General features: G+C 41.8%; 37 protein-coding genes (1 of these 37 running past the window's edge). 20 read left to right on the forward strand and 17 right to left on the reverse strand.

Going from position 1 to position 57,671, the window contains the following annotated elements:
* The first annotated feature begins 91 nt into the window (after positions 1-91).
* The 4 genes from WKT20_RS05160 (at position 92) to WKT20_RS05175 (ending at position 9,266) form a co-directional block, all read left to right on the forward strand.
* Complete coding sequence (locus WKT20_RS05160; RefSeq protein WP_340416993.1) at positions 92-3,112, forward strand: SusC/RagA family TonB-linked outer membrane protein; 3,021 nt, start codon at positions 92-94, stop codon at positions 3,110-3,112.
* Positions 3,113-3,124: 12 nt separating this feature from the next.
* Complete coding sequence (locus WKT20_RS05165) at positions 3,125-4,729, forward strand: SusD/RagB family nutrient-binding outer membrane lipoprotein (RefSeq protein ID WP_117701924.1); 1,605 nt, start codon at positions 3,125-3,127, stop codon at positions 4,727-4,729.
* Between the two features lie 202 nt (positions 4,730-4,931).
* Positions 4,932-7,748: a SusC/RagA family TonB-linked outer membrane protein gene (locus WKT20_RS05170; protein WP_278454151.1), complete on the forward strand. Its 2,817-nt coding sequence runs from the start codon at positions 4,932-4,934 to the stop codon at positions 7,746-7,748.
* Between the two features lie 30 nt (positions 7,749-7,778).
* The gene (locus WKT20_RS05175) at positions 7,779-9,266 is read left to right on the forward strand and encodes a RagB/SusD family nutrient uptake outer membrane protein (RefSeq protein ID WP_118164128.1); all 1,488 of its coding nucleotides are present in this window, start codon (positions 7,779-7,781) and stop codon (positions 9,264-9,266) included.
* Positions 9,267-9,516: 250 nt separating this feature from the next.
* Here the strand turns inward: WKT20_RS05175 and WKT20_RS05180 are convergent, their stop codons facing one another.
* Positions 9,517-10,422 carry a nucleotidyltransferase gene (locus WKT20_RS05180; RefSeq protein WP_118164125.1) on the reverse strand — a complete coding sequence of 302 codons (906 nt, stop codon included), beginning with the start codon at positions 10,420-10,422 and terminating at the stop codon, positions 9,517-9,519.
* Between the two features lie 116 nt (positions 10,423-10,538).
* On the opposite strand from WKT20_RS05180, the gene WKT20_RS05185 reads away from it, so the two are divergent.
* The 15 genes from WKT20_RS05185 to WKT20_RS05255 all read left to right on the forward strand — a co-directional run bounded on the left by WKT20_RS05185 (position 10,539) and on the right by WKT20_RS05255 (position 33,096).
* A complete protein-coding gene (locus WKT20_RS05185; protein WP_340416976.1) occupies positions 10,539-15,173 on the forward strand; it encodes a translocation/assembly module TamB domain-containing protein in 4,635 nt (1,544 codons plus the stop codon).
* Positions 15,145-17,478, forward strand: coding sequence for a translocation and assembly module lipoprotein TamL (gene tamL / locus WKT20_RS05190; protein ID WP_340416977.1), 2,334 nt, complete (start codon positions 15,145-15,147; stop codon positions 17,476-17,478). Before WKT20_RS05185 ends, tamL begins: the two co-directional genes overlap by 29 nt.
* 142 nt (positions 17,479-17,620) lie before the next feature.
* The gene (locus WKT20_RS05195; RefSeq protein WP_040312284.1) at positions 17,621-17,983 is read left to right on the forward strand and encodes a hypothetical protein; all 363 of its coding nucleotides are present in this window, start codon (positions 17,621-17,623) and stop codon (positions 17,981-17,983) included.
* Between the two features lie 116 nt (positions 17,984-18,099).
* A complete protein-coding gene (locus WKT20_RS05200; protein WP_117671405.1) occupies positions 18,100-18,450 on the forward strand; it encodes an NADH-quinone oxidoreductase subunit A in 351 nt (116 codons plus the stop codon).
* Entirely contained in the window at positions 18,441-19,022 is a 582-nt protein-coding gene (locus WKT20_RS05205) for an NADH-quinone oxidoreductase subunit B (RefSeq protein WP_007557848.1), read from the forward strand. The genes WKT20_RS05200 and WKT20_RS05205 overlap by 10 nt, the downstream gene beginning before the upstream one ends.
* Positions 19,023-19,048: 26 nt before the next feature.
* The gene (locus WKT20_RS05210; RefSeq protein WP_040312285.1) at positions 19,049-20,668 is read left to right on the forward strand and encodes an NADH-quinone oxidoreductase subunit C; all 1,620 of its coding nucleotides are present in this window, start codon (positions 19,049-19,051) and stop codon (positions 20,666-20,668) included.
* Positions 20,669-20,724: 56 nt separating this feature from the next.
* The gene (gene nuoH / locus WKT20_RS05215) at positions 20,725-21,816 is read left to right on the forward strand and encodes an NADH-quinone oxidoreductase subunit NuoH (RefSeq protein ID WP_340416978.1); all 1,092 of its coding nucleotides are present in this window, start codon (positions 20,725-20,727) and stop codon (positions 21,814-21,816) included.
* A 16-nt stretch (positions 21,817-21,832) separates the two neighbouring features.
* Entirely contained in the window at positions 21,833-22,282 is a 450-nt protein-coding gene (locus WKT20_RS05220) for a 4Fe-4S dicluster domain-containing protein (protein ID WP_007557854.1), read from the forward strand.
* Between the two features lie 16 nt (positions 22,283-22,298).
* On the forward strand, positions 22,299-22,814 hold the full coding sequence (locus WKT20_RS05225; RefSeq protein WP_007557855.1) for an NADH-quinone oxidoreductase subunit J family protein: 516 nt from the start codon (positions 22,299-22,301) through the stop codon (positions 22,812-22,814).
* Positions 22,815-22,826: 12 nt separating this feature from the next.
* Positions 22,827-23,144: an NADH-quinone oxidoreductase subunit NuoK gene (gene nuoK / locus WKT20_RS05230; RefSeq protein WP_007557857.1), complete on the forward strand. Its 318-nt coding sequence runs from the start codon at positions 22,827-22,829 to the stop codon at positions 23,142-23,144.
* 26 nt (positions 23,145-23,170) lie between these two features.
* Positions 23,171-25,060: an NADH-quinone oxidoreductase subunit L gene (gene nuoL / locus WKT20_RS05235; RefSeq protein WP_340416979.1), complete on the forward strand. Its 1,890-nt coding sequence runs from the start codon at positions 23,171-23,173 to the stop codon at positions 25,058-25,060.
* A 21-nt stretch (positions 25,061-25,081) separates the two neighbouring features.
* Positions 25,082-26,563 (forward strand): complex I subunit 4 family protein, encoded by a 1,482-nt coding sequence (locus tag WKT20_RS05240; RefSeq protein ID WP_117701912.1) that lies wholly within the window; start codon positions 25,082-25,084, stop codon positions 26,561-26,563.
* Between the two features lie 24 nt (positions 26,564-26,587).
* Positions 26,588-28,006, forward strand: coding sequence for an NADH-quinone oxidoreductase subunit N (locus tag WKT20_RS05245; protein WP_340416980.1), 1,419 nt, complete (start codon positions 26,588-26,590; stop codon positions 28,004-28,006).
* 244 nt (positions 28,007-28,250) lie between these two features.
* A complete protein-coding gene (locus tag WKT20_RS05250) occupies positions 28,251-31,295 on the forward strand; it encodes a SusC/RagA family TonB-linked outer membrane protein (protein WP_340416981.1) in 3,045 nt (1,014 codons plus the stop codon).
* A 13-nt stretch (positions 31,296-31,308) separates the two neighbouring features.
* On the forward strand, positions 31,309-33,096 hold the full coding sequence (locus tag WKT20_RS05255; protein WP_117701909.1) for a RagB/SusD family nutrient uptake outer membrane protein: 1,788 nt from the start codon (positions 31,309-31,311) through the stop codon (positions 33,094-33,096).
* Between the two features lie 357 nt (positions 33,097-33,453).
* Here the strand turns inward: WKT20_RS05255 and mutL are convergent, their stop codons facing one another.
* The 12 genes from mutL to WKT20_RS05315 all read right to left on the reverse strand — a co-directional run bounded on the left by mutL (position 33,454) and on the right by WKT20_RS05315 (position 49,515).
* Positions 33,454-35,511, reverse strand: a complete 2,058-nt coding sequence (mutL, locus tag WKT20_RS05260) for a DNA mismatch repair endonuclease MutL (RefSeq protein WP_340416982.1) — start codon at positions 35,509-35,511, stop codon at positions 33,454-33,456.
* Positions 35,508-35,804, reverse strand: a complete 297-nt coding sequence (locus WKT20_RS05265; RefSeq protein WP_007557876.1) for a hypothetical protein — start codon at positions 35,802-35,804, stop codon at positions 35,508-35,510. The genes mutL and WKT20_RS05265 overlap by 4 nt, the downstream gene beginning before the upstream one ends.
* Positions 35,805-35,807: 3 nt before the next feature.
* Positions 35,808-37,505 carry an OstA-like protein gene (locus WKT20_RS05270; protein WP_118164101.1) on the reverse strand — a complete coding sequence of 566 codons (1,698 nt, stop codon included), beginning with the start codon at positions 37,503-37,505 and terminating at the stop codon, positions 35,808-35,810.
* Complete coding sequence (locus WKT20_RS05275) at positions 37,505-38,878, reverse strand: peptidylprolyl isomerase (RefSeq protein WP_445323262.1); 1,374 nt, start codon at positions 38,876-38,878, stop codon at positions 37,505-37,507. The genes WKT20_RS05270 and WKT20_RS05275 overlap by 1 nt, the downstream gene beginning before the upstream one ends.
* A 61-nt stretch (positions 38,879-38,939) precedes the next feature.
* Positions 38,940-40,247 carry a peptidylprolyl isomerase gene (locus tag WKT20_RS05280; protein ID WP_117701907.1) on the reverse strand — a complete coding sequence of 436 codons (1,308 nt, stop codon included), beginning with the start codon at positions 40,245-40,247 and terminating at the stop codon, positions 38,940-38,942.
* Between the two features lie 124 nt (positions 40,248-40,371).
* Positions 40,372-41,847 carry an IMP dehydrogenase gene (gene guaB / locus WKT20_RS05285; RefSeq protein ID WP_117701906.1) on the reverse strand — a complete coding sequence of 492 codons (1,476 nt, stop codon included), beginning with the start codon at positions 41,845-41,847 and terminating at the stop codon, positions 40,372-40,374.
* 163 nt (positions 41,848-42,010) lie between these two features.
* Positions 42,011-44,194, reverse strand: a complete 2,184-nt coding sequence (gene recQ, locus WKT20_RS05290; RefSeq protein WP_117701905.1) for a DNA helicase RecQ — start codon at positions 44,192-44,194, stop codon at positions 42,011-42,013.
* Between the two features lie 142 nt (positions 44,195-44,336).
* Positions 44,337-45,587, reverse strand: a complete 1,251-nt coding sequence (gene clpX, locus WKT20_RS05295) for an ATP-dependent Clp protease ATP-binding subunit ClpX (protein WP_340416984.1) — start codon at positions 45,585-45,587, stop codon at positions 44,337-44,339.
* A gap of 31 nt (positions 45,588-45,618) precedes the next feature.
* Positions 45,619-46,290 carry an ATP-dependent Clp endopeptidase proteolytic subunit ClpP gene (clpP, locus tag WKT20_RS05300; RefSeq protein WP_022053439.1) on the reverse strand — a complete coding sequence of 224 codons (672 nt, stop codon included), beginning with the start codon at positions 46,288-46,290 and terminating at the stop codon, positions 45,619-45,621.
* Positions 46,291-46,448: 158 nt separating this feature from the next.
* On the reverse strand, positions 46,449-47,795 hold the full coding sequence (gene tig, locus WKT20_RS05305; RefSeq protein WP_117701903.1) for a trigger factor: 1,347 nt from the start codon (positions 47,793-47,795) through the stop codon (positions 46,449-46,451).
* A 206-nt stretch (positions 47,796-48,001) separates the two neighbouring features.
* Entirely contained in the window at positions 48,002-48,775 is a 774-nt protein-coding gene (locus tag WKT20_RS05310; protein ID WP_117701902.1) for an ABC transporter ATP-binding protein, read from the reverse strand.
* On the reverse strand, positions 48,772-49,515 hold the full coding sequence (locus WKT20_RS05315; protein ID WP_117671381.1) for an MlaE family ABC transporter permease: 744 nt from the start codon (positions 49,513-49,515) through the stop codon (positions 48,772-48,774). The genes WKT20_RS05310 and WKT20_RS05315 overlap by 4 nt, the downstream gene beginning before the upstream one ends.
* 139 nt (positions 49,516-49,654) lie before the next feature.
* Here WKT20_RS05315 and lptB point away from each other — a divergent pair, with 139 nt between their 5' ends.
* Positions 49,655-50,473, forward strand: a complete 819-nt coding sequence (lptB, locus tag WKT20_RS05320; RefSeq protein WP_117671379.1) for an LPS export ABC transporter ATP-binding protein — start codon at positions 49,655-49,657, stop codon at positions 50,471-50,473.
* Between the two features lie 64 nt (positions 50,474-50,537).
* Here lptB and WKT20_RS05325 read toward each other — a convergent pair whose 3' ends face one another.
* The 4 genes from WKT20_RS05325 to WKT20_RS05340 form a co-directional block, all read right to left on the reverse strand.
* On the reverse strand, positions 50,538-51,701 hold the full coding sequence (locus WKT20_RS05325; protein ID WP_117671377.1) for a SusF/SusE family outer membrane protein: 1,164 nt from the start codon (positions 51,699-51,701) through the stop codon (positions 50,538-50,540).
* Positions 51,702-51,721: 20 nt separating this feature from the next.
* On the reverse strand, positions 51,722-53,389 hold the full coding sequence (gene susD / locus WKT20_RS05330; RefSeq protein ID WP_118243139.1) for a starch-binding outer membrane lipoprotein SusD: 1,668 nt from the start codon (positions 53,387-53,389) through the stop codon (positions 51,722-51,724).
* Between the two features lie 22 nt (positions 53,390-53,411).
* Positions 53,412-56,429: a SusC/RagA family TonB-linked outer membrane protein gene (locus tag WKT20_RS05335; RefSeq protein WP_445323263.1), complete on the reverse strand. Its 3,018-nt coding sequence runs from the start codon at positions 56,427-56,429 to the stop codon at positions 53,412-53,414.
* Positions 56,430-56,515: 86 nt separating this feature from the next.
* On the reverse strand, positions 56,516-57,671 hold the 3' portion of the coding sequence (locus WKT20_RS05340; RefSeq protein WP_340416985.1) for a glycoside hydrolase family 97 protein. Its footprint extends 1,025 nt past the window's final position; 1,156 of the gene's 2,181 nt are visible here — the last part of the coding sequence; its start codon lies beyond the right edge, outside the window — the gene reads right to left on this strand; it ends in the stop codon at positions 56,516-56,518.

Genomic DNA, 57,671 nt, shown 5'->3' on the forward strand with positions numbered 1-57,671 from the left:
TATAATCTTGGTAGAAAATCCGTATAGAATATCAGTTTACAAGCTATCTTGATTTACAAATCTTATTTAATTGAATAATTTCTATTTATTTATAAATCAACAATTTATAATACTTTATAGTTCCGCCGGAACTTTGGTCATTTCTTTCATCGGAATGCAATCGCAGGAAGTGAAGATTAAGCCGAACGTAAAAGTGGTGTTGAAGTCTGATGCCGAAGTACTTGATGAAGTTGTGGTTACTGCTATGGGTATATCTAAAGAAAAGAAAGCCTTAGCTTATGCTGTGCAGGATATAAAAGGAGATCAATTGACACAAGCTGCTAGCACAAGCCTCTCCTCCGCATTACAGGGAAAAGTCTCAGGTGTTGACATTACACCTTCTTCAGGTATGCCTGGTGCCTCATCGCAGATAACTATTCGTGGCGTACGTTCCTTTACTGGAGACAATACTCCATTGTACGTAATAGATGGTATGCCAATTTCATCAGCTGCTGATATTGATACCGATACTCGCAATACGGGTAGTGTGGCTGGTGCAGATTTTGCCAATCGAGCTGTAGACATAGACCCGAACGATATCGAAAGTATTAATATCCTGAAAGGACAAGCAGCTTCTGCCCTTTACGGTATGAGAGCCTCTAATGGAGTTATTGTAATCACTACAAAAAGTGGAAAAGGGGCAGCAAAAGGCAAACCGACAATTACGTTAAACACTAATCTTTCATTTGAGAAGGTTTCGACCCTACCCGAGTTTCAGAAAGAATACGCACAAGGAGCGAATGGAGTATACTCACCGTATGCATCTACTGCTTGGGGACCTAAAATTGCAGATCTAGCGAATGATGCAACCTATGGAGGTAATACGGATAATGCCTATACTCAGCAATATGGCAAACATGAAGGAATGTATTATGTGCCTCAACGTGCAGCTGCGGGGTTAGACCCATGGGCAGTACCACAAGCATATGATAATGCAAAAAACTTCTTTAATACAGGTATATCTTGGAGTAATAATGTAAATGTGGCACAAGCATTTGATAAAGGATATTATTCATTTTCATTAGGTAACAGTACTTCAGATGGTATTATTCCTAATACAGGAATGGATCGCTATAATGTGAAACTAAATGCAACTGCCAATCTTAGTCAGAACTGGACAACTGGTTTTAGCGGTAATTTTATTACTTCAAAGATAAAAAAGCAAAGTTCAGGTAATGAAGGTGTAGTTGCAACCATATACGGTGCTCCGTCTAGTTATGACTTTAATGGAATTCCGTCATACATTGAAGGTGATCCTTACACCCAGAACAATTATCGTTCATCAACATTTAATAATGCGTATTGGGCAACAGATAATAATTCATTCGAAGAACGCTCTCAGCGCTTTTTCGGAAATACATATGCACAATACAATACAAATTTTGGAACAGATAATCATAGTTTAACAGCAAAATATCAGTTAGGGGTAGATGCTTACAGCACCATTTATTCTGATAACTATGGATATGGGGACTCTAGTTTTGCTACAGGCTACTCCAGACAAGATACTTATTCTATTACTGAAATGAACTCATTGTTCACACTGACTTATGACTGGAAAATAACTTCAGACTTGGACATGAATCTTTTATACGGTAATGAATGGGTTGACAAATCTACAAGAGTTACTACTGCAGAAGGCTATAATTTTAATTTCCCTGGATGGAACCATATAGGAAATGCCACAACGTTCCAGTCTGGACAAAGTACAACAAAAAAACGCACAGTTGGAAACTTTGCCAATCTTTCTTTATCGTGGAAAAGCATGTTGTATTTTAATGCTACAGTCCGAAATGACATCGTATCCTCTATGCCCCGTGGAAATCGATCATTTACATATCCGTCTGTGTCTTTAGGATGGATTTTTACAGAACTTCCATGCTTGAAGGATAACTCTGTACTGACATTTGGAAAAATAAGAGGTTCATATGCCGAAGTTGGTATGGCTGGTGAATATATAGAAAACTTGTATGCCGTGCCAGGATATGGTGGAGGTTTCTCTGCTGGAACCCCAATACAGTACCCTTTCGGATCTGTTACTTCTTATATTCCTTATTATAGAGTTTATGATCCCAATTTGAAACCACAGAACACAAAGTCATACGAAGTTGGATTAGATTTAGCATTTTGGCATGGTCTTGTTTCATTAAATTATACATATTCTCGACAGAATGTAAAAGATCAGATTTTTGCAGTACCTTTATCTACTTCAACAGGTTATAGTGAAATGGTAACAAATGGGGGAGCTATTCACACTAATGCGCATGAACTCACTCTGACAATTAAGCCTATTGACAAGAAAAACGTATACTGGGACTTAGGGTTTAATTTCTCCAAAATAGATAACTATGTAGATAAATTGGCTGATGGGGTAAACAGTATTATGTTAGGAGGGTTTGTAACTCCACAAGTACGTGCCAGCATTGGTGAAAAGTTCCCGGTAATCTACGGTACAGGATATCTTCGCAATGAGAACGGAGACATCGTAGTAGATGAAAACGGTATGCCGCAAGCTGGAGAGCCTCAAGTTATCGGTCGTATTTCTCCTGATTTTCGTTTAGGTTTTAATACAACACTGGAATTATATAAGTTCCGTTTGTCTGCAGTATTCGACTGGAAGCAAGGAGGACAAATGTATTGTGGAACAATGGGGGTTCTTGACTATTATGGTGTGACCCAGCGTTCTGCCGATTATCGTAGTCAGAAAGACTTCTTATTTGAATTGCCCGCTGTAAAACAAAATGCAGACGGATCTTATTCTCCCAATGATATCAAGATTAAAGGAGAAAACGCATTCAATTATTTCAATGCTTTAAATGGTATTAATGAAGCTTCTGTTTATGATAATTCGTTTATCAAACTGCGTGAAATATCTCTTAGTTATCCTATTCTAGAAAAGAAATTCCTGAATGTCACAGCAAATGTCTTTGCACGCAACATTTTGATATGGTCTCAGCTTCCAGGCCTTGACCCTGAAGCGACTTTGGGGAACAACAATATGGCGGGAGCTTTTGAACGTTTCTCTATGCCAGGGACTTCAAGCTATGGCTTTGGTTTAACATTTAAATTCTAAACAAAAGACGATATGAAATTTACATATAAAAACATTAAGACCTGTTTGTCTGTGGCTTTAATTGCCGGAGCATTGTTTTCTTGCTCTGAAGACAAAATGGACCGGATTAATCAAGACCGTGATAACGCACACGATGTTGATGCCAAATTCATATTGACGGATGTAATTACATCTACAGCTTTCAGTAATGTCGGAGGGGATTTTAATCATTATTTTTCGTCTTACATAGAGCAGGAAGTCGGAATCTACAATCAACTTTGGAATGCTGAAACACGTCTCAGTGAAGTTTATGCTTCATCTACATTCAATAATATATGGATGAATTTATATAGCACCCTGAAGAATGCACGCATAGTTATTGATAAATGCTCTGAAACAGGGACCCAACCAGGCAATTATACGACCAAAGGTATGGGAGAAGTTTTGGTCGCCATTAACTCTGCATTAATTACTGATGCTTTTGGTGATGCTCCTTTTAGTCAAGCCGCTTTGCCGCAATTGGATAACGGAAAGCCTCAGTATATGACTCCAATATTAGATAAACAAGAAGCCATTTACACCGCAATTCTTCAATATTTAGATGATGCCATCGCTGATTTGCCCAAAGGAGATCAACATGCTACGGGAGGTCCTGGAAGCCAAGATGTTTTATTTGGAGGTGGAAGTAAGGCTGCAGATAATTGGCTGAAACTTGCATACGGTTTAAAGGCCCGCTATCTTCTGCACACGCTTAATAAATCTTCTGATCAAACAAGTACATTAAATACTATATTGAAATGTATTGATAAGGCTGCACAATCAGCAGACGAACAAGCAGCTTTTTCTATATATGATGGAGCTACAAATGTAAATCCGTGTTTTGATTTCTTTGACAGCCGCGAATATATGGCAGCAAGTAAAAGTATGTACGATAAGCTGGTGGCGCGTCAGGATCCTCGTATTAGGCGTGTATATGTGACTGCGCTTGACAATAATAGTAGCGGTTCACAAATAACAGGTTCAGAAGATTCAAGATTGCTGTTAGCTCCTAATGGCAATCCAGAGCAAGAACAACGTAAATATACCACTTCTATATTTGGATTTGCCAGTGATGCTCCTACACTATTGCAAAGTTACCATGAGTTATTATTTATTAAAGCAGAAGCATTGGTACGGTTAAATCAGCTACCAGAAGCGAAAAACGCATTAAAAGAAGCCGTTGTAGCTAGTATGATGAATATGGAGAATAATGTTTCATCAGCTTTAAGGCAAACAGTATATCCTATAACAGCTAATTCATCTACAGCTATTACCCCCAATGAGGCTGAGAACTATTTCGATGCCCATATCAGTATGTTATTTGATTCAAATCCTTTACAGGAAACAATGATTCAGAAATATATCGGAATGTGGGGAGCTAATGGAGAAACGACTGAATGCTATAATGATGTACGTCGTTTACAAGCTGAGGGAAAAGATCTTAAAGCATTTTATGGACTTCAAAACGAAAAGAAATTCCCTTTACGTGCTCCTTATGGCAGCGATGAAGTTAGTGCAAATCCCAATATACAATCTGCTTATGGAAACGGTCAATACGTATTTACCGAGAATGTATGGTGGGCTGGAGGAACTCGCTAATATAAGACTCTATTGAGAATATTAAAAAATTAATAACGTTAAGAACTTGCCCAAGTTTACAGAAATGTATGCTTGGGTAAGTTTTTTTATGATTTAGTAGAATGCAGGTAGAAAATTTATCTCTTCTTTGATTTTAAAGCTGTCAGCATTTAGAATTCGACCGATAGGAGGTTTATTGTAAAATGTTGATTATTATGAGATTATGTATAATTCCAGTTCCGCCGGAACTTTGGTCATTTCTTTCATCGGAATGCAATCGCAGGAAGTGAAGATTAAGTCAAATGTAAATGTAGTACTGAAGTCTGATGCTGAGGTACTTGACGAAGTCGTAGTAACCGGATATGGTGTACAGCGTAAAGCTTCATTTACAGGTGCAGCTTCTATTGTTGGTGAAGAAGCTATTGCTAAAAAGAATGATGCAAACTTTGTAAAAGTACTGGAAGGTTCTGTTCCAGGTGTACAAATGAACAACTCTACCAGTATGCCAGGTGTATGGGGATCTGTATATATACGTGGACGTGCCTCATTGAATTCAGGAACACAGCCACTTTACGTAATAGACGGAATGCCAGTAAACTCTGATACTGACGCAATAAGTACGAGTGACAACAACATGGTAGACCCGATGTCCTCAATTAATCCGGCCGATATCGAAAGCATTACCGTATTAAAAGATGCGGCAGCTACAGCTATCTATGGTTCACGTGCTGCCAACGGTGTTATTGTAGTAACAACGAAGAAAGGTTCAGAAGGTAAATTCAACTTGAATTTAGACATTAAACAAGGTTTCGTATCTATGGGAAACAACAATATGGATTTTGCTAACGCTGAAGAATCTATGAAGTTGTTCACCGACGGATTAACGGCTTACCAAGGAGGAGACTGGCAAGAAAATTATAATTACCTGGCTGATAACTATTTCGGTTGGGATCGCAAAACCAGTACAGACTGGATGGATGCCATCACACGTAAAGGATATTATCAGGACTATAACCTCAGCGCACAAGGTAGAAACGGAAATACCGGTTACTATGTAAGTTTAGGTTATTTGAACACTGACGGTCTGATTATCGGTTCGGATATGGAACGATTCTCAGGACGTATGAATCTTGATTCAAAATTCAAATGGGCAACTATCGGTGTAAATACATCTTACAGTTATTCTACACAAAACGGATTCTCATTGTCTACCGGTGGTTCTATGTCAAGCCCGTTAACTGCTGCAATATCCAGCCAGACTCCGATGGATCCTGTATATGACTCTGAAGGAAACTACAACAACATAAATATGTACAACCCTGTAGCATTAATGGATGAGGATACGGGAGAATTGAATGAAAATAAGATGCAAACTATCAACTTGAATCCATATTTACAGGTTGATTTTGGATTAGGAATCTATGCTAAGACCACTTTGGGTGTCAATCTTACAGATTTACGCCAATACCAATATTGGAGTGCACTTTACAATCCACAAGCCATGGATTATAACGGATTAGGACAGCAGTACAATTCACGTAACACAGTAATTACATGGAATAACGTAGTTGGATGGAATCATAAATTCGCCGACAAACATGATGTCAGTGTAATGTTAGGACAAGAAATGCAAAAGAAATCATACTTCTATGAATATTATGCTAAGTCTGATTTCCCATTTGCTGATTCTGGCATGCGTGATTTGACTACAGCCGGAACAGAACAGGGAAGTGAATACTACAAAAAAGAAGCTCGTCTGGCTTCTTACTTTATGGATGCACACTACTCATATGCTGATAAATATTATCTCTCAGGTTCATACCGTCGAGACGGTTCTTCTGTTTTCGGTAGTGACACACGTTGGGGTAACTTCTGGTCAGTAGGAGGTAAATGGCGTATTTCTGGTGAAGATTTCTTAAACGGAAACAATGTAATTACAAACGCTACATTACGTGCCTCTTATGGTACTGTTGGAAACCAGGATATAGACTGGTATGCAGCCCGTGGATTCTACGGTGCTGGTTATAACTATAACCAGACGCCTGGTATGATTCCTGTAAGTATTTCTAACCAAGAGCTGACATGGGAGGTTTCCAAGAAATTCGACATAGGATTTGATCTTTCATTGTGGCATCGCCTGCATTTCACTTTCGATTTTTATAACGAAATTACTTCTGATGCACTTTTCCAGGTACCTTTGTCTATGACTACTGGTATGACTGAGACTTACAAAAACATCGGAAAAATCCGTAACCACGGTATCGAATTCTCTGTTAACGCTAATATTCTCCAAACTAAAGACTGGACATGGAGTGCTTACGCTAACTTGACATGGAATGAAAATGAAGTTGTAAAATTGTCTACTGATGAACCAATAGAATATACATTCCAAATTATAGAAGAAGGCCGGCCTTATACACAATTCAAGATGAAAGAATATGCCGGTGTTGACCGTGAAACAGGAAAGCCATTATGGTATCTGAACGAAACAGGAAACGAAACTACCAGTGATTATAATGCCGCAGCTAAACGTTATGTAGGAGACGCCGATCCGAATGTATTAGGTGGATTTGGAACTAATCTGAGATGGAAAGACATTGATTTCGGATTGTCATTCAACTATCGCCTTGGAGGAAAAGTCTATAATTCAGGAGCAGCTTTCACGGGATTCGGAATGGCATTCAGAACTCCTTTGGAAGACGTTGCACTCAACTCATGGACAGAAGAAAACAAAGATGCCAAGTATCCTCAATACATCTATAAAGATCCATATAACGCAACATCAACTTCATCACGTTTCTTATATAGCGGGGACTACTTACGCATAAGTAACTTGACACTTGGATACACTCTTCCTAAAAAATGGACAACAAAAATTCTGATACAGAGACTCCGTGCATATATTTCTGTAGATAACCTTTACACATTCACAGCAAGTGATTTCGTAGGTTACAACCCTGAAACATCAGCAAACGGTGTTATAGCATGGCAATATCCTGCTACCCGTACATTTATTGGAGGTATCCAACTTACTTTCTAATTATTAGCAACTTAAAAGGAACTTTATAATATGAAAAAATATATATTAAAAGCATTTATGCTGATGGCTTTGGGAGCTGGCATGACAAGTTGTGGTGATACTTTCCTGGAAACCGATTATTATTCAGGCATCGATACGGAAGATGCTCTGACATCGATTTCAAAAATTTCAACCGCACTGAATGGAACGTATTATAACTTATACCATTATAGCTTTGCCGGCAATTATGCCATCAATATAGGAGATATTCCAACAGACATCAGCTACTGGAATGGCAAAACCGGACATTTTGATGGTATCTATACATTCACTATTGTAGATACAGATACTTATTTAAACTCTATATGGAAATATGGATATAAAGTTGCCGATAATGCAGCTCGAATAATAGAAGCTATACCAGCTTTATACGAAAATGCAACAGAAGAAGAAAAAGCTGAACTTGAGCTATACCTAGCCGAAGCATATTCATTACGCGGCTATGCCCAATTGATGCTAACAAATATATTCTGCCATCAAATAAAAGTAAACGGCACAGACTTTTCTTCTGAACCGGGTATCGTAGTAATTAATACACCTATACCTGCATTCGAAAAAGTATCCCGTTCAACCATAGGACAAAGCTATGAGGCTGTATTGTCTGACTTAAATAATGCTATCAGCCATTTCGATGCTGCGGGTGGTGATAGAGGACAATTACAATATTTCGGTAAAGCAGCTGTCTACGGATTATTGGCACGTACTAATTTATATATGGAAAATTGGGATGCAGCTATGTCAAATGCACAAAATGCACTTAATGCTGCTGATATCTCAACTCTTACATATGGCAATGATAACTATAAAGCTTTATACAACAGTGAAACATCTAATACTGAAAGTATGTTTGCACTTGCCATTACAGCTAGTCAGAACTGGTCAGCTAATTCAAGCGGTACATTGTGGAGCAGCTATAACTATAGCCCAAGCCCGAAACTTCAGGCTTTATATGGTGAAAATGACTGCCGTACAAGCATTTTTGCATGGGATAGCCAATCGACTCCAGAAGTTCCTAAATTCAAAGGTGGTAAATTTTCTCACTTTTCATCAGGTAACCCTGCATATGCGACAAATTATATCGTAAATGCTCCAGAAATGTTCCTCATCATTGCAGAAGCCAATTTATACAGTGCCAATGGAACTATCAACAATGCACAGAAGGCATTGTTGACTGTAGCTAAACGTAATTCTGATATCACATCTGTCGGTGATTTGCCATCTACAAAAGAAAATCTGATGTCTTTCATTAAAGATGAACGCGCCCGTGAATTGTTCCAAGAAGGATTACGTTTGTATGACCTGCGCCGATGGGATGAAATGGCTAAAGTTAATGCAACTCAAGCTCCGAACATTTCATTTGTATATACAAATTATAAAATTTCTAACCTGGTATTCCCAATTCCAAGTGCTGAAGTTAATACAGGCTATGGTGTAGCACAGAATGAAAACTGGTCATCAACACTGCCGCAAAGAAATTGATGAATACCAATATCAGTTTATATAGTTTTATTATATAACTGAATTAATAAGATAAGAACCACCTTGGTGAATATATTACCCGAGGTGGTTTTTTTATTTTACACTACTTGAGATACACACTCTTCAACGGTCTATTATATAATTCACTGCAAGTTTTTTAATAAGCCAGCACACAACTTAAATAAAAAAACCGGAATCACATTTCTGCAATCCCGGTTTTCCTTAATAAGTATTATAATCTATTTTCTAATCAGAACAATTTAGCAGGATATTCACCAGCATCTACCAAAGCCTGAATCTTGTCAACTACACTCTGACGGTCAGCAGCGTATGTCACACCAAACCACTTAGAAGTAGTATCCAGTACTTTTACAGTAGCAGTTCCTTCATTGATCAGCTTGTTCACCATCAACGGAATGAAGTATTCACATTTCAAGTTGCTGATATTTTCTTTCAGGAATTCTACGAAATATTTTTCTGAATGTTCGAAGTAGTCAGGAGTGAATCCCCACATGTTCATTGAAACCGGAGTATTATCTTCGATACCAACCCATTTACCTTCTTCATCCTTGTAAGAAACCACACCGTCTACACGCATAATTTCTGTACGTTCAACGACTGTTGTCAGATGAGCATTTTCATCAGTTGCACATACACCACGAGCAACAGTTCCACTTTCTGACAAAGTGTTTCCTACACGGAAACCTACCATGCTATAGTCGTTCTTTGCATCTTCTGGCAATTCTGACAAGTATTTGCCCAATACGGCAAAACTGTCACGTCCATAGAAATCGTCAGCGTTGATTACGGCAAATGGTTCTTTAATTACATTCTTGCCCATCAACACTGCATGGTTTGTTCCCCAAGGTTTAACACGGCCTTCCGGACAAGTAAAGCCAGCAGGCAGGTCGTTCAAATCCTGGAACACAACTTCTACAGGAATATGATTTTCATATTTGCTTACAATCTTTTCACGGAAATCTTTTTCAAAATCACGACGGATTACGAAAACCAATTTCCCGAAACCACCACGGATAGCATCGAAAATTGAATAATCCATGATTGTTTCACCGTTAGGACCCAGTCCATCAAGCTGTTTTAAGCCACCGTAACGACTCCCCATACCGGCAGCCAGTACAAATAAAGTTGGTTTCATAGAATTGTATTAAAATTAATAACTACGCAAAGGTAAACAAATAATGTGATTTCAAAACATTGTTCATAAACAAAATGTATCACCTTTGGGTTCTTTTTTATATATTCGCATAACTAATGATTCAATTGTATATGAAAAAATATATAAAATGGGGTGGAATTGTACTAGCAAGCCCATTTATCCTTTTTATAGTATTGTGTATATTAATCTATATACCTGCTGTCCAGAATTTTATCGTGGATAAGGCGACATCATACGCTTCGCAAACTACGGGGATGAACATTCATATACAACGAATTTCGCTTTCTTTTCCACTAAATTTAGTCGTCCATGAAACCACGGTTACCAACCCTCAGGATACGCTCCTGAATGTAGAAAAGCTGACCGTAAAAATTCAATTGCTTCCTCTGGTAAAGAAGCAGATAGAGATTGACGGAGTGGAACTGAAAAACGCTTCGGTCAATACGGCTGACCTGATTGAGGGAATGTCTTTACAAGGAAACCTGGGTGAACTTTTCTTGAAATCGCATGGAGTTGACTTGACGCCGGAAACAGCTGTACTCAACGAGCTCACACTGAAAGATGCCAATCTGAAACTATGTCTGGCAGATACAACCGCACAAGATACCACTCAAAGTACACCTACATTCTGGAAATTTAAATTAGAAAAGATTGATTTGGCCAATGTGGACTTTCAGATGGATATGCCGCTTGATTCCATGAATTTAGGGCTTAAAGTCGGAAATGCTTCTTTAAGAGACGGATTAGTTGACTTGCATAAAGCGGCTTATTCCGCTAAAGAATTTAAGCTTTTACAGAGTGGATTATACTATAACTCAGGGAATACACCTCCTATAGAGAAGGGATTGGATCCGTCACATATTGCAGTGACCGACATCAATTTACAGATGGATTCTCTATACTATCAGGGGAATAACATCCGGGCATTACTGCATCAGTTCGAACTGAAAGAGCGTTCGGGACTGGAAATCAAATCGACCGGGGGGCAATTACAGGCAGACGAGAAAGCCATACGTGTGCCTTCTTTACAAATCAAAACTGCAAATTCATTTTTGGCTCTCAAAGCTACGATAGACTGGTCGGTCACAGAACAGAATCAGGACGGCGTATTGAACGGGCAGTTCATGGCTGAAATCGGTAAAGCTGATTTGTTCAAACTGATTCCAGACATGCCACAAGAATTTATTCAATCCTTCCCTGCAGCTCCATTACAAATACGTATTGGAGTAGATGGAAGTCTGAGTGACCTGAAACTGACCACTTGTCAGGTTAAAATTCCCGATTGTTTCCGGATGGAAATGGACGGAACGGTAAAGAATGTGCTCGACAGTCTTTCCAGAGAGGGAATCATCAACCTGAATTCAGATTTCTACAAAATGGATTTTCTGAGTAGTCTGATCGGCGGAGTAGTTATTCCGTCAGGAATGAATATTCATGGAAAGGCCGGTATGAAAGGTAACGATTTGTTTACCGAAACTACCTTAAGCCAGAATGAGGGAAAAGTACAGCTAAATGTGGAATACAACCTCCTTAAAGAGGCTTATAAGGCAGATATGCAAATCAGTGAGCTAAACCTGCATGATTTCCTGCCAGCTGATTCGTTGTTTTATCTCTCTGCTGGTATGCAACTTGAAGGAGCAGGAACAGATTTTTTTTCCAAACGAACTACATTAACAGCCAATGCCGGACTCAATCACCTTCAATGGGGAACCCGTATCTTCTCTGGCGTACAGCTTAATGCAGCCCTGAAAGAGTCAAAAGCGAATCTCAACTTGGATGTGAATGATAACCTGATGAACATTTCATCCCAATTAGATGCATCTCTACACCCTTCTGCAATTGCTGCAGATATGTTGATTCAAGTGAAGAACCTGGATTTATACGGAATGGGATTGCTCAACTCTCCGTTAAAGACTACTGAAAATATCGATATTCAGTTGAAAACGGACATGAAAAAGAGCCACGGTGTTCGTTTGTCTGTAAAAGACATAAATTTAATTACTGAAAAAAAGACATTTAAGACGAAAGACATACATTTCGGATTCAGTACGGCACGCGATTCTATCAGGAGTTACGCGAATGCGGGTGACCTGACGTTTTTATTCAGAAGCCGAGGAGGTATTGATGAGTTAGGCAATCAGATAACCAAACTGACGGATGCACTGAGTACACAATGGAAGCAAAAATCAATTGATCAGGTAGCCCTTCGTGAGCTGTGGCCAGAAACCCAGTTCAGAATCTTTGCAGGGAAGGACAACCCTATTTCCAATACACTGGCCATCAAAAAGATAAATTTCGACCGCATGAATGTGAATATACGCACCTCCCCTGCAGAAGGATTGAATGCATCTATGAATCTTTATGGATTAAGGACTGATAGTCTGGCTTTTGATACAATTTATTTTAATGCAACTCAGCAGCCGGAGAAAATTTTATTCAGTAGCGGAGTGATTGCCAATGACAAGCCGTTTCAAGAGGCATTCGATATTATGCTGAATGGAGATATTGGAGCTGACAAAGCAAATGCAACCATTGAATACCTGAACGGTAAAAAGGAATGTGGTGTAAATATAGGTATGGTGGCTGGTCTGCAAAAAGGTGGAATCAGTCTCCACATTACCCCATTTGATCCGATTCTGGTTTACCGCAAATTTACGGTTAATCCAGATAATTACATCTACCTGAGAGATGACGGCCGTATTATGGCTAATTTATCCATCTATGATGAATTGCGGACAGGACTCAGCTTTTATTCTACCCCTGACTCTACGGCACGACAAGATCTGACTTTGTCTCTAAACCAAATAAATATTGGAGAATTCAAACGAGTCATTCCATATATGCCTGATATAGAAGGCATCATCAACTCTGAAGCACATTATGTACAGACAGAGGAAGGCATGGATCAAATTTCACTTGAAAATAACATCAATAAGCTTAGCTATAATGGAATAGCATTAGGGAATTGGGCTTTGAGTGCAGTTTATCTTCCTAAACAAAGCGGAGAGCAACATATCAACGGCCTCATCATGCAGAATGACAACGAAATTATCAGCATAGAAGGATCATACTTCCCTGCAGAAAAGAAAGAACAAACTGAGGACAGAATTGATGCACGCATGGCATTGCATCATTTTCCGTTGGAAATAGCCAATTCTTTCATTCCTGGTAAAATGGCCATGTTAAGTGGAGATATTGACGGAACCATGCACATGACCGGTAATGCATCTCAACCTCTTATGAATGGAAAAATCAATCTGGACAGTGTGAATATCTATGTTCCGCAAGCTTCTCTGAATCTTCGATTTGATGACAGGCCTGTGGAAATCAAAGATAGTAAGCTCACATTCAACCGCTTCAAGATATTCACAAAAGGCAAGACTCCTTTCACCATTGACGGAGATGTGGATATGGCAGATTTCAGCCAGATGAAGATGAATCTGAAAATGGACGCCAACAATTTTGAGTTGCTGAATGCCAAACAGACCAAACAATCGCTTGTATATGGAAAGTTGTACGTGGATTTCCACTCCACTCTCAAAGGTACGCCAGATAATATGAACATACGTGGCAATATGAATATCCTAGGTACAAGCAACTTTACCTATATCCTACAGGATTCTCCACTCACTGTAGAAGACCGTTTGGGGGAAACTGTAACCTTTACCAACTTCAGCGATACGACTTCTGCACAAAGAAGGGTTCTTCCAGCCCTCTCACTGGGAGGTATTGACATGCTGATGACCTTACACATAGACGAGGGGGTACAGTGCCGTGTCAATATGGATGAAAAAGGAAGCAATTACATGTATTTTGAAGGAGGTGGCGACTTGTCTTTCCAATATACTCCGGAAGGAAATATGATTCTAAACGGAAGATATTCTCTTCTAAGTGGGGAAATGAAATACCAGCTTCCAATTATCCAGTTAAAGACATTCCATATTCAAAGCGGAAGTTACATACAATGGAGTGGAAATGCAATGAACCCTCTCATGAGTATAAAAGCGACGGAAAGAATACGTTCTTCTGTGGCACAAGAAGGGCAGGCTTCGCGCATGGTCAACTTCGATGTGGGTGTAAACATTACCAATACACTGGAGAATTTAGGATTTACCTTTATCATTGATGCACCGGATGACGGTACCATGCAAAACGAATTGGCATCCATGTCGGCTGAAGAAAAGAATAAGGTAGCTGTAACCATGCTGGTAACAGGTATGTACCTGACAGAAGGTAGTACACTGGGAGGTGGTGGAAGCAGTGTCATGAACTCTTTCCTGCAAGACCAGATTTCTAAAGTGGCTGGAAGTGCCCTCAAGACTATTGATGTGAATTTCGGTATAGAAACCAATAACGGAGAAGAAACTGGACAGACATCTACGGATTATAACTTCCAATTTGCCAAGAGATTCTGGAACAACCGTATTCGAGTAGTGATTGGTGGAAAAGTATCCACAGGTAATAATGTGCAGCAGGACGAGTCTTTTATCGATAATATCTCATTGGAATATCGTTTGGACAACAGTGGTACTCGCTACGTCAAGCTTTTCCATGACAAGAACTACGAAAGTGTGCTTGATGGAGAAGTCATAGAAACCGGAGCTGGTATTGTACTGCGCAAGAAAGTTAGTAAAGTGGGCGAATTGTTTATTTTCAGAAAGAAGAAAAGACCACAGCCTGAAGTCGAAAAAAAAGAAGAAGATGAAAATGAGGAAGAGAAGAATAAATAAACTGTTACTGACAGGACTTCTGTTGTTTATCATAACCGGATGTTCCACAACCAAGCATCTTCCGGAAGACGAGTTGCTTTATATCGGTACACCGACTCCTAAAATTGTGGGATACAATGAAGCCGATAATGGAGAAGCAACTCTGGAAGAAGTACAAGGCGCATTGAACGTGGCACCGAACAATTCATTTTTCGGCAGCCCTAAGTATCGTATTCCCCTCCCTTTGGGATTATGGGTGTATAACCGATTTGAACGATACGAAAAAGGCATTGGCAAATGGATTTTCAAGAAACTGGCCGCCGACCCGATTTATGTATCTACCGTCAATCCTGATACCCGTACAAAGGTAGCAAGCAATGTTTTACGTGAGAATGGTTTTTTCCAGGGTAATGTGACAGTACAGGTAGATACTGCCAAGAATCCGAAGAAAGCCAAATTAAATTATACCATATACACCGGACAACGTTACAAGTTAGACTCCGTTACCTATGTAGGATTTTCACCCAAAGAAGACAGTCTGATTCAGGCGACATATAGTAAACGCCTGCTAATAAAAGAAGATGCGTTCACTGTCAATAAACTGGACGAAGAAAGAAATCGCCTGGTAGAACTATTCCGTAACAATGGATATTATTTCTATCGCCCTGACTTCATTACTTTCATGGCCGACACATTGATTCGTCCCGGTTATGTCAACTTAAGAGTTGTACAGAAACATAATATTCCGGAAGAGGGATTACGTACTTACTACATTGGAAAGACAAGCATCAATCTGGTAGGACATAATGGAGAACAACCCAATGATTCATTGAATTTTCATAACTTCACCATCAATTATGCAGGGAAAAAGCCGGGTATACGATATGGGGTACTCCGCCGACGCTTTCTTTATAAAAGCGGAGAAATATATTCTCAGCAACGTCAGAACTATACCCAACAAGCATTGTCCAGATTAGGCGTATTCAAATACAATGATTTCAATTATACTCCTCGTCCGGGAAGAGATACCCTGGACATTACGGTCAATGCCATGTTCGACCTACCTTACGACAGCGAACTGGAACTTAATGTCACCACCAAGAGTACCAAGCAAACAGGGCCGGGAGCCAAATTCAATCTTTCGAAAAAGAATTTCAAAAGAATGGGGGCTTCATTGAACTTAGAGTTGAAAGGTTCTTACGAATGGCAGACCAGTTCCACTGTAGACGGAGAAAGTTCTGTGATGAATTCTTACGAGCTGGGGGCTGCCCTCTCTCTGAATTTTCCACGATTAGTCTTACCCTGGATTAAAAACCGGGTAGACCCCTTCCGTTTCCCATCTGAAACCAACTTTAAGATTTACGCAGAACAGGTAAACCGTGCCCGTTACTTCAAGATGTTGTCATTTGGAGGTACTGTATCTTATAGTTTTCAGCCGAAGCGTAGCATCAAGCATACCGTAACTCCAATTCACCTGGCGTTCAACACCTTGCAACACCGTACTGCACGCTTTGACTCCATAGCCAACGCTAACCCGGTGCTCTTCCATAGCTTGGACGACCAATTCATTCCATCACTGACCTACACGGTTACTTACGACAATAGCTACCGGAAGAAAAAGAATCGTGTGTGGTGGGAAAATTCGCTCACCTCAGCCGGAAATGTAACATCCGTCATTTATGCGGCTTTTGGACAGAAATTCAGCAAAAAGGAGAAGGAACTATTGGGAAATCCGTTTGCACAGTTCCTGAAATATTCTTCAGAAGTAAGATATACCTACCACATCAGTGAAAAGCAGCAGTTAGCCACCCGACTGATGGGAGGTGTGATATGGGCATACGGTAACAAGACAATTGCACCTTATAGCGAACAGTTCTATGTGGGAGGTGCCAACAGTATTCGTGCCTTTACCGTACGCTCCATCGGTCCGGGAAGATTCCATCCGGCCAACAACTCCGATTATTCCTACGTAGATGAAACTGGAGACATTAAACTGGAAGCCAACCTGGAATATCGTTTCCGCATCTTATCCAATTTTTTGGGCGGAAACTTAAACGGAGCTACCTTTTTAGATGCAGGAAACGTATGGCTAATGCGCAAAGATGAAGCTCGTCCTGGTGCAGAATTCAGTCTCCGACATTTCTTTGACAGCATAGCATTAGGAACTGGAGTCGGAATTCGTTATGATCTTTCCTTCCTGATTCTGAGACTGGACTTCGGCTTTGCCCTTCATGTGCCATACGACACCGAAAAGAGTGGATACTATAATATCCCTAAATTCAAGGACGGAATGGGTATCCATTTTGCCATTGGTTATCCTTTCTAAAAACAGAGCTAACAGTCTGACAAGAAAAATTAATGAAAATACAGATTCGTGAATCAAAATAAATGGCTACCTTTGTAGCGTTTTTGAAGGTATTAGCATGAATAAGTGGAAGATTTTTGCTTGTATATCCCTAATTACTCTTATGAGCGTACTCGTAGGAGCAAACTTCTTTGCGCTTTATTCCACCGTGCTCAATGAGAACAATACAACAGAGGAAAACCAATCGGCTGATTTCATCTACCAGCATCCGGACAATATTCCTTCGAAAACGCTTGACTTTCTGATAGCCAACAGACAAGCAGATATTCCGCAGAAAATTTTATTCATACAAACCCAGAAAAACCTGGACGGTAAGTTTTTCTTGCCGGTATTCTCGTTTGGACAAGACTTTATTTCCAGACCACCCACACATTTAGGGCTGGTCTGTTCTGTATATTCCACACATCCTTATACACAATTAGATAAATTCTATTATTTATATACCCTCAAAAAAATCCTTATTTAATACTATCTAACTAAGAACAGTTTAAAATAGATTGTTCCGATACATTGCAGACAGAGGCTTGCGGTGTAACGGAAGCAATTTGCCATCTATATGTATCATCAAAAATTCTTAGATATATGTTTTTTACATTTATTATTGTCGTTATTCTGACTGCTATCGTCCTTGTTGTGGCAGCAATGACCATCGCAAAATTACTTGCTCCACGGTCATTCAATCCGCAGAAAGGAGAACCGTACGAATGTGGTATTCCTACGCGTGGACAATCATGGGTGCAATTCAAGGCAGGTTACTACCTGTTTGCTATCTTGTTCCTGATGTTCGACATTGAAACGGTATTTCTCTTTCCTTGGGCTGTAGTGGCCGGCCAGGTAGGAGTATATGCACTGGTCAGTGTAGGTTTCTTCCTGGTAGTTTTAATTTTGGGCCTGGCATACGCCTGGCGGAAAGGAGCTCTTGAATGGAAGTAAAAAAAGCTACCTCTATTCGTTCTATGGAGTATGAGGACTTCAAGAACAATGATTATCTGGAAGACATGGTACGTCGTCTGAACATGGACGGTGCCGGAATCGTACTGGGAACAGTGGACGAACTGATTAACTGGGGACGAAGCAATTCGCTCTGGAGTCTGACGTTCGGAACCAGCTGTTGTGCCATCGAATTTATGGCATTAGGCGCAGCCCGTTATGACATGGCCCGCTTCGGGTTTGAGGTAACCCGAAACTCTCCTCGTCAGGCCGATATGATCATGGTGCTGGGAACCATCACACACAAAATGGCTCCGGTATTAAAACGTCTGTATGACCAGATGGCCGAACCTAAATACGTAGTAGCAGTAGGTGGATGTACCATCTCCGGAGGTCCTTTCATCAAATCTTACCACGTAGTAAACGGTATCGACAAGATTATTCCGGTAGACGTGTACATTCCGGGATGTCCTCCCCGACCGGAAGCTTTCTTCTATGGCATGATGCAACTCCAACGTAAAATCAAGGTGGAGCGCTTCTTAGGAGAAGTGAACCGTAAAGAAAAAGAGGAATAAACCCTACGTAAAAAGAAAAAATGCAAATGGAAATTGAAAAAATAACAAGCATTATTCCTGAAGCCGAAATCAGCCAGACAGGAGAGACTGTCGTAAAAGTTCCGGCAGAAAAGTTACACCAGATAGCTGAGACACTACTGAATGACAAAGAAAACCCGATGGATTTCTTGCGCGACATCGTAGGAATGGACTGGGGTGAAGAAGGCTTGGGTGCGCTTTATTTACTGGAATCTACCCGCACAGGTGCAAGAATCACACTCAAAGCGGTAACAACAGACCGTGAAAAGGCATTACTTCCCACAGTAAGCGACTTGTGGAAAACCGCTCTGATTAAAGAACGTGAAGTGTACGACTTCTTCGGTATCTGCTTCTTGAATCATCCGGATATGCGCCGTATCTTCTTGCGTGAGGACTGGATTGGCTATCCTATGCGAAAGGATTATGACATGAACTCCAACCCACTTCGGATGGACAACGAGGAAAATGCCGATATGACAGATGAATACTTTCTCCGCCCCGACGGCACACTTGAAGGCCGTAAGAACGTGGTGTTTGGAGAAGATGATTTTGTAGTAAATATCGGGCCGCAGCACCCTTCTACACACGGTGTATTGCGTATGCGTACCTCTCTTGAAGGAGAAAACATCCGCAAGATTGACCCGATACTGGGATATATCCACCGAGGCATCGAAAAAATGAACGAAAGCCTCACCTACCCGCAGACATTAGCTTTGACCGACCGTCTGGACTACCTGAGTGCTCACCAGAATCGCCATGCGTTGTGTATGTGTATTGAAAAAGCTGCCGGAATAGAAGTACCGGAACGTGCCCAGTACATCCGTACCATCATGGACGAGTTGCAGCGTATCGACTCACACTTGCTGTTCTACTCCTGTCTGGTCATGGATATGGGTGGACTGACTCCTTTCTTCTATGGTTTCCGTGAACGTGAGATGATTCTGGATATTTTTGAAGAAACTACCGGAGGCCGTCTGATTCAGAACTACAACATGATTGGAGGTGTACAGGCTGACATCCATCCTACCTTCCAGCAGAAGGTGAAAGACTTTATCAAACACCTGCGCAGTGTAATTCAGGACTATCATGACATCTTTACTTCAAACGTCATTGCCGATACCCGTCTGAAAGGTGTAGGAGTTTTGTCAAAGGAAGATGCCATCTCACTGGGATGTACAGGAGGTACCGGACGTGCTTCCGGATGGGCCAACGACGTGCGTAAGCATCATCCGTACGCACTCTACGACAAGGTGGACTTTAAGGAGATTGTGTACACGGAAGGTGATTCCTTTGCCCGTTACATGGTACGTATGGACGAAATCATGGAGTCTTGCCATATCATCGAGCAACTGATTGACAATATTCCGGAAGGAGAATTCCGTGCCAAGACCAAACCCATCATCAAGTTGCCGGAGGGTGTATTCACTTCATCAGTAGAAACCAGTCGTGGTGAGTTTGATGTGATATTGGAGAGCCATGGTGATAAAGTTCCTTACCGTCTGCACTATCGTTCCACCGGACTTCCGTTGGTTCACGCCATGGATACCGTTTGCCGTGGAGCTAAAATTGCCGACTTAATTGCCATTGGAGGTACACTCGACTTTGTCATCCCTGACATTGACCGTTAATCTCCACACAAACTTCAGGAACAATCATTACAGAAAACTGAAAAAATAAAAGAATTATGTTTTTAGATTATTATAATCTCAGCCCGCTGCTCATGCAGATTCATGCATTCCTTTGCAGTGTAATGCCTGAATGGCTGGCACTTACATTGGAAGGACTCGCTGTGGGAGTATTTATCCTCGTCATGTACGCGGTACTGGCCATCATTCTTATCTACATGGAACGTAAAGTCTGTGCGGCTTTCCAGTGCCGTATCGGCCCGAACCGTGTAGGAGGAAAAGGAGGTTTGCTGCAAGTACCTGCCGACGTATTGAAAATCCTTACCAAGGAAATCATCAGCCTGAAGCATTCCGACCATTTTCTTTATGCTTTGGCTCCGTTCCTGGTAATTCTTGCTTCCATTCTGACATTCTCTTGTCTTCCATGGAATAAAGGTGGAGAAATCCTTCACATGAACATCGGTATCTTCTTTGTGCTGGCAGCTTCTTCCATCGGTGTATTGGGTATTTTGCTGGCCGGATGGAGTAGTAACAGCAAATATACATTGATTGGTGCCATACGAAGTGGAGCCATGATTATCAGTTACGAGCTTTCTATCGGCCTCAGCGTACTGACCATGGTCGTAATGAGTGGTGCCATGGATATTCAGACCATCGTAGAAGGTCAGGCCAACGGATGGAACATTTTCAAAGGACACATTCCTGCCATCATGGCTTTCGTCATCTACCTGATTGCCGGAAACGCGGAAGCTAACCGCGGTCCGTTCGACTTGGCAGAAGCAGAACAGGAGTTGACCGCCGGATACCACACGGAATATTCGGGTATGCATTTCGGCTTCTTCTATCTGGCCGAATACTTGAACCTGTTCATTACTGCCGGTATCGCCACTACACTGTTCTTGGGAGGCTGGATGCCCTTGCACATTGCCGGACTCGACGGACTGAACATGGTGATGGACTACATCCCCGGATTTGTATGGTTCATTGGAAAGACCTTCTTCATCGTCTTCCTGCTCATGTGGATTCGCTGGACCTTCCCCCGTTTGCGTATCGATCAGGTACTGACACTGGAATGGAAATACCTGATGCCGCTCTCGCTGGTCGTATTGTTATTAATGACCGTATGCAAAGTATTTGGTCTGACATTTTGATTAAAAAATTTTGACTATGAATGGATTTAAAGAATATTTAAAAGGATATGTCGGTGGAGTCAAGAGTCTGCTGGTAGGTATGCGCACTTCCATGAAAGTGTTCTGCCAGAAGAAAATTACCGAACAGTATCCTGAAAACCGCCATACTACACTTCACATTCCGGAACGTCACCGGGCCATGCTGGTGATGCCGGTGGATGAAGAAGGAAATCACCATTGCATTGCCTGCGGACTTTGTCAGATGAGCTGCCCGAACGGCACCATCCGGCTGACCACGGAAATGCGTGAGACGGAAGACGGTAAAAAGAAAAAATTCCTGGTGAAATACGAGTACAACTTAGGCTCTTGCATGTTCTGCATGCTGTGCGTCAATGCCTGTCCTCACAATGCCATTCAGTTTACGAATGACTTTGAGAATGCAGTATTCCAGAAAGAAAAACTCGTCATGACACTGAACAAGAAATAAATAAAACGAAACGGATATGAATATATCACTTCAAGAAATCGTATTTTATATCGTAGGAGCCTGTATCATTGCTTGTTCCATTTTAGCTGTCACTACAGGAAAAATCCTGCGTGCCGCTACTTATCTGCTGTTCGTTCTTTTAGGTACGGGAGCCATCTACGGAATCCTGGGCTATACCTTCCTGAGCGCTGTACAGCTGATGGTTTACGCCGGAGGTATCGTGGTGCTGTATGTATTCTCCATCCTGCTGACCCAGTCGGACAAGAATATGAAGTACAAAATAAACCGCGCCAAGCTCATCAGTGTATTGCTGACCATTGTTATCGGTGCAGCTCTCGTGCTTTTCTTAGTTATGACCAATGGATTTGCCCTGAACCTGATTCCACAGGGAGTCGAACTTCCGGTAGAAAACATCGGACATGCCTTGATTGGTACAGGGAAATACCAGTTTGTATTACCATTTGAGGTAGTCAGTGTATTGCTCTTAGCTTGTATGATTGGTGCGATACTGATTGCACGTAAACAAAAATAACACAGTAAGATTATGGAAATAGAAATTCATGTAGTTCACTACCTCGTCATCAGTACCGTTATGTTGTTTTGCGGCATCTACGGATTCTTTACCCGCAAAAACTTGCTGGCTTTACTGATTTCGGTAGAATTGATGCTTAATGCAACCAACATCAATTTCGCGGTATTCAACCGTTATCTTTTCCCCGGACAACTGGAAGGCCATTTCTTCAGCCTGTTCGGCATAGCCATTGCCGCAGCTGAAACGGCTGTAGCCATTGCCATCATTATTAATGTGTATCGCAACCTGAAACAGGTGCTTACCGATGATATTACTGACTTGAAAGGATAACTTTCTCACATTTTATTCAATTGCTTATGGATTATACAATTCTGATACTTGCCCTCCCGGTGCTGAGCTTCCTGGTTCTGGCATTGGCCGGCATGAAAATGCCTCATCGAGTAGCAGGCACAATCGGTACCCTATCGTTAGGAGCGGTAGCCGTGCTGAGCTATCTGACGGCATTCAATTATTTCTCTGCTCCACGTACTGCCGAAGGCCTCTACCCTACGCTGACTCCGTGGAACATTGAATGGCTGCCGTTCACTTCCTCCCTTCATATCGACATGGGCATTTTGCTCGACCCGATTTCCGTCATGATGCTGGTGGTTATTTCCACAGTGTCACTAATGGTACATATCTATTCTTTCGGCTACATGAAAGGTGAAGTCGGCTTCCAGCGGTACTACGCTTTTCTGTCGTTGTTTACCTTCTCTATGTTAGGTCTGGTAGTAGCTACCAACATTTTCCAGATGTATGTGTTCTGGGAACTGGTAGGTGTGTCTTCCTATCTGCTTATTGGTTTCTACTACACCAAACCGGAAGCAATCGCTGCCAGCAAGAAGGCCTTTATCGTCACCCGTTTTGCTGACTTGGGCTTCCTGATTGGTATCCTTATCTACGGATACTACATGCAGACTTTCACCTTCAACCCTGGAACCGAACGCCTGATGCAGGCCGGAATTGTGCTGCCCTGGGCATTGGGACTGATGTTCATCGGTGGTGCCGGAAAGAGTGCCATGTTCCCGCTGCACATCTGGTTGCCGGATGCCATGGAAGGTCCGACACCGGTATCTGCCCTGATTCATGCCGCTACCATGGTAGTAGCCGGAGTGTATCTGGTAGCCCGTATGTTCCCCTTGTTCATCAGCTTCGCGCCGCACACACTCCACTTGGTAGCCTGGGTAGGTGCTTTCACCGCATTCTATGCCGCAAGCGTAGCTTGTGCACAGAGTGACATCAAACGTGTGCTGGCCTTCTCTACCATCTCACAGATTGGTTTCATGATGGTGGCACTGGGTGTATGCACGGCTGCCAACCCGCACGAAGGCGGTTTAGGTTACATGGCCAGTATGTTCCACCTGTTCACACACGCCATGTTCAAAGCCCTGCTCTTCTTGGGAGCCGGATGCATCATCCACGCCGTACACAGCAACGAAATGGAAACCATGGGCGGTCTGCGCAAATACATGCCGATTACCCACATCACCTTCCTGATTGCCTGTCTGGCCATCGCAGGTATCCCTCCGTTCTCCGGATTCTTCTCAAAAGATGAAATCCTGACCGCCTGCTTCCAGTACAGCCCCGTGATGGGATGGATTATGGCCATCATTGCCGGAATGACTGCTTTCTATATGTTCCGCTTGTACTACTGCATCTTCTGGGGAAAGGAAAACAAGGAACTGCATGCACACCACATGCCGCATGAAAGTCCGCTGACCATGACTTTCCCGCTGATGTTCCTGGCGCTGGTCACCATCGTAGCCGGTTTTATTCCTTTCGGACATTTCGTTTCAGCCAACGGTGAATCCTACGACATCCACCTCGACTGGACAGTAGCCGGTACGAGTATCGCTATTGCCGTCATCGCCATTGCCTTGGCTACCTGGATGTACGCCCGCGAACAGCAACCTGTAGCCGACATGCTCGCTACACGCTTCAGCACTCTGCACCGTGCGGCCTACAAGCGTTTCTACATGGACGAAATCTGGTTGTTCGTGACCAAGAAAATCATCTTCCGCTGCATCTCTACTCCATTGGCATGGTTTGACCGCCACGTCATCGACCAGTTCATGAATTTCATGGCCTGGGGTACCAACGCAGCCGGAGAAACCGTACAGCCCATACAAAGTGGAAAGGTACAAACCTACACGCATTATTTCCTGGCAGGAATCATTGTCCTGACAATTATCTTGCTGTTGAACTAAAAAAGAAGAACTTATACGCTTATGAATATATTAAGTCTTTTCGTATTGATACCCCTGCTGATGTTGTTGGGACTATGGATTGCCCGCAACGTCAATCAAGTCAGAGGAGTGATGGTGGCCGGTTCCACTTTATTGCTGGCACTTGCGGCTTACCTCACGGTGTCTTACATCGGACAGCGCCATGCGGGAGCTACAGCTGAAATGCTTTTCACAGACAGCATCGTATGGTATGCCCCGCTTCACATCTGTTACTCTGTAGGAGTAGACGGTATCTCCGTAGTGATGCTGCTGCTGAGTGCCATCATCGTATTTACCGGTACATTCGCTTCCTGGAAGCTGAAACCGCTCACCAAAGAATATTTCCTGTGGTTCACCCTGCTGAGCACCGGAGTATTCGGATTCTTCATCTCAACCGACCTGTTCACCATGTTCATGTTCTATGAAGTGGCTTTGATTCCGATGTACCTGCTGATTGGTGTGTGGGGAAGCGGCCGCAAGGAATACGCTGCCATGAAGCTGACCTTGATGCTGATGGGTGGTTCTGCCTTCCTGCTGATTGGTATCCTGGGCATCTACTACGGAGCCGGAGCCGAGACGATGAATATCCTGGAAATCGTGCAGCACAAGATACCGACCGAAATGCAACGTATCTTCTTCCCGATGGTCTTCCTAGGATTCGGTGTGCTGGGTGCCTTGTTCCCCTTCCACACATGGAGCCCCGACGGTCATGCTTCTGCCCCCACGGCCGTAAGTATGCTGCACGCCGGTGTATTGATGAAATTAGGAGGTTACGGATGTTTCCGCATCGCCATGTACCTGATGCCGACCGGTGCCGCTATCTGGGGCGATTTCTTCCTGGTACTGACCACCATCTCCGTGGTGTACGGAGCGTTCAGTGCCGTAGTACAGACCGACTTGAAATACATCAACGCCTACTCTTCTGTAAGCCACTGCGGACTGGTATTGTTCGCTCTGCTGATGATGACGCGTGTAAGTGCTACCGGTGCCATCCTGCAGATGTTGAGCCACGGCTTGATGACCGCCTTGTTCTTTGCCCTTATCGGTATGATTTACGGCCGTACACACACCCGTGACATCCGCTGTCTGGGCGGACTGATGAAAATCATGCCTTTCCTGGCCGTGGGTTATGTCATTGCCGGTCTGGCCAACTTAGGTCTGCCTGGTCTGAGCGGTTTCGTGGCTGAAATGACCGTATTCGTAGGTTCATTCCAGAATCCGGACCTGTTCCACCGCACTTGTACCATCATCGCCACGATGAGTATTGTCATCACGGCCGTGTACATCCTGCGTGTAGTAGGAAAAATCCTGTACGGTACCTGTCAGAATCCGGAACACCTGAAACTGACCGACGCTACCTGGGACGAACGCTTTGCCGTAATCTGCCTGATTATAGCTGTAGCCGGACTGGGACTCGCTCCTTACTGGGTCAGCCATGTCATCAGCGGAAGCGTAGAACCTATTATCAGCCAACTTATCCGATAACCTGAATAAACTAAAAGAAATTATATGAGCGAATTATTAACCATGCAGGCTGAAATAAGCCTGGTCGCCATTATCCTCTTCATGCTGTTGGCAGACTTGATACTGAAAACGCCTAATCACAAGCCGCTTCAGACGCTGGCCTGCACACTGATGGTCGTACAACTGGTCTTAAACATTGTACCCGCCAGCGGAGAAGCCTTTGGAGGAATGTATCATGCCAGCCAAATGGCATCTGTTGTAAAAACCATACTGACTGCCGGCACACTGCTCGTATTCCTGCAGTCAGGGGAATGGCTCTCACGCGAAGATACCCGTCACAAAGCCGGAGAATTCTATATGCTGACACTCAGCACGCTGCTGGGTATGTATTTCATGGTCAGCGCAGGCAGTTTCATTCTGTTCTACGTAGGCTTGGAACTGGCCAGTATCCCGATGGCCTGTCTGGTGGCTTTCGACAAATACCGTCATCACAGCGCGGAAGCAGGAGCCAAGTTCATCCTGAACTCCATGTTCTCTTCTGCCCTGATGCTTTATGGCATCTCCATGGTATACGGTACAACCGGTACCACCTACTTTGCCGACATCACCACAGCCCTGACCGGAACCCCGCTCCAGGTAATGGCGATGGTGTTCTTCTTTGCCGGACTGGGCTTCAAGCTGAGTCTCGTGCCCTTCCACATGTGGACACCCGATACCTATCAGGGAGCTCCGACCAATGTATCGGCTTACCTGTCAGTCATCTCCAAAGGTGCAGCCGCCTTTGCGCTGATGAGCATCCTGGTAAAAGTATTCGGACAGATGGTAGCCGACTGGAGTCTCTTGCTGAGCATCGTCATTGTGGTCACCATCACCATTGCCAACATCTTTGCCATCCTTCAGGAAGACCTGAAACGCTTCATGGCTTACAGTAGTATCTCACAGGCCGGTTATATCATGCTGGCCGTACTGGGAGGAAATGAACAGGGAATGGCTTCACTGGTGTACTACATCGTGGTCTATATCGTAGCCAACCTGGCTGTGTTCGGTGTCATCAGCACCATAGAGCAGCACACTGGAGGAAAGGTGGACAGAAGCACCTATAACGGATTGTACAAGACCAACCCACGCCTGAGCTTCGTTATGACACTGGCGCTGTTCTCACTGGCCGGTATCCCTCCGTTTGCCGGATTCTTCTCTAAATTCTTTGTATTTGCCTCTGCTTTCCATAGCGGTCACTGGCTGGTAGTGTTCCTGGCATTGGTAAATACGATTATTTCACTCTACTATTACCTGCTGATTGTGAAAGCCATGTACATCACTCCAAACGATGCACCGGTAGCCACCTTCCGCACACCGGCTCTGGCCCGTACAGGTCTGTTTATCTGCCTTATCGGAGTCATTGTATTGGGTATCTGCAGTGGAGTGTATGAACTGCTTAATCATGTAGCTGGACTGGGATTCTGATCTAAATATTCTAACTAAAGAAATGGGAAAAGGCTGTTTCATAATGAGATAGCCTTTTTATTTATTCTAACTGAACAAGTCTAAAACAATAAAATATTTTTAACCAAAATGGTTATGTTTACTTTTTAAAAAATAGGGAACCACAAAATAAATTTATTCCAAAATATTTGCGTCTTATAAAAAAATATTACATTTGCCACTGGACTAAAATATAATATAAAATCATTATCAATACTAATCTACTATGAGTTCAAAAACATGTTTTGCAAAAAGCAGTTGTATTGTATTGGCAAGTGCCCTATTCTGCACTTCTTTGCCTGCGCTTGCAACTTCTTCTACAGCCGGTACAAATCTGGCAGTTCAGCAACAAGATCAAAAATTAAAAGGACAAGTAATTGATGCTACAACCGGCGAGCCTGTTATCGGAGTAAATGTACTTGTAAAAGGAACCACTAACGGAACTATCACTGACATTGACGGAAAATATGAACTAAATGCTCCTGCCGGTGCCATACTCCAAATTTCTTTTATCGGCTACAAAACAGTAGAAATAGCAGCTACCACCAGCGAACAAACCATCAAGTTACACGAAGATACCGAAACGTTGGATGAAGTAGTTGTAGTAGGATATGGTGTACAGAAAAAGGAGAGTTTGACCGGTGCCATGTCTACATTGAAGGAAAACAGACTGAAAGATGTTACTACCCCGACCGTTGAAAATATGCTGAACGGTAAAGTATCTGGAGTATACGTGGCACCAGGTTCAGGACAACCGGGTTCTAATGGAGCGGTACAAATCCGTGGACGTGCGACTCTGAGCGGAAGCACCTCTCCATTATGGGTTATAGATGGAGTAATCGTAGGTGAAGATCCTGGTGTATTAAATCCATCGGACATTGAAAACATGACCATATTGAAAGATGCTGCCTCAACTGCCATTTACGGTTCACAAGGTGCCAATGGTGTTATCATTGTAACTACCAAAATGGGAAAAAGCGAAAAAATGAAAATCAATGCTTCGGTCAAACTCGGTGCCAGCACCATGACAAACGGAAAAATGGAAGTAATGAACGGAGCAGAGCTATACGACTACTATGCATCTTTCCCAAATCAGGAAGACATCAAATTCTCACGCTGGAACCCCGAACTAAGAAATGCGAATTTCGACTGGGGAGAACTAGCATCACAAGCTGGATTTACGCAAGACTATAATATTTCATTATCTGGAGGAAACGAGAAAATGAGCTCTTATTTCTCTTTAGGATATTATAGCGAAGAAGGAACCGTAAAAGGATACAAATACGACAGATACAGCTTCCGTTATCGTTCCAACTACAAACCATTTTCATGGTTGACTATCAAACCGAACATATCCGGTTCGATGAAAAATACGGATGATTCCCAATATGATTATACTGCTAAATATACAATGTTCCCTTGGGATAGCCCATATGATGAAGATGGCAACCTGGTACCCGACCGTTATAGCGGATGGGTGGACAGCTCTGACCTGAACTATCTGAACTCCATTTCTTACGGAAATCATACCGCAAGAAAAACATACGAGTTCTCCGGAAACTTTGACTTTGATATAAAAATTACCGACTGGCTGACTTTCACATCTGTCAATAACTACCGTTGGACAGGCTACTTCCAGGCTACTTATACAGACCCACGTACAGACAGTGCTTCTGGGGTACAAGGACGCGTAGAAGAAGAACAGACCAACAACATACAACGATATACCAACCAATACCTGACATTCAACAAGATGTTCGGAAAACACTCCGTACAGGCATTGCTGGCATATGAATTTATGGATACATCTGCCAAAGTAATCAACGCCAAAGGTACTGGTATCGTTTCTGGCTTTGAGGTACTGGATGCAACCGCTACCCCTGAAGAAGTTGGAGGAAACCTTACTGAATGGGCTAAACAGTCAGTTTTTGCCAAGGCAAACTATACTTACGACAACCGTTATCTTGCAGAAGTATCTCTTCGCCGAGACGGGGCTTCAAACTTTGGAGATGATAAGAAATACGGTAACTTCTTCTCAATCAGTGCAGGATGGAACATCAACCGCGAAAAGTGGTTCAAAGCCGACTGGGTAGACGTATTAAAGTTACGTGCATCTTATGGTTCAGTAGGTAATATTCCATACTCTAAATATCCGCAATACGGCTTGTACTCTGTTTCTTCTAACTACAATGGTATTCCTGCTATTCTTATCAGCCAGGTTGGCAACAAGGACCTGACTTGGGAACAGACTTATACCGCTGGAGTAGGTATTGATGCTAACTTCTTCAACAACCGTCTGCGCTTCGTATTCGACTACTATAACAAATACACTTCCAACATCTTATACCAAGTTCCGGTTTCCGGATTGACAGGTATCACCAGTCGTTGGCAGAACGTAGGAGAAATGCGCAACTCTGGTATTGAAATCACCATTGGTGGAGACATTATCCGTACAAAAGACTGGTTATGGAGCCTTGACCTGAACATGGGTTATAACAAGAACAAGCTTGAAAAGCTGTATGGTGACGACCCGAACATGATGATTATCGGTGGTGGAGGTAACGATACAAGCATCGCCGGAGCAGCAGAAAAAGTGTTGAAGGTAGGTTATAGCACCGACCGTTACTATCTGCGCGAATGGGCAGGAGTTGATCCGAAAAACGGTGCTCCTCTGTGGTATAAAAACGATGGTAGCGGAGAAACAACCAGTAATTATTCTGAAGCTAAACAAGTAATGACAGAAGCTACTTCACCAAAACTGTTTGGTGGATTCAATACCTCTCTGACATGGAAGAACATTGACTTGAACGCTTCATTCGGATTCTCACTCGGAGGTAAAATCTATAACTATTCCCGCCAGGAATACGACTCAGATGGTGCCTATACAGACCGTAACCAGATGAAGCTGATTGACGGTTGGTCACGCTGGGAAAAAGAAGGCGATATTGCCACTCATCCTGCTGCCTCTTACGGAAACAAGAGCAACTCAAACAAGGCATCTACCCGTTATCTGGAAGATGGAGATTACCTGAAACTGCGTTCTCTGTCTATTGGCTATAATTTAGACCTGTCTAAATATTATATCCAGAACATGCGTATTTATTTCACAGCTGAAAATGTATTTACACTTACAGGATTCTCAGGAATCGACCCTGAAGTCCCGGCATATTACGATGAAACTACCGGTACCTACAAGTCAATCGGTACTGCAGGAGCAAACCTTTATCCATCTACACGTAAATTCATGTTCGGTATCAATTTAACCTTCTAATTAGCACACATTTATGAAAAAGATAACTTCAACTATACTTTTATCCCTGAGTATCACAGGAGGAGTATTTACGTCTTGTGACATAGACCGATTCCCCAATAATTACATGGCAACCGACCAAGTAGCAGACAACCAGGAAGTACTTTTTGACAACATGCTGAACGGTATGTATGCACAGCTGAAAACATGGTCTGACCCTATGCACCGTTTAGGTGAATACGCTGGTGACAATATGATGATTCGCGGTGCCTCTACTGATGCCTTTTACGAATTCATCACTTACTCACGCACACCCGACAACTACCGTCTACAAAATTTCTGGGATTATGGATATAAAGCCATTGCACAGGCCTCAAATATTATCAACATGGCCAAAGAAACAGATGATCCGGAAATTAAAAGCAAATTAGGAGAATGCTACTATGTACGTGGTATGATGTATTTCTACCTGTGCCGTGCTTTCGGGCGCCCTTATTATCAGGCTCCTGATAAGAATCTTGGAGTTCCTATCGTAAATGGAACTCCTAGCGAAGAGGAAATCTCAAACCTTTCTCTGCCAGACCGTTCTACGGTAAAAGATACTTATCAACAAGCGATTAATGACTTGCGTACAGCTGAAAGTCTGATTACAACCTCATTCAAGAGTGCGGACTATGCGTCAAAAGAAGCAGCTCAAGCCATGCTGTCACGAGTATATCTGTACATGAGTGGAACTTATGAAAATCCCAATACAGAATATGCCGACTCTGCACGCTATTATGCCGACCTCATCATTAACTCACCTCAATTCCGTTTGGTATCACGCGAGGATTACATGAAATCGGCCAGAACAGCTCCTGAAAACTATCCGGAAGCAATCTTTGTCATCAAACGTCTGGCCACCGACTTTCCCGGATTTGATTACTACTATGGCATCGGAGGTATGTACTCCAACATCGGTGGTATGGGATGGGGAGAAATGTATGCCAGTGCCAAGTACATCGAACTGCTGGATGAGACCAAACGTAACGACTGGAGAAAAGGTGATGAAGGAATTGTAGATGCTCGAGCTAAGTTCATTGAACCTCAATATATTACAGATGACAACGGAAAATACACAGAAGTTCTGCGTTTCATTACTCCCAATACTGCAGGAACAGGATATACTTATGTTCAGCTTCCTGTAAATGAGGGAAGAACAGAGTGCTGGACTGTAGACGAAAACAATAAGCCCAAAGACAGATATCCTATCAGCCTTTATTCAGGCCGCACTCCTGAAGAAGAATATTACACCATCAACTATAATGGTGCTACATACACAGGTGTAATTGATTATAAAATGGCTCTCAACAATGGTTACCCGATGTTCTACATCACTAAATGTTCACGCGAGGATAATCTGGAATCACAGCTGCATTCACCCATCATTTCACGACTGGATGAAATGTACCTGAACCGTGCAGAAGCTTACGTGAAATTGGGAAATCTTGAAAAAGCAAAAGATGATGTCAATAAAATCCGTAAACGAGCTATCAATGATGAGGCAGCCTACGATGCAAGCACATTCTCTGCCAACGCTGCTGAATTGGTAGACAAAGAACGTCAATTGGAACTGGCTTATCAGGCTGAACGCAGTTACGATGTATTCCGTAACGGTGGCACACTGACCAGACAATATCCGGGACCTCATCCTACAAGTGATGTGCTTGCTACTGACTATCGTGTGACTTACTATATACCACAGACAGCTATTAACTCTTACCCGAACGGAAGCACATTAACTCAGAATCCGACAAGTGATGAAGGGGTTATTCTTCATTAATGAAAAAATCTGACAAGACTTTATACAAGCTGCCTCATTCTACTGGATGGGGCAGTTTTTTTACAGCCAAATTCCTCAGTAAACAAAGTTTTTCTCTTATAAAAAAACGCAAGTGCGTTTGATCTAAAACGCAAGTGCATTTGAAGTAAAACGCAAGGACGTTTTACCTTAAACACAAGGGCGTTTTTGTCTAAACGCAAAAGCGTTTGAGGACATATCGAAAAACGCTTACCAACTATTCTTTCTTACAGAATAAGAATGGTTAGTTAAATAAAAATGGAGTTAGCCTAATAAAAAATCCGGATTACTCGTTTTAGAGAACCCGGATTACACGTTGTATTATTCGTAGAATTTCTATCATTTAAACATCTTCTCCAAATCATCTTCTTTCAATACGGCCAGTACAGTCTTTCCATCTGGCGTATAGTTCGGAGTAGATACGGCAAACAAATCATCGACCAGGCGATTCATTTCCTCATCGGTCAGTACCTGTCCCGGTACAATGGCTGCTGCTTTTGCCAATGAAAGTGCAAGCATACTTTGTACTTCTTCCTTCACTTTACAACCTTTTTCAATCGCCGTCTGTACCATATCTGTAACCAGTTTCTCTGGATTCAATCCCTCAATTCCAGCTGGAATACCGTTAATAGAATAAGTACCCCCTCCCAGACTACTAAGATCAAATCCCAAGGCATTCAAATCGTCCATAAATTCCTCCAGTACAGGTATCTCAGAAGGAGAGAAATGTACCATATCCGGAAACAGCATTCGCTGGGAAGCATTCTTTCTATTTTCTATCTGCGCCATATAGCGGTCGAAGAGAATACGGATGTGGGCACGCTGCTGATTAATAATCATCAACCCAGACTTTACAGAAGTCAAGATATAGCTGCCTTTATACTGATAATGGTGCATGGAATTTTCCTGAGACTGCTTTTCACCTTCTTCACCTGAAGAAGATGGAGTAACGGCATCTTCTTGAGAAGCCTGTCCCCATTCTGTTGATTCTGGGAAAAACGGTCGTACTTCTTCTTCCGGTTGAATATCCGAATCCGACGGAGTGCGTTCCAGCCCTTCAAACAAAGGTTCCCACTCTACCCGATTTTTGTGACTGCCAAACGAAGGAGTATAATTTCCGCTTCTGCCAAAATCCGGCATTCCACCTTTATTCATGGAAGAGCGTACAGAGGAACCTGTAGACCCACCCCATTCTCTCACATCCTGTCCGAAGCTCTCCCTCTCCGTTTCTTTATTGGTTGCCGATGCAGAAGAGTAAGCAGAAGGAGGCACAGCTGTAGTATTAAAGGGATTATAAGAAGGATCAAAGCTGGTTTGAGGAGGTGCCACCGTATAAGGAGAATTCTCAAAGGCAGGAATGTCCGGCATACCTTCTGTATCAAAATCAATCGAAGGTACCGCGTTGAAACGTCCTAATGTTTCCTTTACTGCCGCAGAAAGAATCTGCCATACGGCTTGTTCATTCTCAAACTTAATTTCTGTCTTTGTAGGGTGTATATTGACATCTATATCGGAAGGTTCCACTTCGAAATAAATGAAATAAGATACTTGTTCACCCACTGGAATCAGGTTGTCGTACGCACTGGACACAGCCTTATGGAAATAGGGATGGCGCATATAACGACCATTCACAAAGAAGAACTGGCGTGCTCCTTTCTTACGGGCCGATTCAGGACGACCGATATATCCATGTATTTTCACCATGGTCGTATCAATGTCCAATGAAAGTAACTCCTGGTTCAGTTTCTTGCCAAACACTCCCATAATACGCTGCCGCAAAGGAAGGGCTGGCAGGTTCAGCATCTCTGTACCATTATGACTCAGCACAAAAGATATATCGGGATTGACCAGCGCAATGCGTTCGAATTCAGCTACAATGTTACTTAACTCCGTCTGATTGGATTTCAGGAACTTCCGACGGGCAGGTACATTGAAGAACAGATTTTTCACAGAGAAGTCACTGCCTCGCTGGCAGGCCACTGCCTCCTGCTTTTCTACCTGAGAACCGGAAATCTGAATGAAAGTACCTAATCCGTCTTCACTGGAACAAGTTTTCAGCTCCACTTGTGCTACGGCAGCGATGGAAGCCAAGGCCTCTCCACGAAAGCCCATGGTATGAAGGGCAAACAAATCGGCCGCCTCCCGAATTTTGGAAGTGGCATGACGTTCAAAAGCCATACGGGCATCCGTTTCCGACATGCCTCGTCCGTCGTCAATGACACGTATACATGTTTTTCCGGCATCCGTCACCAGCACTTCTATATTTTTTGCTCCGGCATCTACAGCATTCTCTACCAGCTCCTTTATCACAGAGGCCGGACGCTGTATGACTTCTCCTGCCGCAATCTGATTGGCTACAGAATCCGGCAACAAACGGATTACATCTCCCGATGTCATAGTGTAAATTCTCCTGTAATCAGATAATGTAAAATATATAGCAATACCACAATAGCCACAAACATGGCTCCGTAACTCAGAGGTTTACGTCCGCTTTCCTTGCGGCGCTTCAGATAGGTAGTACCTTCTACAAACTTACCACGAATGTCTTCCGGATTAAACTCTTTAGGAGGAAGCATTCCCAGTTCACGTTTGGCTGTCTCTTCTATTTTCTGCAGTTTTTCCTTGCGCTCATCCACATAAATGTATTCATGACGGAATCCGCGAGGCTTTCTCATTGTAAACATTCCCATATATTATTCCTCCTTCTTATTTTCAAACAATCGGGCATTCGGCAAAACGACCGGACCACGCACATTTTTCTTCAGCTGGTCTTCCACTCGTTTCCCTCTCCAATTAAAGATGTCGGCCTTATTGAGCGGACGAATGTAATCAAACCACACAAAATTCTCCAGACGGTCTTTTCCGGCAGGAATCTGCGACATCGGATATAACACACCATTGGATTTCGGACTCATCACCATGCGCTCTATCTTACGGTCTTGCAGATAGATTTCCAGTTTACTGGTTTCAGATACATTCATGCCTATCAGCGTACTGTCGGAATCCATCGGATAATAAACTACTCGTGCGGAACCTATCACTTCCGTCTTTCGCATTTCTCCGTTCGCGAAATAGGACTTCATCTCTTTTCCTGTCACTTGGTTATAAATCGTTGAGTCCACACGTTCTACCGAAAGTGCCTGCCCTATGATGTGCGACCAGTCAATTGTACTGTCGTTCATATAGACCTTTATCACTTCGCCTAAAAGCTGCTGGTTCTTGTTCCAGATAATCGGGTCACGATACATCGTAAGACAGCTGTCTACAGTAGAGAAGACTAACGAATCGGCCGTGCCCTGCACATCGGTACGATAAAAACGTACTTTGTGAAAGGCTCTCATCTCACGGAACATAGAATCGGTATTCTGATGGAAAGTTTCCATCAGCAAAGTATCCGCATGAAGAAACAAACTGTCGCCCTGAGAATAGTCTATAGCTACGGCACTATCCGTAGCAAAGGCATAATCTGTCTGCTCGTTATAATAGCCATATTCTCCGGTAAGCATGTTCCGGTTTATCGTATCCGTCATCACCATCCGGCTGAACGCTTCTCCCACCCCTGTATTACGGTCATAGAAAAGCGTATCACCGGTCAGCTGCTTTCCCTGATTGGTAAGCACAGAACGGTCATACAAATCGGCCTTACCTGTTACGGTATTATAAGTACCCTTTTCTGAATAAATGTGATTGGCATCGCTCCAAATATCCGAAGGGCCGACAATATCAGCTATCTTCGAAGCCGTATTATAGCGTAAGGTATCCGAAGTCAGTGTAAACTGAGGGTTCACCAGCTTTACATTGTAATTAAATACGGATTGCTTAGTCTGAGGACTATATTCTCCCCATTCAGAAGTCAGCACATTCTGTTCATCCATCAGGGTTCCTCCATCAAAGAAATACCCCAGATTGTATACACGGTCATAATTCAGGCTATCGGTCAGCAATGTAGTGGTACGGTTTTCCATACGGACATTGCAACGCATCTCGGCAATCTGCGTCAATCCATCATAGTACAACCGGTCGCCATAAAGAAACAACGTATCCCCTTGTACCATTTTCACATTACCAAAAGCCTCAAAACTGCTGACTTTATCATAGTAACATGCGCTGTCGCAATACATGTACACACTATCATGACGGAACTTTACGTTACCGGTTACAATCTGTGCATCCGGATGACTTGCATCCTTGCGCAACAAATCGGAATGTAACAGATAGACTTTACTTTTAGCTACCGGACGCTGTTTGGAATCCTCTGTCTTTTGTTTCTCCTCAGTCTTCACCTTCGTACGCGCAGTCTGTGGAGGCACAGCTATTCCCCCTTGTGCCGAAAGGCCAAGAATGGTCAGGCAAAATGTCACAAAGAACAAAAAAATTGCAGACTTTCTCATCACTGTTTAATCCATCCCGGATATTTAAAATCGCACTTACGCCAAGACGGGTTGATACGCACGTAAGTATTTTTTTGTTTTTCTACAATCCATTTTTGCAGTTTTTCTTCACTGCGATTAGCTGTAACAATGTCTTTCAGACGCTGGTAGTCTTCTGAGATTGTAGCTTTATGTCCGTCAATACGATTTTTCAATTTTACGATAGCACACACTTCTTTTCCTTTTGCATTAATCATTGTAAAAGGTTTGGATACTTCGCCAATCTGCATTCCCTCTACGGTCTTTGCTACTTCCTGAGAAATCAAGCCAGCCAGCTGCTGCATTTCAAAACGAGAAGTAGAAGTCTGCGGGTTAGCCAGCAAACCGTGGTTGTTACGTGTATCTTTATCCTGAGATACCCATGCAGCCGCTTCATCAAAAGTTACTTTTCCTTTTCGAATGTCGTTAGCCAGTGTATCCAATTTATTCAGTTCGGCCTCAATTTCTTTCTCATCTACACGAGGCTTAATCAAAATATGGCGATAGCTTACACGGTCACCACGCTTTTCAATCAACTGAGCTATATGATAACCATATTCTGTTTCAAACACTTTTGAAATCTTCTTCGGGTCAGTCAGGTTAAATACCACATTGGCAAACTCCAGAGTCAACTCCCCACGACCTGTGAAACCATATTCTCCTCCACGACGAGCAGAGCCCGGATCTTCTGAATACATACGGGCCAACGTAGAAAAAGTAGTTTCTCCCTTATTGATACGATCTGTAAAATCACGCAGTTCTTTCTTTACACGTTCAATTTCTTCTTCCTTAATCTTAGGTTCTCTGGTAATAATCTGCACCTCTACCTGAGTAGGTACAAAAGGAATACTGTCCTGAGGAAGCTTACTGAAATAATTACGCACTTCCGCAGGAGTCAGCTTGATGTCTCCTACAATCTTCTTCTGCATTTCTTGTACCGTCAGTCCGTCACGAATATTCTCGCGCAACATTTCACGTATCTGGGTAGAAGTCTTATTGTAATATTCTTCGAGTTTTTCTTTTGAACCAATCTGGTCAGTCAACCATGAAATTCGTGTTTCTACTTGCTGCAGAACTTCCTGATCGCTCACTTCAATACTATCTATCTCTGCCTGGTGAAGAAAAAGTTTCTGCACAGCCAATTCTTCCGGTATCACACAATAGGGATCACCATCAAAACGGCGGCCTTCATACTGTGCATTCAAACGTTCATTCTCTACGTCTGATTTCAGAATGGCTTCATCGCCGACAACCCACACCACTTCATCAATCACATTATCTTGTGCCACGGCGGGTACTGTTCCTGTCAAGGCAAGCAAAATAGCCAAGACACCAGTCATAATCAATTTATTCATTTTCTGTCTATTTGATTTGTTTTGGTCCATTACATTACAAAGGACGAAGATACGGCATTAATTACTTTTTTCCGCTACAATTAACGGTTTTTAAAATGTCTTGGTTAATTTCAATCCTGAAGCCTCGCTTTAACTCTTCCATTTGTGCTCTCTCCGTCCACAAACGATAGTCACACAGCACTTCATCGCGCACATCCTGAAAGTCTTCCGGCCCTTTCTTCAGGCGCTTTCCCAATACAAAAGCATAAGGTAAATCCGTACGAGGAGTGAAATGTCCGCATTTAAAAGCTAATTTATCCACATAAGGATTTGTTCCAATCTGAAACAAACCTGTTTCTACAACAACCTTCCATTCCGGATTCTCCTGAGAGAAAGCCGAGATTTCTTCATTCCATTTATCTAACGGACATTTTTTCAATCTTTTTTTCAACTTTGAAGCCACCTTTTTATTCAAACAATGTATCACTCCTCCCTTAAAATGAGGCAAATCCCACGCATAATCGTTTTTATGACTTTCAAAATAGCTCTGCAATTCCTTATCAGAAATATTACCTGATTTTGTGCCTCCATGGCGCTTATCCCAATACGCAGCTAGCAAACCATCGGAAACTTGACACAACTCCATTCGAATCTTGTTCAACAGGCTATCTTTCCGCTCGGTTGGACCTGAATTAGCAACCTTTTGCACAGCCACATTTCCAGTCGCTCCTGATGGATATATCCCTTGCCTGTGATCCAATAAATACACGATATGAATGCCTAAAGGAGAAAAAAATGGAGCAGAATAATTTCCCTTCTTCAATGTGCTCAATTGCTCGGTAAACTCTTTTATCAGACATCTTTCCGGAATCCACTCGCCATCCCAATAAGGAGAAGGCAACAGATTCTTGATATAGGGCTGTGCCAGTTTTTCAAAAGGTATACCATTTTTTAAAGCCGTATAAACGGAATCTATACGCTGTCTGGCTACACGTTCCTGTTCGAAAGAAGCATGTTGGGGCAAAAGAAACGAAATCTGACGAAATCTTACCCAATTTAAAAGAGTATCTTGTTTTTGGAGCACTCCCCTCTTTTCCGATTTCAGGATTTCATTTTGCAAGGCACTACATTGCAACCGGAAATCAGTGATAGTATCCCAGCTTTGTCTTTTAGCATCTGCCACCTTCAACTTATAATACAAGAAATGAGGCAAGAACTGTTCTACAGATACACGACTAACTGCATATACCTGAGTATAATAATGCTCAAACTCCTCTACTGAAGTTTCCTCTCCATCAATCCGGAAAAGTACCCTGCGATCTTCTGCATAAGAAACAGAGAATTCCAATCCCATCAACAAACATAGGAATAACCACGCAATTCTATACATAACAGATTCTATTCATCATTTCATTAAACAAAAAATCATCCTGTCCGCCAGAACAGACTCACCAAAAGCAAGTCTGCCTGACGTCAGAATGATTATATCCGTATTATATAAGTCAAAGATTATCTTACTGAGGACGACTATAGTTAGGTGCCTCGCTTGTAATAGATACATCGTGCGGGTGACTTTCCAGAACTCCTGCATTAGTGATACGAGTAAACTTCGCATTATGCAACTCTTCAATATTATGAGCTCCGCAATAACCCATACCGGCACGCAAACCACCTACCAGCTGATAAATCACTTCATACAAAGAACCTTTATAAGGCACACGAGCAGCGATTCCTTCCGGAACAAGCTTTTTCACATCGGTAGTTCCACTCTGGAAATAACGGTCTTTTGAACCATTCTCCATAGCTTCCAATGAACCCATTCCACGATATGATTTAAACTTACGACCGTTAAAGATGATTGTGTCACCCGGAGATTCCTCTGTACCTGCAACCAATGAACCGATCATTACACTGCAACCACCAGCTGCCAATGCTTTCACCACATCACCTGAATAACGCAAACCACCATCTGCAATCAAAGGAATACCAGTTCCTTCCAAGGCTTTTGCTACATCATATACGGCTGTCAACTGAGGAACACCTACACCGGCAACCACACGAGTTGTACAGATAGAACCCGGGCCGATACCTACTTTTACTGCATCAGCACCAGCTTCAGCCAACATCTTAGCTGCTTCACCTGTAGCTACATTTCCTACAACAATATCAATTCCAGGGAAACGTTTCTTAGCTTCTTTCAGCTTTTCAATCACGTACATAGAATGTCCGTGAGCTGTATCAATTACAATGGCATCTACACCAGCGTTCACCAAAGCTTCCATACGGTCGAATGTATCAGCAGTTACTCCCACACCGGCAGCTACACGCAAACGACCTTTAGAATCTTTGCAAGCCATTGGTTTATCTTTTGCTTTTGTGATATCTTTATAAGTAATCAGACCTATCAACTTTCCATCCTTATCTACAACTGGAAGTTTTTCAATTTTATTTTCCTGCAGAATCTTGGAAGCAGTTTCCATGTCTGTACCCGGCTCTGTTGTTACAATGTTTTCCTTTGTCATCACCTCATCAATACGCTTATTCAAATCCTTTTCAAAGCGCAGGTCACGGTTTGTAACAATACCAACCAAGTAATTCTCATCATCTACTACAGGAATACCTCCGATTTTGTATTCAGCCATCAAATCGAGTGCATCTTTCACTATAGACCCCCTCTTAATGGTCACCGGATCATAAATCATTCCGTTTTCTGCACGCTTCACAATTGCTACCTGACGAGCTTGCTCCTCGATAGACATGTTCTTGTGAATTACTCCGATACCTCCTTCACGAGCAATGGCAATGGCCATCTGTGCTTCGGTAACTGTATCCATAGCTGCAGTTACAAACGGAATTTTCAACTCAATGTTACGTGAAAACTTAGTCGAGAGTTCGACTGTTTTAGGTAAAACCTCAGAATAGGCCGGAATCAACAATACATCATCGTAAGTTAATCCGTCCATAACAACTTTATCTGCAATAAATGACATAGGGCTTTATGCTTTAGATTTTATTGCGTGCAAATATACAGAATTTTCTCAAAAAGTAAAAAAGCAGTTAACATCTTTTTTATACCACATACCTATCAAATAAAACAGCTGCTTGCAAGGAACGCCCCTCACAAGCAGCTGCACAATATCATTAAATAAATGATTAATTAGCCATTTCAGAAATGAACTTGATACGTACCAGACGAATTTCGTCTTCTGTATAGTCGTCACCCAGTTCATCCATTGCATCATCAATTTTATCAGTTACTGATTCCTTGAAATAATCATAAATATCCTGCATGTGGTCTTCATCCATGATTTCTTCCAAGAAATAGTCAATATTCAGTTTGGTTCCTGAATATACAATGGCTTCGATTTCATCCAGCAACTCACCAAATTCAATACCTTTTGCCACTGCAATATCATCCAAAGCTACCTTTCTATCGATACTCTGAATAATAGAGACCTTCAACTTAGATTTGTTAGCTACAGTGCGCACTCTCAAATCTTCCGGACGGTCTATTTCATTTTCTTCACAGTGCTTCTTAATCAATTCGCAGAATTCCTGACCATAGCGTTTAGCCTTTCCAGCTCCTACGCCCGGAATATTCTGCAATTCTTCCAAAGTAACCGGATAAATAGTAGCCATTGCCTCAAGAGAAGGATCCTGGAAAATCACATAAGGTGGTACATCCAGTCTCTTTGCCATTTTCTTCCGCAAGTCTTTCAACATGGAATACAACACGGGGTCTACTGCACACGAAGCTCCACTTCTCATCGGAGTTTCATCTACCTCTTCTTCTTCAAAGTCTGCATCCTCAACTATCTTGAATAACTTCGGTTTTTTCAAGAACTTATGTCCTTCTGGCGTAACTTTCAATAAGCCATAGTTTTCCACATCCTTTGCCAGGTAACCAGCGATAAGAGCCTGACGAATGACTGCATTCCACAATCTTTCTTCCTCCCCCATACCTGAACCAAACACCTCTAAGTCTTCATGCTTATGCGCAAGCACTTCAGATGTTTCTTTACCCAACAATATATCGATAATATAATCTTGCTTAAAGTTTTCTTTTACGGCAATGATTGCTTCAATCACTGCACACAACGAATCCTGAGCCTCCACTTGTTTCTTTGGATTTAAACAGTTATCACAATTACCACAATTATCTTCCGTATATTCCTCTCCAAAATAATGCAACAAAATTTTTCTTCTACACACTGAAGATTCTGCGTAAGCAGCTGTTTCCTGCAATAGCTGACGTCCGATTTCTTGCTCTGAAATAGGCTTTCCCTGCATAAATTTCTCCAGTTTCTGCAGGTCCTTATTGGAATAGAATGTAATACACTGTCCTTCTCCACCGTCACGTCCTGCACGTCCGGTTTCCTGATAATACCCTTCCAAACTCTTAGGTACATCATAATGAATCACAAAGCGTACATCCGGTTTATCAATACCCATTCCAAACGCAATCGTAGCGACAATCACATCAATGTCTTCCTTCAGGAAAGCATCCTGATTCCCATTACGGGTAGCAGAATCCATTCCTGCATGATAAGCGCGGGCCTTAATGCCATTTGCCAGCAATATTTCAGTCAACTCTTCTACCTTCTTTCGGCTCAAGCAATAGATAATGCCTGACTTGCCTTCGTTCTGCTTGATGAACTTAATAATATCTTTATCCACATTAGCAGTCTTGGCACGTACTTCATAATAAAGATTCGGACGATTAAATGACGAACGGAATTCCGTTGCATCCATCATTCCCAAATTCTTTTGGATGTCCATCTTTACCTTTGGAGTAGCCGTTGCCGTCAAAGCAATTACCGGAGCTTTTCCAATTTCATTGATTATCGGACGAATCCGGCGATACTCCGGTCGGAAGTCATGCCCCCACTCCGAAATGCAATGTGCCTCATCTACCGCATAAAATGAAATCTTCACGTGTCTCAGAAAATCTACATTCTCCTCTTTCGTCAAAGATTCAGGAGCTACATAAAGTAACTTTGTCTTTCCAGCCATGATGTCGGCTTTCACCTGATCAGTAGCCGATTTTGTCAATGAGGAATTAATAAAATGAGCAATACCATCTTCCTCACTAAAATTACGCATAGCATCCACCTGGTTCTTCATCAGGGCAATAAGCGGTGAAATCACAATAGCAGTTCCATCCATCAACAGAGAAGGAAGCTGATAGCATAATGACTTTCCACCTCCTGTAGGCATTAACACAAACGTATCCTTTCCTGATAATAAGTTTCGGATAATCGCCTCCTGGTTTCCTTTAAAAGTATCGAATCCAAAATACTTTTTAAGAGCTGCTACTAAATTGATATTTTCCGCCATTGTTCTTGGATTTAGATTTTCATTGATTGTAGAAATTTTGTTTCCGCATGTAACAAAGTTATAAACAACTTTTCATATTACACAAATATTTCTGGGAATATTTCATCGGAAGCTTTTATTTTCTCACTAAAAAACCTTTACATTATGCCATTTGCAGACGGGAAACATTTGCCTTCCCCATTTGCTGCTTGGCGTAATCCAACGTCACCACAAAACGTTCGGTCTGTTGTGACGGAATTTCAAACATGACATCATTCATTATGGTTTCCACAATAGAACGCAAGCCACGAGCACCCAACTTGTACTCTATCGCCTTGTCGACAATATATTCAAACACTTCCGGTTCAAATTCCAGTTGCACCCCATCCATCTCAAACAATTTTACATACTGCTTGATAATTGAATTTTTGGGCTCTGTAAGAATATTACGCAAGGCCATACGATCCAATGGGTTCAAATAGGTGAGTACCGGCAAACGGCCAATGATTTCCGGTATCAAACCGAATGATTTCAAGTCCTGAGGAGCAATGTACCGCATCAAATTTCCCCGGTCTATTTTCACCGCTTCCTTCGCGGCACTATATCCTACCACATTTGTATTCAGACGTTGAGCGATTTTTCGTTCAATACCGTCAAAAGCACCTCCGCAAATAAACAGGATATTCTTAGTATTGACCGGAATCATCTTCTGATCAGGGTGCTTACGTCCACCCTGAGGAGGGACATTCACCACAGAACCTTCCAGCAACTTCAACAAGCCTTGCTGTACTCCTTCTCCGCTTACATCACGCGTAATGGAAGGGTTATCTCCTTTCCGGGCTATTTTATCAATTTCGTCAATGAAAACGATACCCCGTTCTGCCTCCTCTACATTATAGTCAGCCACCTGAAGCAAGCGTGTCAGAATACTTTCAATATCTTCTCCCACATACCCTGCTTCGGTCAGCACAGTCGCATCTACAATGGTAAAAGGTACGTGAAGCAACTTAGCAATGGTACGAGCCAATAATGTCTTACCTGTTCCAGTACTTCCCACCATAATGATGTTTGACTTTTCAATCTCCACATCATTCTTATCCTTAGGCTGAAGCAAACGTTTGTAATGATTATACACCGCTACAGCCAAATAGCGTTTTGCATCATCCTGACCGATCACATACTGGTCTAAGAATTCTTTAATATCCTTCGGCTTAGGGAGCTCAGACAAATTCAGATCTGTTTGCCCCTGTCCTTGATGATGCATCGCTTCTTTTACGATTTCGTGTGCCTGTTCTGCACAACTGTCACAGATACATCCGTTCACTCCTGTAATCAGGAAGCCCACTTCGTCTTCTGTGCGACCGCAAAAGCTACATCTCCTTTTCGAGTTTCTTGAAGTCCTTTTTTCTTCCAAAGCCTATCTAGTTTTTAAGTAAATCACAGTGTTACAATGAAGGTTTACGAGATAGCACTTCATCAATCATACCATACTCTTTAGCCTCGGATGCCGTCATCCAATAATCACGGTCAGAATCTGCCCAAACCTTATCAAAATCCGTATGAGAGTGATCTGCAATGATTGTATACAGTTCTTTCTTCAGTTTCTGAATTTCACGAGCAGTAATTTCAATATCTGAAGCCTGACCTTGCGCTCCTCCCATCGGCTGATGAATCATCACGCGTGAATGAGTCAAAGCTGAACGTTTTCCTTCTTTTCCAGCTACCAACAATACGGCTGCCATAGAAGCTGCCATACCTGTACAAATTGTAGCCACATCGCTACTGATAAACTGCATGGTATCGTAAATACCTAAACCTGCATACACAGAACCACCTGGGGAGTTGATATAAATAGAAATATCTTTACCCGAATCCACTGAATCCAGATACAAAAGCTGAGCCTGCAAAGTATTGGCTGTATAATCGTCAATCTGGGTTCCGAGGAAAATGATACGATCCATCATCAAACGAGAAAAGACATCCAACTGCGTCACATTCAATTGACGTTCTTCCAAAATATACGGATTCAAGTATCCTGCTTGCGACTTGATGACATCATCAAGTACCATACTATTCATTCCGAGATGCTTGGTAGCATATTTTCTAAAATCGTCCATCATAATCCTTATATTAATTCTACAATATAAAAGAGGCTTTTAACCCCCTTTCTTCTGAAAAAACAAAAGTACAAAACACTTCTATCTTACAGAAGAAGTCAAGTTAAAAGCCTCCTTTTTTAGAATATTTTAGCAATCAATTTTGAGAGCCAAATTGCTTATTGAAACATTTTGTTGAATTCTTCTGCAGAAACTGCTTTGTGATTCAATGTTACCTGACCTTTCAAGATTTCAGACAACTTAGATTCAACCACGCGGTTCACCAGAGCTTCTACACTTTCACGTTTCTTCAACATTTCTTTTGAATAGTTTTCCAACAATTCATCAGGAACGTTAATCATACCATACTGAGCAAACTGTGCACGAGTAGCTTCCTTAGCCATGTTAGTGATGTCAGTTTGTTCTACCTTAATATCGTTAGCAGCTACCAGTTTTTCTTTGATCAGGTGCCAAGTCAGTTCTTCCAAGCTCTTTTCGTAGTTTTCAGAAACGAACTCTTCACCTTTTTCCTTGTTGTTTTCCAACATGATACGTTTCATCAGTTCATCAGCAAACTGAAGTTTGCCAACCTTTTCTGATAAGTAAGTACGTACATCCAGCAAGAACTTATAGTCGCTGTCAGCTTCAAACTGTTTTGCAATTGTTTCCTTAATCTGAGCACGGAATTCTTCTTCGCTGTGAGCCTTTCCTTCACCCAATACCTGATCAAACAGTTCCTGAGTTAAGTCACCCGGAATCATACGAGTGATTTCTTCAATCTGGAAGCTGAAGTTGCCTTTGTAATTAGCTACTTCTTCTTTCTTCACTTTCAACAGAGAAGCCAACTCAGCTTCATTGTTATCGAAAGCAACTGACGGGTTAAATACCAATACTGTATTTACCTTTGCACCGTTGAAGATTGCTTTCTGGTCATCGTTCTTCATGTATGAAGGCATCATTACTGCACCTTCTACCTGCACACCACCTTCTTTTGTATTGCCGTTTTCATCCAGCTCAGCCAACAAACCTTTCAGCATATCCTTATCCTGATAGTCTTCAACCTTGTCATACTTAGCAGTACGCTGTCTGTACATATTTACCTGCTGATCTACCATTTCGTCAGTTACGTTAATATCATAGTAGTCAACAGTATCATTATTAGACAATTCTACATTGAATTCAGGAGCCAATGCGATATCGAAAGAGAATTCAAAATTCTCATCAGTTTCAAAGTTTGCGTTATTTTCCTTCGGCAGAGGAGCACCCAGCATGTTAACTTTGTTTTCACGGATATACTCACCTACTTTTTCCTGCAACAGCTTGTCAACTTCTTCCAGCAATACAGAAGTTCCGTACTGTTTTTTAATCAATCCCATAGGAACCATTCCCTTACGGAATCCAGGCATATTTACTCTCTGACGAAGAGTTTTCAGTGCTTTTTCAACTTTTTCCTGATAATCAGCTTTTTCAATCTGAACAGTAAGCACAGCGCTTACGTTGTCTACATTTTGCAATGAAATATTCATTTTCGACTTATTTATTTAATTATTAATTATTTCTCGTATTTACCAAAAGAGGTTGCAAAAATAATGTTTAATCTTTCAATAACCAAACTGACAAGCTAAAAAATCTTTACGGCTTTAGAATCCTTATCAACCAACCAAATAAAAACGGCAGAAAGCATATCCACCTTCTGCCGTTCCTTATTATTTCAACCCGACTCTTGTAAATATCAAACTTTACGAGCCTTACTATTTTCCTCTTTCTTCACCTTCTGCAGCAAGTCTGAAGCAAAGATGAAGTTATTCAACCGCTCGTTCGTAGCATTGAACACCTCGTCTTTTGTTCCTTCCCATTCCTTGTGACCCTGATAAATATACAATATGCTTTCACCAATACCCATCACAGAGTTCATATCGTGCGTATTAATAATTGTGGTCATATTATACTCTTTGGTAATATCATGAATCAAATCATCAATTACCAATGAGGTTTTAGGATCAAGACCAGAATTCGGTTCGTCACAGAACAAGTATTTTGGCTGCAAAGCAATGGCACGTGCAATAGCCACACGCTTCTGCATACCCCCACTGATTTCTCCAGGATATTTTGACTGCGCATCAATCAAGTTCACACGATCCAGGCAAAACTGTGCCCGCTTCACCCGGTCACGGTAAGTATCATTAGAGAACATATCCAGTGGAAACATCACATTTTCCAGTACAGAAAGTGAGTCGAACAATGCTGCACTTTGAAAAATCATGCCCATTTCACGTCTCAGCGCCTTCTTTTCTCTCTTTCCCATGTCCAACAGATTACGTCCGTCATACAGAATCTCCCCGCACTCCGGGGTAAGCAACCCTACGATACATTTCATCAGTACCGTCTTTCCAGAGCCACTCTGCCCGATAATCAAATTGGTTTTCCCGTTGTCAAACGAAAAATTAATATCTTCAAGAACTGTACGTCCTTCAAATGATTTGCATATAGAATTTAGCTGTATCATCCCATCAACAATTGTGTAAGTATCAAATCTGAAAACAAAATCAAGACACTGCTTGAAACCACAGAATCCGTACTGGCTTTACCGACAGCAATAGAACCTCCTTCTACCGTATATCCAAAATAAGCAGACACACTGGCTATGATAAAGGCAAAAAATAAGGATTTAATAAAGCTACACCAGATATACCATTCCACAAAGCAATACTGTAAACCATATTCCAAATCCGTCGCATTCATGATACCAGCAAACCAGGCTGTACAGAAAGCACCTATCACTCCTGCAAAAATACTGAAAATCACCAGAAAAGGAATCATGGTCATCAATCCCAGAATCTTTGGAAGAATCAGATAAGAGGCAGAGTTTACTCCCATAATTTCCAGTGCATCAATCTGCTGTGTCACCCTCATCGTACCAATCTCCGAAGCTATGTTCGACCCGACTTTTCCCGCTAAAATCAAACACATGATAGAAGATGAAAACTCCAGCAGCAAGATTTCACGAGTGGTATATCCCACCACAAAACGCGGCATCCAAGGACTTTCAATATTCAATTTAATCTGAATACAAATTACAGCACCAATAAAAAAAGAAATCAGCAACACAATACCAATCGAATTGATACCCAATTGTACCATTTCATTCAGGCATTGCTTAAAATACATCCGGAAACGCTCCGGACGGGAAAATACACGCCCCATCAACATAAGGTATTTTCCAAGGTTTGTAACAGGCTTTATCATATTATTACAATCATGTTTGACGCAAAAGTAGTGCTTTTTAGCTATATTATAATAAAAGACAGGAGGATTTTCGAATTAAGAACCACAGAAGCCAAGATTTTTACTACTTTTGCACGACTGAACAGCTAACAAAAGGACAATGGCAGCACAAGAAAATCAAGAATCTACGACCGAAAAGTTTGAATTACCTTCAGACGGCAGAATGGTGCTACGAACCGAGAACCTGGTCAAAAAATACGGAAAACGAACAGTGGTGAGCCATGTTTCCATCAATGTGAAACAGGGGGAAATTGTAGGACTGCTCGGCCCTAACGGTGCGGGTAAGACCACCTCTTTCTACATGACTACCGGATTGATTGTCCCTAATGAAGGACATATTTATCTAAATGATAAAGACATAACTTCCTACCCTGTTTACAAACGAGCCCAAAATGGTATCGGTTACCTGGCACAGGAGGCTTCCGTATTCCGCAAAATGAGCGTGGAAGATAACATTGCTTCTGTATTGGAATTGACTAATAAATCACCGGAATACCAGAAAGAGAAACTGGAAAGCCTGATTGCCGAGTTCCGTCTGCAGAAAGTACGCAAGAACTTAGGGGACCAACTTTCCGGAGGCGAACGTCGCCGTACAGAAATTGCCCGCTGTCTAGCGATTGACCCCAAGTTCATCATGCTTGACGAACCGTTTGCCGGAGTAGACCCGATTGCCGTGGAAGATATCCAGCACATTGTCTGGAAGCTGAAGGACAAGAATATCGGTATTCTGATTACAGACCATAACGTGCAGGAAACACTTAGCATCACTGACCGTGCTTATCTGCTGTTTGAAGGAAAAATCCTCTTCCAGGGAACTCCGGAAGAACTGGCCGAGAACAAGATTGTCCGCGAGAAATACCTGAGTAACAGTTTCGTTCTGCGAAGAAAAGATTTCCAGCTGAAAGAAGTTAAAGAGTAACATAAAAAATAAGGAGTTTCTCATTCATACAATTGAGAAACTCCTTATTTTTTATCAATCACATTTAATTAAGAGATCCGGTTCCATCTGTAAAATTCAATGAAATAGTCTGTCCAGGATTAGCTGCTAAAGAATACTCTTCTCCTAAGTCTGTCCATCCATTATTTACAGCATTATTTTCACGATAGAAAATTGTTTCACCATCTTTCAATGTAAACTCAAGTCGCCACCAATCAGTGTCTGCTTTGATACACATGCGGACTTCACCCGTAGCAGTTAAAGCAGGAGACACAAAACTACCGTTTTTATCTTCAGGGACAGAGAACAAATAAGCATCATTATAATTCCAATCACCTACCGTATTTCCCAGCACATACACATTGGGGCTATAAAAATTCATGGTATACTGATAATCATCTCCATTCACTTCAGCAATCAAGTATACTATATACCATCCTCCTTTATCCACCTTAATATTATCACCACTGTCAGAAAGGCCTGCTCCAGCATTATCATTAAACTGATGAATCTTTGAATAACCATTCCAGTCTTGTTCAAACTTACCAAACTTAAATTCAGCACCTGAGTCAAAATAAACCATACTCCAGAATTCCCCAGCCAAGCCATTCACACTAACCATTGGTTTCCATGTACCCCAAGACGTACCGATACTTGAACCTACAAGATACATTTCTTCTGGAGGTGCTAAGGTAGAAACGACTTCTCCAAGTTTTATCTGATTAATTTTGATTACATTGGAAACTGAATTTCCCAATTCACTACCAGTAATTACTGCTGTAAGACGAATATACACTGGATTCACGGTGCCTATATAATTCTCCACATCCGGATTAGCTTGTTTCCACAATTCTACAATCGCAGCATTCAGTTCCGCAGGTTTCAATAAAACCGTAGAAGATGTATAAGTAGTAGACAGAACCTTATAGTTAGACTCTACCCCTTCAGCTTCATCAACAAATGTCTCCTCCAATGAAACCTGCACACTATAGGTAGTAGCAGCAGTAAACCCATAAGCAGGCTGTGTGCATGTCAGGACGACTGTATCTTGAGCTTCTCCTAAATCATAAAGTTTGTCTTCTGGAGTCTCAAGGACAAAAGTTTCAGCTTCATGCAAAACCGGATTATCTTCTATATCCGTATTACAAGCTGTTAATAACGGAAGTATACATCCGATTAATGATAAAATGGGAAATATTATCTTTTTCATATTACCAAAATTCTTATAAATTAATACCCTTCATTTTGATGCATATTATTGTTATTATTCAAATCTGTAGCAGGAATAGGATATACATTATAAATATCACTTACTGATTTTCCTTCTTTCACGCCACCTTTCCAGTCCCACAAATACTTATCAGTTGTAAAACAATCAAAACGTATCAAATCGCTACGACGTCTGCCTTCCAAATAAAATTCACGCGACCATTCATCCAATAAATACATCTCTGTTAGTTCATTCAATGTAGGTTGTTTGGTACAACCACGTTTCGCACGTAATGTTTTAATATCCTCCCATGCTAAACTTTTTTGATTCAGACGGAAGTTGGCTTCAGCACGGGTCAAATAAGCTTCTGCTAAACGGAACAAAGGTATATCCGTATCTGGATATTCTGTATGACTGGTAGAAGCCCCATCTGAGCGGATATTTTGCCATTTCACAATTGACAAACCACTCTGAAAACCAGTAATGGATTTCGGATCCATCGTTCTCTTTCCTCCACCTGCTCCAGAATAAAACATAGCCCGGTCATCTCCAGCTGCCTCAATCATATCCTGCGTCCGTACACCATATTGAGCATCCCATGAATCAATAGCCTCATCATTTGCAAAATCACTCTGTCCTGGTACCTCTACATTTTCAGGAATCATAGGCACTTCATCTTCATCAAAAAATTTATATACCAGCGCATTTCTTGCAATCAAGCAAGACCATCCATTAGTAGTACCCATATGTGGCATTCCACCCGTACGTGTGCCACAAATCAAATAAGTAGATCCTCCATAATTTCGAGTTTTCATACCATCCTGACGAATCGGAAGAATAATTTCCTTCATGGCCTTCTGATTTTCATCATTATCAGCCATAAACATCAATTTATAATCATCACACAATTCATAATATCCACTGTTAATGACTTTATCAGCATAAAGCTTTGCATTTTCAAAATCAGCCGTACCTGTATAAACCTCTGCATTCAAATATACTCGTGCTCTCAACAACCAATTGGCAGCTTTATCAGCACGTCCAAAAGGAGCTTGCCCCGGTTCGTACATATCGGCTACACATTCATCCAATTCTTTCTGAATAAAATCATACAAATCTTTTCCACCCTTTTCTACCGGAAGCTCATTATCAAAATGTTCTTTGAATGGAGCCTTACCAAATAAATCCAGAAAATAAGCATAATGCAAAGCGCGTAAGAAACGTACCTCTGCACGCTGACGTACCGATTCTTCATCTGTATTATCCGCAATCTGATCCAAGAAGAAATTCATTTGCGTAATGTCATAACCTAATCGCACATAAACCCATTCCGTACGCTGACTTGAAGAATTCCATGCTATATTAGTAAACTGAGGAATATCGACATTATCTTGCCACACCCATACACATTCGTCTGTAGGCAATTCCTGACAATTAAAAATAGTACGGTAAAAGCCCGATTCGCCTTCATCCTGTCCATCCAAATCCGGAGTTCCAGCAAGACCTTTCTGCCCTGTCAATCCCAACAATGCATATTGCTTAACAAAAGCTGCATCCTGATCAAAACTAGATGAACTTTGCGGGTCGATAGAACTAATGTCCAAATCATTGATACACGATACATTTCCCAATGAAACGGCCACAACCAATGCAGCTGAAAATATATGTTTCAAATAATTAGCTTTCATACATCTTAATGTTTTCATAAAATTAGAATTGTAAATTAACTCCTAACAGGAATGTAAATGCACGCGGATAAGGATTGGAATCAATTCCACTTTTCACTTCCGGATCCAAGCCTTCATACTTAGTAATAATAAACGGATTCTGCGCTGTTGCATATATACGTCCTCCGATACCTTTATAAGCAGAAGTTTTAAACAAATCTTTAAAAGAATAACCCAACGTAATATTATCACAACGCAAGAATGAAGCATTACGTACAAAGTAATCACTCATATAATATTCTCCCTTTCCTGTAAAACCAAGCGCAATAGCCTCCGCAGTTGTATTTGAATAAGCCGTATTAGAGAATAATCCTGAACTGCTTACATTTGCCTTATTTGCCAGGAAGTCATAATACACATAATTATTCAAGCTACTACGTAAAGAAAAACTAAAATCCCAATTCTTATAAATCATCTTGGAAGTTAATCCCATCATAAAATCCGCAGCCGGTTTCTTATAAATATATTTATCTGAACTATTTATAATGCCATCTCCGTTACGATCCACATACATATTTTCAATCGGGTTTCCATTTTCATCATATACCTGCTGATATACATAGAATGAATTAGCTGGATAACCTACCTTATTAACCTGCACCTTCGTATTATTACCTCTGGAAATTTTATCTCCTGTTTCTACATAATAGTCTGCATCATCACCGCCTGTCAGCTTGGTAATTTCATTATGATTCCACGTAAAATTATAAGTCACATCCCACATGAAGTCTTTTGTGACAACCGGTTTCACATTAAAGGCAAATTCTACACCATAATTTTTCAGAGAACCAATATTCTGTAACATCTGTGCATTGAAATTTGTACCAACAGGAATCTTCACACTGTTCAGCAAATCATTTGTTTCACGATAGTACCCATCTACATTACCCGTAATACGTCCATTAAGGAATCCAAAATCCAATCCCGCATTATAAGTTGTGGTCTGTTCCCATTTCAGGTCTGTATTAAAGGCATTAGCACGTGAAGTATGATAATAAGTATCTCCAAAAGGATATTGCGCATAGTCATCGCTTACCACATACAAAGGCATATAAGCAAAATCAGAGGTCACATCCTGTTGTCCGGTAATACCCCATCCTAATCTAAGTTTCAAATCTGATAAAAAATTTACATCTTTCAGAAAATTCTCCTCTTTCATTTTCCAAGCCAATGCTAAAGAAGGGAAAGTACCCCAGCGGTTTCCGTCAGCAAAACGAGATGAGCCATCCCAACGCATGGTAAAAGTGACTAAATAACGATCCAGTAAAGAATAATTCAAACGCCCAAAATAAGAAACCAAAGTATTACGAGTAGCATAAGCTGTCTGCTCTTTAAGTACAGCATCATGAATCTCATCTGTATAACTGTCCCATCCGTTACCTACAGTAAAGCCATTGCGATGAAAATGCTGTTCTTCACCACCTGCCATTACATCAATTGTGTGTGCACCCAATGTTTTAATATATTGTGCATATACGTTATAAGACAGATTATACTTATACTCTGAAGTAGATGTATTATTTCCATAATAGTTATAGGCAAATGAATAAGGCGAATAAACGGTAGTCTGTGTACCATCTGCATATTCACCACCTAAACTGGCATGCAAACGTAAGTCTGGTAAAAAATGAAATTTATAATCCACTTCCACGTTTCCTACAAAATCATTGCTATTAGCTCTGTCATCCTTCTGTTCCAATGCTGCCACCGGATTCTGTGCCGTATTCTTGTTGGCTGTGTATTTCCAATTTGGATCTGAAAAGTCGGATGTAGCTTGTGCATTCTGGTAATAACCTCCAAATACATCATACATACTATCATCCCCATATACAGGGCGGGTTGGATCCATAGATAAAGCCCCTCCAATAGCAGCCCCGGTATCTGCATATCGGTTTTTTCCATTCATATATTTGGCCGTAATATTCACTTTCAAATGATCATCAAAGAAAGAAGGAGCTAAATTAACAGAAGCTGTAAATCTCTGGAAATTAGAAGTCTTTACAATTCCATCATTATAATTGTATCCCAAAGAAATACGATACGGTAAATTCTTCAATCCACCATTGATAGACACATGATGATCTGTACTTATAGCCGGACGGAAAATTTCATCCTGCCAGTCCGTATTGGCTGTGCCTAAAGAAGCCGGCAGTTCATCTCCAAAAATCTGTTGAGCGTAGGTACGATATTCATCTCCATCCAATACATCATATCGCTTCTGTATGGTAGAAACCGACACCGAACCATTATAACTAACCTTTGGGGCCTGCCCATTTTTTCCTTTCTTTGTAGTAATGATAATCACACCATTAGAAGCACGGAAACCATAAATTGCGGTAGCCGAAGCATCTTTCAGTACTGTAAATGTTTCAATATCCTCCGGATTAACCATAGAAAGTCCGTTTGACATACCCTTGATACCGTTATTATCAATAGCCAATCCATCAATTACAATCAGCGGATCATTGCTGGCATTCAAAGATGAGCCTCCACGAATACGGATCTGTGCACCTCCACCCGGAGTACCGTCATTGGAAATCACACTCACACCAGCTACCTTTCCAGTCAACATATCCTGTGCATTGGTAGTAATACCCTTACTCAGTTCATCCGGCTTGATGGCAGTCACAGAACCGGTAGCGTCATTTTTCTTCACCGAACCATAACCAATCACCACCACATCATCCAATACTTCCGTATCATCCTGAAGTGTCACATTCATTGTAGCTGCAGCTGGAAGTTCCTGAGTTTTATAACCGATAAAGGAAATGACAATCACATCTCCCTTTTTTGCTTCCAATGTAAAATTACCATCAAAATCCGTAATGGTTCCGTTCGTTGTTCCTTTCACCAGAATATTGGCTCCAATCACGCCCATCCCAGTATTATCTTTCACTACACCTTTCACGGTAAGTCCTTGTGCAAAAACTTGCACGGAAAGTAACATTCCAACTACCCATAATAGCAGGAATCTACTTACTACATTCCTCTTCATTTCCATATTATTAAATTAAAGTATTCCGTAAATTTTATACTAATACCTATTGAAAACCACTACAATCGTTACCCTATTATTATCCCGCTTAGTTACTTAATTTCTTTAATTGAGATAGCATATCCACCTCCCACAGCTGCTTTCAAATTCAACTTTGTCTTGTTCGTTACTTTCTTCTTAGTGATAGTATAAGCCTGCGGATTCTTATCCCAGCTTGCATCTTTGGCATCTGCATAAATCACGGCTTCATACTTCTTTCCCGGTTCCAGGAAATCAAGTGTCAGCTTCGATTCATGGCCGTTATATCCTGCTGTACATCCTACATACCAGTCAGTGGTACCTTTTGCACGACGGGCAATCGTCACAAACTCACCCGGTTCTGCTTCCAAATACTTCGTTTCATCCCAGTCGACAGCCACATCTTTAATGAACTGGAAAGCATCCATAAAGCGTTCGTAGTTTTCCGGCACATCGGCAGCCATCTGCAATGGGCTATACATTGTAACATAAAGTGCCAGCTGACGTGCTAGGGTAGTACGTGCATGCGATTTGTTATTCGGATTCATCTTGCTGCAATCCGGCTCAAAGATACCCGGCGTATAATCCATCGGACCACCAATCAAACGTGTAAACGGAAGAATAGTCGTATGGTTCACATTATTTCCGCCAAATGACTCGTATTCTGTACCACGTGCTGACTCATTACCAATCAGGTTCGGATAAGTACGACACAATCCGGTCGGGCGAACAGCTTCATGAGCATTTACCATGATTCTATAATCAGCAGCTTTCTTCACGGCATACAGATAGTGGTTTACCATCCACTGTCCGTAGTGATGTTCACCACGAGGAATAATGTCACCCACATAGCCGCTCTTCACTGAGTTATACCCATTGTCCACCATAAACTGGTATGCTTTATCCAAATGACGTTCGTAATTACGGACAGAAGCTGAAGTTTCATGATGCATCATCATTTCAATACCTTTACTTGCCGCATAACGATGAATTTCCTGCACATCAAAGTCCGGATAAGGAGTTACAAAGTCAAACACATAGTCTTTGCTCTTGCCAAACCAGTCTTCCCAACCCTGATTCCATCCTTCTACGAGTACCGCATTAAAACCATGTTTTGCCGCAAAATCGATGTAACGTTTCACATTGGCTGTATTGGCTGAGTGCTTGCCATTCGGCTTTGTCTGTGAATAGTCAGTCACCCCAAGCTTCACACTGGGCAACTCATCAGTA

This window comes from Phocaeicola sp. ICN-14070 (assembly GCF_037892625.1).
Taxonomy (GTDB): Bacteria; Bacteroidota; Bacteroidia; order Bacteroidales; family Bacteroidaceae; genus Phocaeicola; species Phocaeicola plebeius.

Bases quoted from the DNA above. Each gene is read 5' to 3' on its own strand.
- WKT20_RS05165 (WP_117701924.1), top strand. From the start codon at position 3,125: ATGAAATTTACATATAAAAACATTAAGACCTGTTTGTCTGTGGCTTTA.
- WKT20_RS05170 (WP_278454151.1), top strand. From the start codon at position 4,932: ATGTATAATTCCAGTTCCGCCGGAACTTTGGTCATTTCTTTCATCGGA.
- WKT20_RS05175 (WP_118164128.1), top strand. From the start codon at position 7,779: ATGAAAAAATATATATTAAAAGCATTTATGCTGATGGCTTTGGGAGCT.
- WKT20_RS05180 (WP_118164125.1), bottom strand. From the start codon at position 10,422: ATGAAACCAACTTTATTTGTACTGGCTGCCGGTATGGGGAGTCGTTAC.
- WKT20_RS05185 (WP_340416976.1), top strand. From the start codon at position 10,539: ATGATTCAATTGTATATGAAAAAATATATAAAATGGGGTGGAATTGTA.
- tamL (WP_340416977.1), top strand. From the start codon at position 15,145: ATGAAAATGAGGAAGAGAAGAATAAATAAACTGTTACTGACAGGACTT.
- WKT20_RS05195 (WP_040312284.1), top strand. From the start codon at position 17,621: ATGAGCGTACTCGTAGGAGCAAACTTCTTTGCGCTTTATTCCACCGTG.
- WKT20_RS05200 (WP_117671405.1), top strand. From the start codon at position 18,100: ATGTTTTTTACATTTATTATTGTCGTTATTCTGACTGCTATCGTCCTT.
- WKT20_RS05205 (WP_007557848.1), top strand. From the start codon at position 18,441: ATGGAAGTAAAAAAAGCTACCTCTATTCGTTCTATGGAGTATGAGGAC.
- WKT20_RS05210 (WP_040312285.1), top strand. From the start codon at position 19,049: ATGGAAATTGAAAAAATAACAAGCATTATTCCTGAAGCCGAAATCAGC.
- nuoH (WP_340416978.1), top strand. From the start codon at position 20,725: ATGTTTTTAGATTATTATAATCTCAGCCCGCTGCTCATGCAGATTCAT.
- WKT20_RS05220 (WP_007557854.1), top strand. From the start codon at position 21,833: ATGAATGGATTTAAAGAATATTTAAAAGGATATGTCGGTGGAGTCAAG.
- WKT20_RS05225 (WP_007557855.1), top strand. From the start codon at position 22,299: ATGAATATATCACTTCAAGAAATCGTATTTTATATCGTAGGAGCCTGT.
- nuoK (WP_007557857.1), top strand. From the start codon at position 22,827: ATGGAAATAGAAATTCATGTAGTTCACTACCTCGTCATCAGTACCGTT.
- nuoL (WP_340416979.1), top strand. From the start codon at position 23,171: ATGGATTATACAATTCTGATACTTGCCCTCCCGGTGCTGAGCTTCCTG.
- WKT20_RS05240 (WP_117701912.1), top strand. From the start codon at position 25,082: ATGAATATATTAAGTCTTTTCGTATTGATACCCCTGCTGATGTTGTTG.
- WKT20_RS05245 (WP_340416980.1), top strand. From the start codon at position 26,588: ATGAGCGAATTATTAACCATGCAGGCTGAAATAAGCCTGGTCGCCATT.
- WKT20_RS05250 (WP_340416981.1), top strand. From the start codon at position 28,251: ATGAGTTCAAAAACATGTTTTGCAAAAAGCAGTTGTATTGTATTGGCA.
- WKT20_RS05255 (WP_117701909.1), top strand. From the start codon at position 31,309: ATGAAAAAGATAACTTCAACTATACTTTTATCCCTGAGTATCACAGGA.
- mutL (WP_340416982.1), bottom strand. From the start codon at position 35,511: ATGACATCGGGAGATGTAATCCGTTTGTTGCCGGATTCTGTAGCCAAT.
- WKT20_RS05265 (WP_007557876.1), bottom strand. From the start codon at position 35,804: ATGGGAATGTTTACAATGAGAAAGCCTCGCGGATTCCGTCATGAATAC.
- WKT20_RS05270 (WP_118164101.1), bottom strand. From the start codon at position 37,505: ATGAGAAAGTCTGCAATTTTTTTGTTCTTTGTGACATTTTGCCTGACC.
- WKT20_RS05275 (WP_445323262.1), bottom strand. From the start codon at position 38,878: ATGAATAAATTGATTATGACTGGTGTCTTGGCTATTTTGCTTGCCTTG.
- WKT20_RS05280 (WP_117701907.1), bottom strand. From the start codon at position 40,247: ATGTATAGAATTGCGTGGTTATTCCTATGTTTGTTGATGGGATTGGAA.
- guaB (WP_117701906.1), bottom strand. From the start codon at position 41,847: ATGTCATTTATTGCAGATAAAGTTGTTATGGACGGATTAACTTACGAT.
- recQ (WP_117701905.1), bottom strand. From the start codon at position 44,194: ATGGCGGAAAATATCAATTTAGTAGCAGCTCTTAAAAAGTATTTTGGA.
- clpP (WP_022053439.1), bottom strand. From the start codon at position 46,290: ATGGACGATTTTAGAAAATATGCTACCAAGCATCTCGGAATGAATAGT.
- tig (WP_117701903.1), bottom strand. From the start codon at position 47,795: ATGAATATTTCATTGCAAAATGTAGACAACGTAAGCGCTGTGCTTACT.
- WKT20_RS05310 (WP_117701902.1), bottom strand. From the start codon at position 48,775: ATGATACAGCTAAATTCTATATGCAAATCATTTGAAGGACGTACAGTT.
- WKT20_RS05315 (WP_117671381.1), bottom strand. From the start codon at position 49,515: ATGATAAAGCCTGTTACAAACCTTGGAAAATACCTTATGTTGATGGGG.
- lptB (WP_117671379.1), top strand. From the start codon at position 49,655: ATGGCAGCACAAGAAAATCAAGAATCTACGACCGAAAAGTTTGAATTA.
- WKT20_RS05325 (WP_117671377.1), bottom strand. From the start codon at position 51,701: ATGAAAAAGATAATATTTCCCATTTTATCATTAATCGGATGTATACTT.
- susD (WP_118243139.1), bottom strand. From the start codon at position 53,389: ATGAAAGCTAATTATTTGAAACATATATTTTCAGCTGCATTGGTTGTG.
- WKT20_RS05335 (WP_445323263.1), bottom strand. From the start codon at position 56,429: ATGGAAATGAAGAGGAATGTAGTAAGTAGATTCCTGCTATTATGGGTA.